We start from the raw sequence: 57,671 nt of genomic DNA, 5'->3' as shown, positions 1-57,671 counted from the left end.
ACAGCGGGCGTTCATTGACATACATGAGACGCTCCAGCTCCAGGACAGGGCTGCCGGCTTCAATCGCAAGATGCCCGGCCACCTCTTCCGTCGCTTCAATGACATTGCTTCGTAGAATGCGGGAATTCGGAATCATGCCAAGCTGGTGGCTGAACTCCGAGAATCCGCTTACAGACAGCAGCTCGTTGTGAAATTTGTTGGAGGCCACAAAAGTCCCCCGCCGCGGAATCCGGGTAAGGGCTCCTTCCCGCACCAGTTCCTCAATCGCTTTGCGGATCGTAATCCGGCTTACGTTATAAATGTCGCACAGCTCTGCTTCCGTCGGTATTTGCTCATCCGGTTTGTATCGCCCGTGCTGGATGTCATTCTTCAACATCTGCCGGATCTGCATATACAGCGGTTGAGGGGTCGAAGGATTTAAATTCATCGAGCATTCATCCTTATCCATCAATGATCATTTCTTATCCCTCTATTATACATTGATGGTCGCCCTCAGTCACCATGCGGCAAAATAGCTGATGGTTTTCGCGGCCCTTTGCGCGCCTTGCTCCAGGCATTTATCGACCGGAAGCCCGCTCAGCGTCCCGTAAATAAACCCGGCAATAAAAGAATCCCCCGCCCCCAGCGTATCGACGACCTCTACTTCAACGATCCCATGCTTATAAAATTGGACGCCGTCATAAGCCAGCGAGCCGTTGTCGCCCAAGGTAGCCACGACGATTCGGGGACCCCGGGCCTTGATTTCCCTCATCAGATTCCGGATATGCTCGTCATCCTGCGTATAAGACAAAAACGGATAGTCCACATAAGGCGCAAGCGTCGTTACGAGTTCATGGTCCAGCTTATCGGCAAAGTCAAAAGAGGTCAGCAGCCCCTTTTCTTTAAAAAAAGGATAATAGCGGTCGGCATGGCCCCATATTGCGGAATGGACGAGCTGAAACGACTCCGTAAACCGAAGATCCTCCGGACTGAGGGAGAAGCCGGACATTACGCCTTCCTCATAATCTCCCAGCTTTCTTTCGCTGCCTGCCATTTCGACGTAGGTCACCGCAGTGGTCCCTTCTTTGGCCGATACCCTTGACGTATCGACGCCCTTATCCTGGATCGCCCGGACCATGATCTCCCCATAACGGTCGGTTCCCACCCAGCCAATATAGGCGGTGTCCGCGCCCAATTCAGTCAAATAGACGGCCACGTTCACCGGGTTTCCTCCAGGGTAAGCCTCACCGGTAGACTGATACACGTCCATGCAGTTGTCTCCGACGGTCACGATTCGCATTTTCTCTCACCTTCCCTCTGTTCAAAGAAGAGTGCCGCCTGGTATTGCAGCACTCCCGGTGCATATTAATATTCCATCTTGCGGTAATATCTTCTCAGCGTTAGCGGATGGTTTCTCTCGCGTTCCAGATAGACGCTGATCCGGCTGAGCAGCGCCCAGTTGATGCTGACTGCGAAATGCTTCCGGAACTCTTCGCTGATACCTTCCATGGCAAAATCCTTGGTATCGATGACCGTCAGTCGCTTCGTGACTTTTTCGGCAAAACGTTCTACGCGATCTGTCAGCGGCCGAGTCTCATCCTCGCCCTTCAGCAGGATAACGCTGGTATCTTCCACCACAAGCTCGAGCGTACCGTGGAAGAACTCGGCTGCATGAATCGATTTGGCCTTGATCCACTGCATCTCTTCCAGCACGCACATGGCATAAGAATACGTATTGCCCCACAGGTTACCGGAGCCGACCATCATGTGGTAGTCGGTGTCTTTATGCTCAATGGCAAAAGCTTCCGCCTTGGGGTCGAATGCTTTGACGGCGTCCAGAATAGCCCGCGGAAGCAGGGCTACTTCTTTCGTGAACTGTTCGTATTGAGGGAACTCGTTACGGTTATGCATGAACCGGAATACGACCATATACAGCAGCATGAAAAACGTATCGAAGGAATGCTTCTCCGATCCCGTCGTGATGCAGTGGTCCACCAGCTTGGTGATCGGCGTATCCGGCTCGGCCACCAAAGCAAAGGTTGTTGCCCCCCGAGATTTGCAGTATTCGATGGCCTCGATCATCTCCTTGGTGGTTCCCGATACCGAGGTGAAGATACATACCGAATCTTTGCTGAAATGCTTGTTGTTCATCACCACGAATTCGGCGGCGATTTCCGCGTGCACGTCGATCGACGAATTGGATTTGAGGATATATTCGTAAGGGTACATCATGGCGATCGTGCCGCCGGCACCGATCATGAAAATGTTGCTGTAACCTTTCCGGCAGATCCCGTCCACAATCTCCTCGATTTGGCTTCGGTATGCCAGCCCTTCTGTTTCAACAAGTCTTAGGAAAAGCTCTTCGTCAAATTTAAACATTGATCGATTCCTCCTGTACCAGAGCAGGTGCGCTCCGATTCTTTATTTGTTATGTCTTGTATTATATTTTGGTAATACATTTGTTGCAATCATTTTTTAAATGACAGATCGTTACGCCACGATATGCGGTTTGTTGTCCGGGTCCCTTGTTCGGCCATATTTCTTTTCCCAGTAATAGTAGACGGGCAAGCCGGTTGCGATGACGATCAACGCGGCGATCATCCCCTCAAGTGGAGCCCAGGTAAACGTTCCCCAAGCAAGCCACGCCGCTCCAAGAATGGCCAGAACCGTCGTCACCCTCCAAATAGGCATTCTGTAAATCGGCTTATAATCCTCCCTTTTCCGGCATTTATAGACGGCGGCAAAGTCCAAAATGTTGATGACCAGCTGGATCAGGGTAAAATACCCGAGCAGCGAAGTTAAATCACTGAAAAATACAAGGATGCAGGCATAACTCACCTGGGCCACAATCGAAAAACTTGGTGTTTCATACTTGGGATGAACCTTGGCAAACCGTCGAAAGAACAGCCCGTCCTTGGCCATGGCGTATTCCAGGCGGGGCTGGAACATGATGCACGAGCTTAAGGAGCCTAGGATGACGATGATGGCCGTGACCGCCACGAATGGGGACGCGATGTTGGCCAACCCCGGAATATAGCTGACCGCATCGGACACGGCAGCGCTGGAACCCAGCAATTTGTCAAAGGGCATAAGCCCCGTAATGCACACCGAAAGCAGCGTGTATAACCCCAGGACAATCAGCACCGAGCTAATGAGCGCTTTTGGCAGCACTTTGCCCGGATTCCGGATTTCTCCCGCCATGAAGCAGATCGACGCCATGCCCGTGTAGGCCCAGGTTGTGGCCGAAATGCCGCCAATCAAGCTGCCGCTTGCGGAGCCGGGCGCGGGGGTGTAGGAGAAGTGATCGTAATTCATGTACATCAAACCTAAAACGATCACGATCAGAAACGGAATGATTTTGATCAGCGTAATGACGACTTGAAATCGCCCACCCTCCTTCACGCTCCGGTAGTGAATGGAGGTGATGAACAGAATAATCGCGATCCCCAGCAGTTTGCCGGCGATTCCCGAGAAAAACGGAAAAAAGGTTGCCAGATACGTGACGATCGCCAGCGCCATGATCGAAATGGACGGGGGATCCAGCGCCCAGAACGTCGCCCAGCCATACAGGAAGGCAAGCGGTCGCCAGCCCGCCTTGTTCAGATAAACGTAACCGCTTCCATTTTCGGGATAGGCCGTTGACAGCTCCGCTAGCACCATGACTTGCGGTATGGCGATCACGCCGCCGATAATCCAGGCCAGTATCGATATCGAGGGCAATCCCGCGGCTCTGGCTACGTCTCCGGTTGAGACGAATATCCCGGAGCCGATCGTCGTTCCGACGGCCAAAGCCAAAGCGGACCAAAAGCCCAGCTTTCGTGTAAGTGTGCCATTACTCATCGTGAGTTCCTCCATATCAAGATGATTAGATGCCTATTTCCCGTATTTTCCGGATCGAATGCATGAGTGTATCGTGCGGATCTTGATAATAATGAAATCCCATGATTTCCAACGAACAAGTGCCTTGGTATCCATGCCGTTTAAGACTTTCAAGGTAACCTCTCCAATCCAGCGTCCCCTCGTCCAAGGCCAGATGAGCGTCCGTCGCTCCATCCCCGTCGATCAAGTGAAAATGGCAGAGTTCCTTCAGCGTAGAGAAATAATCCTCTGGTCTCTCCCCGGCGAGCTGCATCGCTACGGTGTCGATCATTCCTTTGAGCGCCGGCGATCGGATCTCGTCCATCATTCGTTGAATGCCTTTGACGTCGGTGATGAGGTTCGATTCGAAGCGGGTTAAAGGCTCCAAAGCAAGCGTGACTCCCTCCCGCTCTGCCACCTTGGACAGCCGACCGATCGAATCGGCGGCATACTTCCAGGACTCCTCGACGGGTACATGAAAGCTTCCGATTCCAGAGGTGACCAGCATCATGTTGGCGTCCAATTCCAGCGCTGCGTATACATTTTCGACAAAGTAATCAACGCTTCTCTGCCGCAGCTCCTGATCCGAAGCCGCAAGATTAAACGGATACACGCATTGTTCTGGGGTATAACAAACCACCTTCATGTTCCTTGATTTGAGATCCTTCCTGATGCGCCTTAATTGGCCGATCCCTCCCCGATACACGTAAAAATGGGGCTCGCCTGCCCACAGCTCGATCCGATCCACCCCCAGCTCCGTCATGGATTCAAGAAAATGCTCGAACGGAAAATGCCTGTACGTAATATTCATGCCTGCAATATTCATGGCTCCACCTTCTCTTGAAAACGCTTTATATTGTTATGTCTTGTATTATATTCAACGAATACAATAATTTCAATCCATTTCGCAAAAAAAAATCCCGCCAAGAGTTCCCTAATAAAAGGGATTTCTTAACGGGTTTTGACCGCGATTTTTATTATAAAGCCTGCAAACATTAAGCTGCTCTCTGATTGTACACACGCATCGCAAAGAAATAAGCGACGAGCATAATGCCGATACACCACGCAAGCGCAATCCAGATATCATTGCCTACCGGTTGATTTGATAATAGCGCACGGATGGTTTCCACGATTGAAGTTACCGGCTGATTTTCGGCAAAAGCGCGAACGACCTTCGGCATCGAATCGGTCGGCACAAAGGCCGAGCTGATAAACGGGAGGAAGATAAGCGGATAGGAAAATGCGCTTGCACCTTCGACCGATTTACCGGACAATCCGGCAATCGCCGCAACCCAAGTTAAAGCCAGCGTAAACAGAACGAGTATGCCGGTTACGGCGAGCCATGGAAAAATCCCTGCCGAAGAGCGAAAGCCCATAATAAGTGCTACGACAATGATGACGATAAGAGAAATGACGTTGGATACCACCGAGGTCAGCACGTGCCCCCACAGCACGGCGGAACGAGCAATCGGCATGGAGTGAAACCGCTCAATGATGCCCCGTTGCTTATCCATAAACAGGCGGTAAGCCGTGTAGGATATCCCGCTTGCAATCGCAATCAGCAGGATGCCGGGCAACAGATAATTCACATAGTTATCCGTATCGGTTTGAATTGCGCCGCCAAACACATAGACAAACAGCAGCATCATCGCAATCGGTGTAATGCAGACCGTGATGATGGTGTCCATGCTGCGAAAAATATGGCGCATGGAACGTCCTAGCATAACGTTCATGTCGCTGAAAAAGTACTTGTTCATCGTTACTTACCCTCCTTATTACCGATGATTGCGAGGAAGATCTCCTCCAATGAAGGTTGTTTTTCCACATACTCCACCTTTGCAGGCGGGAACAGCTTTTTCAGTTCCTCAAGCGTGCCATTGGTAATAATCCTACCCTCATGCAAAATGGCAATTCGATCGGCAAGCTGCTCAGCCTCTTCCAGATACTGTGTGGTCAGAAATATCGTCGTGCCGCCGTCCGCCAGTTCCTTTACGGTCTTCCAAACCTCGATGCGTGCTTCAGGATCAAGCCCGGTCGTTGGCTCGTCGAGGAAAATAATCCGCGGATTACCCACAAGGCTCAAGGCGATGTCGAGCCTGCGGCGCATCCCCCCTGAATAAGTAGATGCCTTGCGGTCCGCGGCATCTGTCAGGCCGAAACGTTTGAGCATGTCATCCGCAACCTGACGCGGATGTTTAAGGTGGCGCAGCTTGGCGATCAAAATCAGATTCTCCCGCCCGGTCAATATCTCGTCAACCGCGGCAAATTGCCCGGTCAGACTGATCGCATGCCGCACATTCTCGGGATTTGACGCAACGTCAAATCCGTTTACAACGGCTGTGCCTCCACCCTGTTTGAGCAGCGTCGTAAGAATTCTGACAATCGTCGTCTTGCCCGCGCCGTTGGAGCCAAGCAAAGCGAAGATTTCACCCTGCCTCACATCAAAATCGACGCCCTTCAGAACCTCTGCGTCCTTGTAAGATTTTCGCAGACCTTTAACTTCAATCGCTGTTTTCATCCCGATCCCCCCTATTTATTTTTTATCCGTATCCTTTTTCGCCGTCTTGTTAGCTCCTTGGCCAATAGATTCTTGATAAATGTCTGCGTACGTTTTTGAATCTTGGATTAGATCATCGCAAAAAGCCGCTACGTCACTGCCCGTTACTTCGAGCACACCTTTCCCTGAAGCCGCGCCTTCCTCAAATAGATCGACAATCCCCGAGAGCAAATCCGTCCCTTCGGTTAGTTCAACTGGGCCGACCTTAAAGAGATACTTTTGAATCTCTTTATAAACAATCTGATAATCCTGCGGAAGCGCTTTGACGCGCGCCACGTGCGCTCGCCACTCTTTTCTGCCTTCGATGATATCTCGGATTCTCATGTCATCTCCCTCCTATTTGCCTAATTTTTTTGCAATATTATGGTTGAGCTGCTCGCGCCACTTGTCGCGAATAGACTTTGCCCCTTCTTCACCCGCCAGGGCTGAACAGAAGCCTTTGATATCGCCACCCAAAACCTCTTGAACATTTTGACCATCAGCCGCCGTTTCTTCGAGCAGCCCAAGCACACCGTCAAGAATTGGCATGAGGTTGCGGCCGGTGAAATCGGAGTGCGGCCAAAGATATGCATTAATTTGTTCCCATGCCGCTTGATAGTCAGCCGGCAGCTTTTTGGCTCGCGATTCAAAGGCTTTCATTTCCTTCGTCATGTCGCTGCCTGTGATTCTTTCCCAAAAATTCATCGTTTCTCCTCCTTTAATTCGTTGATTTTTGATGATACGAACTCCCATTTTTCCCAGAACTTCCGCAGCTCCTCACGTCCCGCGTCGTTGATCGCGAAGAACTTTCGCGGCGGTCCCATGTCGGAGGGCTTCTTGGTGGTCTCCACCAATTTGTTTTTTTCAAGCCGGATCAGGATGGTGTACACCGTTCCCTCCACAACATCCTTGAAGCCGAGGGCGTTCAGCTGCCGTGTAATTTCGTAGCCGTAGGTTTCTTTGCGGCTTATAATTTCAAGGACACAGCCCTCAAGCACACCCTTGAGCATTTCCGTTAGGTTTTCCAGCACAATCACTCCTTGCTATTCTGTACGACTGGTATGCAGTATTACTTACTACTGCTATAAAGTAACACGTAGTAGCCGCTTTGTCAACGGGTCTTTGTTCCAGCAGGAATAACTTCAATGTTGATCATCCGTTTCAACCACGGTTCCCCCTATATGTTCTTATCATTTTCGGCTAAAAGTGTATGTTCTTATCCTCAAGGTTTTGATAATAAGAACATAACCGTCAAAACAAAAAAAAGCCGCTGCTACGCGGCTTATATGCTTCTATGTACTTGTCGTCAAACATCCTTTAAGGATGTGTCTTCCCAAAAAGTTAGTTAGTTTCCCTAATGGTGCCCATACAAAAACGCGAGATAGTCGATGTCTCACGTTTAATAATAAAACTAAATTTGAATTCGGTTTCTAATCATAAAAGTAAATTCTATTGTGCAGTCAATATAATCGGACCATCCGCAGTAATGGCTATCGTATGCTCGTACTGTGCGGAAAGCGAACCGTCAGCGGTTCTGGCAGTCCATCCGTCGGCATCAATCGTCATAAACGGTGCTCCGGCATTTAGCATCGGCTCGATCGTAAATACCATCCCTTCCTTCAAGCGGAAGCCTTTGCCCGGATTCCCCACGTGCGGATAATTCGGTTCCTCGTGCATCTCCCTTCCCACGCCATGACCGAGCAGATCGCGCACCACCGAAAATCCGTTGCGCTCGGCATGGGTTTGAACCGCATGCATGACATCGCCGATCCGGTTTCCGACTACAGCCTTTTCGATACCAAGATATAAGCATTCCTTCGTTACCTGCATCAATTTACGGGCTTCGTCCGACACCTCACCGACCGCATAACTCCAGGCTGAATCGCCGATCCAGCCATCCGCCTCCGCGACGATGTCGATTGTGACGATGTCGCCTTCCTTGAGCGGCTTCCGGTTCGGAAAACCATGGGCGATGACGTCGTTGACAGACGCGCATGTCGCAAACGGATAGCCGTTGTAGCCCATCGTATAAGCCCTGGCGCCATTCTCCTTCAAAAACCGCACCGCGAACGACTCGATATCGAGCGTTGTGACACCCGGACGGATCATATCTGCAATGGCTTGGTGAAAAGCAGCGACAATGGAGCCCGCTTTTCTCATCTCTTCAATTTCAGAGCTCGATTTCAGGATGATCATTCCATTTATCTCCCCTTTGACTGTAAAGCTGAAAAAATCATCTCGACAAACCCTTCCACATCCAACTCGCTCTGCATGTTGTGGTGGATGTTCAATGCTGCACAGCCTATAAGAGAGCCAAATATCAGATTTGCTGTTTTCTCCGGGGATTTGGAGTCGATTCCTTCACGAATCATTTCCACAAAAGGCGAATAGATCCGCTCCTGAAAATCGGCAAACAGCTTGATGAACCGGTTTCCGGGGAAGTGATGAAAATTATCCGCAACCGATTTAAGCAAAATAAATACGGAAGGATCCTGGATGCACTTCCGCAGGAGCAGCCTGGAGAACGACTCAGCTTCATGCGAACGGCCGCCCTCCCCCGTCAAAGCGGGCTGAACTGCCGACTCCGTTCGATTCAGGGCATCCCACAGTAAATCTTCCAAAAGCATTTGCTTATTTTTGTAGTAATGATACACGGTTCCGTAGCCGAGCTCTGCCTTGACCGCAACATCGCGGATTTCCAATTGAATCCCCTTCTCCAAATAAACCTCAGCAGCCGCTTGCATAATTTGGTTCATCCGTATCTCCCGGATCGCATCATTCTGTTCTTTGGTACGTGGTGACATGGCTCCTCCTTTTTTTGACCTGCTGATATGTCTATGTAAAACCAATATACATCATGTGGAAATATAGATCAAGTCATTCGACGCTGCCTTCTGATGGACTGCCCATGACATGCAATATTTGATGATTCTTAATACAATACATAAAAGCCGCAACTGATGCGGCGATTCTTATCGTTCAATAAATTTGGATGCAAACATCGTTATCCGTTGCTCCCTTCTCCATAAATAAGTTACACTGACACATGATAAACCTTTGCCAACCTCTACCTACTCTATTTTTATTGGAGGCTTTTATGAAACTCGCTACCTTTTTTCCTTATCGGAACGACGCAAGAAAGATATTGATTCCTTATTTAAATCAATTAACTGAAGCACAGTGGTATGCAAGGCATCCGGACCACCCGAATTCCATCGCTTGGATCGTTGAGCACATCGCTCGCAGCGAAGACGAATGGATTAACGTGATTGCTCTTAAAGAAGAGCGGCGGCTCAAAGGCGTTCTGGATCACCCACAGCAGATTCTCCAGGCATATATCGACATACGTAACCATACTGACCTCAAACTTAGCGCCATGGAATACGATGAAGACGAGCCAGCCATACAGCTCCCTCATTTTTCAGACGGTTGGGAACCGCCTTCACCGCCGACGCTCCGATGGATCTTCCATCATATTTTCGATCATGAGTCGTACCATATCGGTCAAATCGGCGTCATTGCACGGTTGAACGGATTCGACGGACCGCTTTTCTGACTAGGTGTGTGCTGTTGACAGAACTTATGCATTGTGCTTCAATATGAACGAATTTAAAAATATTCATTCCGAACGGAGTAATGAGTCATGAGCAAGAAAGAAGACATCTTTAAATGCGGGAAGGAGATATTCAGTTCAAAAGGATTCAAGAAGACCAGCATCGCGGAAATAGCGAAATTAGCCGGCATTGGCGTTGGAACGTTCTACAATTATTATTCATCTAAAGAGCAGTTGTTTTTAGAGATCTATATCCAAGAAAATGAGAACCTCAAGAAACGACTTTTCGAATCGCTTGATTTAGAGCAAGAACCGCTGGAGCTGATAAACCAACTGGTAACGAAGAATATCGAGGCCGTTAACACCAACCCAATTTTGAAGGAATGGTACAACCGGGATTTCTATAAGGAACTGGAGCAGTACTACAGGCAAGAAGGCAGCAAAAATCTGGACTCCTTCCGAAGTCTTTACACAGAGCTATTTAAAGCCTGGAAGTCTGCAGGGAAAATCAGAGCGGATATTGATGAAGAGCTACTCCCCGTTTTCTTTGATTCGTTGGTTTACATCGATACGCATAAAGATGAAATCGGTATCCAATACTTCCCTCAAATTATTCAATACCTAGCGGAATTTATTCTGAAGGGCCTAACGGATCATCCTAGATGATTCATGATAGGCCTTTCCTTTAACCATTGGGTGAATGAATATAAATATATTCATTCTAGCTTCCGTGCATAAATGAAAGTACCGATTCATAAACGGTAGCAAAACCGAATGCAATCTATTTTGGCAAGCGGTCAATCTTATGAAGTTAATCTAGCGTGAACTTTGCTGCCCTTCGATTTTGACATCAAGAATATACTCGAATTTTGAATCAATGTGCAGTTAAAAATAATGGGGTTCGGGTGGTATGAAAATGAATATTAGGAAAGTGGCCATCATTGTAGGAAGTTTATTGATCCTCAGCCTGTTTATTTCCACGCTGGGCGATGGAAGCTCGAAAGCAGAGCGCAATGGAGATTCTGACTTCTCCGAAGTGGATGCGTATATTGCTCGTGAGATGGAAAGGCAAAACCTGCCGGGTCTGGCTCTCGGGATTGTACAGGGGGATCGCATTCTTTACCTGAAAGGATATGGTCAAGCTGATTCTTCGGGCCGTCCTGTAACACCCGAAACGCCTTTTGGAATAGGCTCGATCGGAAAGTCAATTACAGCTATGGCCGTTCTGCAGCTTGCGGAAGAAGGAAAACTTGACATAGATGCACCTATACAGCGCTACATCCCTGCCAAATTCAAAGGTGCACAGTTTATTACTGTACGTCAGTTACTAAACCAAACAAGCGGGTTCTCCCAAATCTCGACTTTTAGCAATACGCTGTCAAGCATCAATGACCAAGATCAAGATGCTCTGGAGAAAAACGCCTTATCTTATGCGGAAAAGTTTTTACAGAATACCACGCAAACCGAACATTCCTATAGGTATTCAAACGCTAATTACGTACTGCTTGGCTATATTGTGCAACAAGTGCCCGGCCAATCGTATGGCGACTATGTAAAGGAACATATTTTTAGTCCACTTTCTATGCAGAACAGCTTCGTTACGCACGATGAAGCAGCCGAGCACGGGTTAGCTACGCCATACCGGCGCATATTTGGGCACAATATTGCTTACGATGGCCCTTATATTTTTATTCCAGGGGATGCTCCGGCGGGGTATCTTTATTCCAGTGCAAAAGACATGAGCCATTACTTGATCGCACAAATAAACGGCGGCAGCTTTGAAGATGATTCTGTGCTCTCTCCGGAAGGTGTGCGACTGATGCAGACCGAACCTGTGCCGGGAACGTATGCCATGGGTTGGATGTCGGGCCGCATGAACGGGATGCCGGTTATTGGTCAGCCGGGTGGTTCAATAGGCTTCCAAGCCCAAACCTATATTGTTCCTGAGCAAGAGCTGGGCGTTATCGTTTTCTCCAACGTACTGGGCGCGATCGATTCCACTTTTCTCAAAACGCATGTCATTACGACTACCGATATTGCTTCCGGTGTCATTAGCATACTGAATGGGCATCCGTTTGAAGGAACATTTCTTAGCATTTCGGTGAAATATTTGCTTATAAATGGACTCATATTCGTGCTAAGCGCTTGGGGAATATACTCGACCGCTCGTACTGCGAAGCGCTGTTTTGGCTTCAAGAAGCCTGATCCTGATACTGCAATATCGATTAAAGTTGTATCGAAAATTGCTCTGGAATTCGCAGGCCCTCTAATCATCCTGATATTGAGCACGACGAAAATCATGCCAGTATGGCATATTGCCACCATCTATCAGCCGGACGTCATTTTATGGGTAAAGATCATGTCTGTGCTTATGGCAATGAAGGGAAGCATGGAATTGACTCAGTTGATTCAGTCGATTCGGCTTGACAAAAAAAACGAGCAGCGGTTCCGCCACCAAGGATGACGAACCGGACGCGAACCCTTTGGAGAGAGGTTTCGTTCATCACAACTTTTTCACCCGCCAGACATTACGGTCGGCGGTTGGTGTCGATGGCAATCTTATTCCCGGGCATTTTTTCGTTGGTATGAGTGCCCTTCTACCAGAAGCATATAACAACAGCCGTTTCTCGGGTTTCCACCGGGTAACGGCTGCTCATCATCTCTTGAATTTACATTTCGTTGTTGCAAGAGATATATTCCTCGTGTATATCCAATACATCAACGTGATTTATCGAATAGCCTTCTTCAACGTGATTTATCGAATAGCCCTCTTCGAATCAGGTTTGCCGTAACCGGCTTCTTTCCGATTTCCCGTGACCATATAGACAACTGACCGATATGGTGAATTTCGTGCGCGATCACGTGCCGCATCACCTCACCGAATGTAAAGTATTCCTGCTCCCCGTCCTGGTTTGTGTCAACCATAATACGGTCTTCCAGGCTATCATTCCAAGCATAGATGAAAGGTGCAATTTCTGCATGGGTCCGATCCGAATAATCCCGTAATCCTTGCACGCTGGCACACTCCTCGAACGAAGGGATGTCAAGCTCCTTCCCTTGCAAATCCCCGCACAACCAAGCATATTCGACGGTCACGATGTGATACAGTGTGTAGAGAATGCTGCCTATGCCTCCGGTCCGTCTTGCCAGTAGCTCTTCCTCGCTCACCGTATCGCACCAGTAAAACCAATCTTTGCGAACCTGCCAGTTATATTCGAATAGTTTCAACATGTCGCCGCCTCCTGAAATAAAGACTTTATTACTCCTAACCATAGTTCGCGATCTAATCGAAATATCCTCCGTCTATGAAGACTTGCTTAGATGCATCCACGCTTTAGGAAACTTACTTCAACTATAGGCTTGAAACATTGACAGCATAATGTCAGTGTTTCAAATGTTCTATGCATTACGTTAACATCAACTATTCGTAATTAGAGTCGATTGCGAATAATCCTGGATCCTTTTCGAATTGCAATCCAAGATTTTGATACGCATAATATCGAGCTGATTCTTTCGCGCATAACGGGATGCAAAAAAAGGTCAACCCTCAAGGGCTGACCTTTTTTTTTGACTTTTGATCTTGAATTTATTTACGGATAGGCTGACCAGAAAAAGCTTGAACATCTAACGGAGCTGCCAGATATTTCGGTGCTTGGGCAACGAACGCCTGAAAGTGGCTGCTTGCATTGTGAGCCCCCACTGCTTCTTGATCTTTCCACTGTTCAACCATCACGTAGGTGTCATCCTCTTCTGTATCCTTCAAGAGCTTATAGGACACATTCCCTGCTTCCGCGCGGGATGACTTTATAAGATCTTGTACGGACTCCAGAAATTCTGCTTCCAGTTCACGGTTTACTTTCATTTTTGCATGAATAATAATCATGTCCATAACCTTACTTCCACTCCGCAACGCGGTCAATTGGAAGACGAGTTGTTCGACGTGCCTCTTTAGCGGCTTTACCTACAGAAATCAGCATAACCGGTACATAACGTTCCTTCTCCATACCAAATGCTTCCGCAATTCTGGATTTGTCATAGCCGCCAATCGGGTTTGTATCATATCCATGGGCACGAGCAGAAAGCATCAGCTGCATGGATACCAAGCCGCAATCAATAAGAATCATTTCGCGGAAAGCTTGTGCTGGTATACGTGCAAAAAGATCCGTATAGTTTGCCATCATTTGATCTTTGATCTCTTGCGGCATATACCCTTTTTCCACAGCGGTCCCCATAATTTCGTCGGCATTGTCAAATGCGTTCATATCCCCGAAAACGGCAATGACGGCAGAGGAAGTTGTAACTTGCGTTTTGTTGCCTGGCGCAAGCTCTTCAAGCGTAGCTTTACCTTCCGGGCTATCGACAACCAGAAATCTCCAAGGCTGAAGATTGACGGATGACGGCGCCAAAGTCGCTTCTTCCAAAATTTCAGTCATTTCCTCGCGGCTGATTTTGACCGCTGGATCGTACACACGCACGGAGCGACGGGAAGTAATAATTTCTTTATAATCATTGTTTAGGGTAGTTACAGTCATGATATTCTCTCCTTTTATCTCTATTATGAGTTAGTCTTGCTTATTTCTTTCATTTGTTGAATCTTGCAGTTCAGCTTCTGTAGAGCTTGAATCATGCCAAGTCGTTCCGATTCCGTAAGATCTGCCTGCAGCTCCTCCATAAATCGGTCTTTCTCCGCTTTAAACATCGCTACCTTTCTCTTACCTTCTTCGGTTAGCTGAACCAGCGTAATCCGATTATCGCTCTCACATCTTGTTCGCAGAAGTATTCCTTCCGCTTCCAGCTGCTGAACATGACGGGTCACCGCAGCCGGATCAATAGACACTGCCTTCTGCAGATCCGATTGGCTAATCTGGCCGCCCGTCAGTTTGCACAGGAGTTCGAGCCGATTGGGACTTACTCCTGCACATCGTTCAAACCGGGTTGCAATATGCTTGTTTAAATGCATTAACAAGTACAGCAGGTCCTCTGTATGACATGTAGAGATGATAAATACCTCCTTCAATTCATTGACTCCTCAATGATTGATGGGTCAATCATAAATCTTTATTTATAAAAAATCAAGTCCTTGGGAGAAAAAAATATCGACAACGGTTCTATTCAGGGGCCAGCTTACGGAACTATTCTGCTCCTGATCGTATCAAATTACGTTCCAAAGCAAACCAGCGACTACAGTTTTATAAGTTTGCGCCCGCCGTAAGATTTGTTCATCATGTTTGTTGCGTAGCTTATCCAGAAGCGCCCGAATCGTCTGCGGCGGGCGAGTGACCTGAATGTGCCTCACGCCGCTCCAGGCGCAGGCTCACTGCGAACAAGACGAGTGACATCGCCGTCATAGCGCCAGCGAAATAGCCGATTTCCCCGGCGGTGGCGAAACGCACGACGGCTCCACCAGCCGACGCACCCAAAGCGCTTCCCACGTAAAGGACGGAAGACTGCAGTGACAGGACGATGCCTGACGAAGGTCCTGACAGCCCGATCAGCCGATGCTGCTGCGCAGGATTGAACATGTAGCCGCTGAACCCGTACAGTGCCATTGCACTCACCGCCAGTACGAGAATGCCGGGACGGCCGGCAAAGCCGTTCAACGCAGACAGAAGGAATAGCGAGGCCGTGAGCATGATCAGCGCCAGCGGGACCGTCCGATTCGGGCCGATCCGGTCCGCGGCGATGCCCCCCGTCCGCACCCCGATGAAGCTGGCGATACCGGTCAGGCACAGCACGACGCTGATCATCCGGCCACCAGCACCGTAGCCGGCGAAAAGTTCGGAAACGTACGTAAAGAGCGAAAAAATTCCGGTAGCCCAAGCGAGCGTTGTCAGCAAGGCGGATAGCAGCTCCGGCTGCTTCAAATACGACAGTCTCTCACACATGCCGACCGCCCCAGCCGGTGCCACCCGAGGGAACTGCAGCTGGATAGCTAGTGCAGCGAGCAGCGTTACCCCGCCGACGATCCAGAACGTCATGCGCCAGTCGAACGTCAGGGCGACCCACGTCCCGAATGGGACGCCCAGGATCAGGGAGACGGTCTGCCCAGCTACGACGATCGACACCGCACGCCCTCGCTTTTCAGGAGCGGCCAGCGTAGAGGCGGCGGCGACTGCACCCGGCGAGAAAAGGCCCGCTCCCAGCGCAGCGACGATCCGACCTGTTAGCATCCAGCCGTACGAGGAAGCGAACCCGCACACCACGTTTCCGACAGCGAGCAGCAGCAGCGAGCCGAACAACAGTGTCCGGCGCTCCATCCTCCCTGTTAGTGTCGTCAGCAGCGGCGACGACACGGCATAAACGAGCGAGAACGCCGTCACCAGCTGTCCGGCAAGCGCCGTCGACACGTGCAGCGCCGCCGCCAGTGTCGGCAGCAGACCGCCGATCATGAACCCTTCCGTGCCGATCGCGAAGGATCCGAGCGCTAACCAAAAAATTCGTTTGTCCATGAAATCCTTCTCCTTAATCTAAAATCGACTCTTCAATGGAACTGAATAAGTTACAATGTGCAATATAAACACGCTTGGTTTGCGGCGACAGCCTGAACCATTCATGCCATCAACACAACTGAACCAGTTACATTGAATGCCTAGATGCGCCGCTTCCGTTCTAAACTGAACTTGAAATCTTCCTCCTCCTTCTCATTGCAACTGAAATAGTTACATTGATTAGCGTAGAAAAAGACGCGGATCGGTCTTAATCAAACGGCAAGCCGGATTCCTTGCCGGGGTTCTCGGACCGGCCGGAATCCAAGCCAGCAGTTGTGTCTGATCGGTCCATCATTTCTGACAGCCCACCAGCGAGCGACTCTTCTCAGATGTTTGCCGTTGTAGCGGCATCACAGTTTCCCGTGCTCAAGCGCTGAAGCGACCAGATCGCCGATTGACTCCTGTGCCAGCCGGAGCTTCAACGCTTCCTCACTGTCCTCATAAACCCGCTGCAGGGCAGGCTGAATGCCGTGGCCGATAATACAGCTGGGGTTCGGCTGGCTGTGGTGCATCTCGAACAGAGGTGTCTGCACAACAGCCTCATACACGTCCAGCAGGCTGATATCTTCCGGACGGCGAGCTAGCTTCCAGCCTGCCCCTGTCCCGCCATGCTGCACGAGTACCAGGCCCGCCTTCGCGAGCTGTCCGAGAATCCGCCTCAGAAAAACCGGGCTCGTTCCCACGCTGTTCGCGATCCGGTCGGAAGGGAAAAATTCGTCCTTCTCCGCCCAGTAGGCCAGCCAAGTCAAAATATGAAGCGCAATTGTATAACGGCTAACGATGGCCATGTTCGGCATCCCCTTTCAATAAAACCATTATAGTTTCATTGAATCCCACCAGTCAACGATTTCCTATCCGCATAGGAAATGCACGCGTCATATTGATGAGTATCGAGTATCGATAAATTTTCATAATCATTAGTTACGATTAGCCGAGATTCTCCATCCAGTATCTTTTCAAGTTCTTTGGCTACAGGCCCAAGCGGATGCCAGGCACCTGCATTATCATCGCCAATCCGCAAAATGTTCTTTTTATCCATTTCAACCAACTCCTCCATAATGTTGTACTACGGTAGGAAGACGGCGGAAATAGCAAATGGACGCAAAATTTCTAAAATAAAAATTCATTTGAAGTGTGGGGTGAAATTGTGTTGGATATTACCGTAATTTCGCGCAAGAAGTTATTGGGGGTTACACGGAAGAAGATGATGTCTCTCTAACAGCTATAAATTTCCTGCCAATCAAAGCATTGGACTAAGGAGCATAGCAGCTTTCTCCGTCCTCCGACGGAGACGAAAACCATTCTACCGCCCGTCACTCCATGGAAACACATTACGATATCTTTAGAGTAACGTCTGCTGATTTACCGTTAAGCACGCTATTAGAATCATCTCATCAAACGATTAAGCAACCAACGAATTCAAACTCTCATGAGGTTCAGACACGCAGCAGCAAAACCATACGAACAGAAAGGGGCAAGAATCTTGAAGCTGATTTATCAATTGGAGCATGTGAATAAAACGTACAAAAAAGGAAAGGTTGTCGCCAATCAAGACATAAGCTTCGACGTTCAACAAGGAGAGATTCTCGGCTTGCTCGGTCCGAATGGCGCAGGCAAATCCACGCTAATCAAGCAGATGGTAGGTCACCTGGCTCCCACCTCAGGTACGGTTCGTTACAAAGGAACCAGCGTACAGACCCAAACCAAACGAGTTGCCCAGGAGGTGGCATACTATTCGCAAGAGCCTCACGCCCTGACCAGTTTAAAAACCTGGGAAGCTTTGTATTTTACGGGAAGATTGCGGGGGCTGACGAAGGAGTCCGCCGTAGAGCAAACAGAGGAATTGTTGGAACGCTTTGGTATGCAGGATCTCCGACATAAGCTGCTGAAAAACGTTTCCGGCGGACAGAAGCGGTTAATCGGGATTGGAACTTGCTTGATCGGGTTTTCCCCCGTCATGATTCTGGATGAGCCGACCAATGAACTGGACCCGAAAAAGAGAAGGCTCGTATGGGATCTGATACAAGAACGTAATTGCCAAGGTGTCACCGTCATCTTGGTAACACACAACGTGCTCGAGGCCGAGCAGGTCGTGGACAGAGTAGCTGTTGTAAATCATGGCAAGCTGCTCGCCATCGATCATGTCAGTGTGTTGAAACAAAGGGTCGATCAGCGGATGAAGCTGGAAATCACGACCTCCTTAGGCGAAAGCGATTATGTTTGCCAAAGCTTAAGTGCACTGGGTCACTGGACCAAAATGGGAGAAAACCGAATCCGGACACTGATTGAGAAGCAAGACGCCAGCCGCGCGATTGACGCCCTGACTGAGAAGCAATTACCGATTGAAGAATACTCGTTGGTTCCGCCGAATCTTGAAGACGTCTATTTTCATATCGATGACGAACAGGATAAGCCTGCCGAAGCGGAGGTGGTCTAAACATGGAAAAAATTCAACCATCCATGCAAAGCCGAGACTTTCAACTGCAAGAAGCGGTCTTTCTCCAAGGGCAAGAGCATCAGGGCTCCGTTCGCCGCCGCATCATGGAATGGCTGATCCTGGCACGCATTCAGTTCACGATCATCCGCGAGGCGTGGGTTTGGATCTTCATTATGGCATGCATGTTTCCATTAACGACGCTGCTGTTTCTCAAATTCTTTACGCTCGACCCAACCCCGGCTGTCATGACCCGCATCATTACGGGGAATATGCTATTCGGCTTAATCGTCATGGGACTCAATTCCATGGCTCAGGAGATATCTTGGCAGAAGCATCAAGGCCACTTCACGTATTATTCGTCACTGCCGATTGCCAAGGTAAACTTCATCTTCGCCAATCTGCTGCGCGGCTTGATCATGAGCGTACCGTCTTTTATCATCCTGGCGATGATTGGCCAACTTGCTTACGGCATACAATTCCACTACAGCTGGGGACTACTCCCTGTTTTGCTGCTCACTGTCTTTAGCGTGGTTGGCGCCGGTGTTCTGATCGGCTTCTGGTCGCCTAGCCATCAATTGACGAATATGCTGGTTCAGGCGTTGATGATGTTCATTTCATTTCTGACGCCAGTCATGGTGGATATGGATCAATTGCCTTCGATCCTGCAGTGGCTCTCTTATATCTTCCCAACCACTTACGCCGCTGAGGCTATGCGGGAGGTGCTGATTTCGGGCTGGTCCGGGTCTGTCGCCTGGAATACGCTTGTACTCTTGCTGTTCTCGCTGATTTCCATCGCATTGATCTTGAAAAAGGTAGATTGGCGTGTTGAGAAGTAGGAAGAGGTAATGCCCATTGCTATGATATGTCAACGAAATCGCCCTTTCTGCTTAAGGCATCGTTTCATACTTCCGAAAGCATTTACAAGCAGCTAAGACGCTGCAAGAGGCAGCTGATCGTTTGATCAGCTGCCTCTATACATGGTTTATCATTGCATCTGAACTCCCTCATGACTCTTCTTAAAAAAAGCTTAGTTTATCAACAAAGTCAAAAACGATGGCCGCAACAAAAATCGCAGAAACGATAATGGTGATCCACGAGAAAATCAGTGTGCCCCGTCGCAAAGCAGAGAGTGAAACGCCTCTTGTTTGCACATAATAGGCTGCTGATAAGCTTGACAATATCCCCATGATGAAAAACCATGGTTGGTATACAAACAGATCCCACAGCGCATCGACACGCATATCCACGTCTCCGCTAAATGCCGGCGGCATTTTCAAACTTATGAGGCCTGTCAAAAAGAGGACTCTTGTAATGATTCCTGCAGCTCCATGGGCGATTAAAAAGACAGAGCAAATCAGCGTTGGGAATAACAATAATCCTCGGTAAACACTCACTCCACCGATCCATGGAATCCATGAAGGGACAACCCTCCCCCATGGTTTTACGAGTCCCAACAGAATAAACCCGCACAGCATAATAATTACACCAACTACGTAACTTGCTTTATAAATGCCTCCAGTGGGATCAATAATTGGAGCTGAAAGGCCAATGGTTCCTCCTGCGGCCTGATAGAATCGGACGAAAACCGCATACAGGAGAGCCCAGAAGCAGCCAACATAAGCCGCCCATTCTGACGTTTTTGTAAAGCGTGCATACTTTTTCCAACCAATAGCGAAAGATGAATCAACATTACGTTCCATTACTCAGCACCCCCTCATTGGTAACAATTGAAAGTCGATTCGCGTAAGCGAAAAGCCCGTCATTGATAATTCCTACTACACCTCGTAGTACCTACACATCTTTTATAGATACCTGAATATTGAAAGCTTTCTGTACTTCCCTGTAAAGTTTCACTAGATCTTGCTCCTTAACAGGGGGCAGGAGCTGTTGACTTCCTACATGGAGACTGTAAAATATTAGCGCCATAGTACGAGCACGTTCACGATCTCTGTAGAGAAGGAACATCATCTCCTCAAGGTAATCGATTCGCCTTTGATCAATTCGTTGCTGGTAAGAATGCACAAAGGGTTCCATTAACGCCCAAGCACGCACAGCCACCTCCAGGTTTTGATTTCGGCGTATCGATTTCTCCATGACATATTCGAACTTATCAAGGGGTGAAAGTTGTTGTTCCGCGAACTCAATGGTATTCAGTGTTCGTTCTGTTTCATATAGAGAAAGCAGACTTTCTTTATAGTCCTGCCAACTCTTGAAATGATGGTAGAATGCCCCCTTTGTTACCTTTAAACGTCCTATGAGCGTTTCAATGGTCAGGGAGGCAGCCCCTTCTTCGGATAAAATCAGAAATCCTTCCTCTAACCACTGTCGTTTTTTTTCTGTGACCATTCAAAATTACCCTCCATCCAAAAATTCCCTCAACAAAACCATACCATACGGTATGGTATGTTTCAATGTTTTGTTCCAGCATGATTGGTGCTGCAAACAGCAAAGCGCTGTAAAAGCTACAAAGGAGGCTAGTTCTTGAGTTTTACCGTGGCATCGGCTTGAGCAGGATAGGATTTTTTAAAATCTGACATGATTTCAAGGCTTAGGGTATATTTCGTTAAATTGCTGGCGAACCCCTAAAAGCAAAAAAAGTCGCTAAATCAGCGACTTTCAATGGGACTAAATCTCGTCTGCTTGTTGTCTTCAAAGCCCGGAGTCAGGCAAGAGGTGTTTATCATTTCATAAATAGCCGCTTAGTTCATGTCCTTCCAGCTTTTGAAATCGTGAATGGCGAAGCCTGCATAGCTTGCATAGTGCGCCAATTGATTATGGGCGGACTGTAACTCTCTTTCCATCACTTCACTGCTCATAGAATGGAATGAAACCCGCGGCCCCTCTGTGCTTTCGAGCGTCTCTACAGCTACCACAACCTTCTTCTTTAGCGTTGAGGCTTCTCTCAGTATGGCCTGCGCATTGTCCACAATTCCATTGCTGCCTAACGCATGATTTCGATAATTCATGATGACCAGGGAATCGAACTTCTCCAGCAACCATGCGCTCATACTGTAATCCGTCCCCGGTACATTTATCGTATTCAGCCAAAACGGAACGTCGACTGCGATGTTCAAGCCGCTCCCTTTGGTTTCTTTCTCGATCAGTCTCATATTGTCCATCCAGCTTTCAAGGATGATCTTATTGTCCTTTGACCATTCACTTAGCGCATACGGTTCAATATCAAGATGCAATCCCGAAAACCTTGCTTCCGGGCCAACCGAGGAGTTATAGGCTTTCACCCACGTTATAAATTTTTGAATATCCTCCTGCTTAGATGTATAGGCCCATTCGGGACGACCCTCAAGTGCCTCCACTTGAATTCCTTCGCTCTTCGCTTTTCGAATAAAGCTCTCATATACTGCCGGATCAATATCTCTGTCGATCTGAAGATAAATAGACGTTAACCCTTTTGTTCTTGCGAAGATAATAATTTTGTCTTGATCCTGTTTCAGGATGGAACTGTCCCATATCCACGTGCCTTTCGGAACTCGGGCCACTGAAGTCATGATGCTTACCCGATTGCTTGAGGGCTGCCAATCCACAATTGCATGCAAGGCCTCGCTAATGAAGCGAAGCGGGACCATCGTGCGACCGTTTTTAAGGACCGCAGCCCCTTTAAAATCCACTCTTTTTCCATTCACCTGTGCATGATGATCGCCGCCAATCACCAAAATTATGTTGTCACGTTTAAGTGAGATCGTGATTTGTTTTAATTTTCCGTTCCATTTCGCAGTAGCTCCGAGCTTGTCGGAGACAAAAGCAAGGGGAACCATCGTAAGGTTCGTTTTTGGATCGACGTATGGGTGCTCATCTGGGAATTGTGCTTCACGGCCATCCACGGATACTCGGACTTCAGATGCGTAGATAACGGTGTGAAACGCAGCTAAACTTAGCATGATCGCTACAGTGCACACAAGCAATTTTCTCATGGGTGACTTCCTCATCTATTTAAATTTTGTTCTTACTACAAACGCAAGGTCCATAACGAAATGATAAGGTATGTAATAATTGGCACTTCTTATGTATTTTACCGAACCAAAGGCGATGATCCCATAGGTCGCTGCTCCCAACTCTTGAGTCGTTTGAGGCCTCTCAGGCAAGGTTTGCCCTGCAGCGAAGAGCAGCCTTAGCTTCATAGGCGGACTTACGAGTTTAAATACTCGGCAATGGCAGTTATCAGTCGTGACAGAAACTACTTATAGGTATAGGCCATCCCGCTCAGGATGGCCACAATGTATTGTTTACAACACGAATGAAGTAGGGATACGGCTCCAATTGAAACTCCCCTTCGTTAGGATCGAGAATCGTCATTCGAATTGGGTGAACCTCCGGAATCTTCATCGAAGGATACCACCCGATGGCCAAATCCCCCAAGATGAACATACCATGCTCGTCACCGAGCATTTGAAACATCTTTCCGTCCCCGATATAACGCGTGACGTCGAACCGAGAATCAAGGCGCTGGATGGCATCCGATATGCTGCCGTGAAGGGGAAATCCGATCTCGCTGACATTCAGAATGGATTCGTGACCGAACGGTTCAGTCGAGGCATTGTCCATCCGATGCCGAGCGATGAACTCCACCAGATTCCCCGAAGGATCCTCGAAATAGAAGGCATGTGCATCCGTTCCTTCAAAATATGCAATGTCTTCGTTTGCCTGGATTCCTGCGAACGGAAGGGGCGCAGCGGAAAGCACCTCACAACCTTTGGCTTGAAGCCAGCTTTTCGCTTCGCGGATTTGGTTCTCGGGGATATTCATTGCCAGATGGTAGGACGGCAGCACCCCTTCCTCCTCCTCTTGAATGAAAGTCAACCGCGTTTCCCCGACAACGATCGTGATTGAATGCTTCGTTATATCTGCTAAAGCGAATCCAAGTCTTTCTGTGTAGAATTCCTTCATTTCGGCTAACCGGGCGGTTCTCAGTTCCAATTCGATGATTTTCATCTTACTACCTCCTCTAGATAATTGAGTTAGACAGGATTTGCAGCCACACGCTGTCATTAAACAAGACTGGAAGGAGGCGGAAAATGTGACAAAGTAAAAATGCAATTAAGTAAAAGAGACCCACATTGAGCTAGGACAAGAAAGTCTTTTACTCCAAAGAAAAAAGCCGCATATTATGCGACCTGCGAAGCGATTACATCTCGATTAAAAATTTCCCCATCGTGGTTTCCTACGAACGTTTTGCGATTTGTTGCCCAAATTGGGTTTGGGATTCAGGTGACAGCATCTCTCGAGGCTCTGTCAGCTTCTCTGCTGGCCGCCCGCGAGGGGCAGCATGAGATGATCGTCTCATGCTGTTAAGGAGAGATGATGAGACGTCCAATCTGGTTGCACTCTTCAGCGAACCAAATGTCACCCTTTGTGCCAATCGCTATACCGTGGGGCTCGGCGTGATTAGTCGGGATTGGATACTCTGTAATCTTTCCTTGAACCGTAATTCGACCGATTTGGTTTCCACCCCATTCCGTGAACCAAAGATCCCCATTTTCCCCGGATATGATAGCATGGGGCTTGGCATTCGATGTCGGAATCATATATTCCGTAACCTCGCCAGATGTTGTCATTCTTCCGATTTTATTGCTCATGATTTGCACAAACCATAATGCCCCGTCAGGACCGCTCGTAATGCCTACAGGTCCGGAATTTGGTGTTGGAATCGGAAATTCGGTTACATCACCTTCAGTAGTTATTCTACCGATTGAATTCCCTTGATTCTGCGTAAACCATAATGCCCCGTCTGAGCCGGGAACAATAAATGAAGGGAATGTGTCTGAGTTAGGCAACTCAAACTCGGTCATCTCCCCCGACGCAGTTAACCTTCCGATTCTGCCGCTATTCATTTCTGTAAACCAGATGGCACCCTCACGATCTTCGGTTATGCCGAAAGGGGCTGAATTCACGACAGGAAGTTCATATTCTGTAAAATAGCCATCGAGCGACATTCTACCAATCTTATTGGCTTGATACTCGGTAAACCACAAGTCCCCGGTCCGATCCGATATAATCGACATCACTCCGGCACTCTCTGTCGGCAGGGGGAACGAAGTGATCTCGCCTGCGTCATTAATTCGTCCAATCCGATTGCCCCGTTGTTCCGTAAACCACATGGCTCCATCTTTTCCCCTCGTTATTCCGTATGGCCCGGAATCCTGCGTTTTGACTATATATTCATGTATCATGACCTTCACACAAATTACCTCCCCAAAAAGCGATTTATTCTTATTCCATAATCCGTCGAATCCCTTTTGCGATTTGTTCTCTCTCATGTTCGCGCAGCGAATAGAGCACAGGTGCCCTTGGAATATCGAACTTCAGATGAGAATGAGGGATTTCGGTTAACAGAGTTCCAATGGGCTGTTGACCATCCTTACGGCGTATAACGTTCCAGAATATTCTAGATCGTTTATCTTCGGTCCCCCATTTTTCAAGCGAATTACGAAATATCAGACATTTCCCGATTACGAAATCATGTTCCTTGAGGGGCTCCGCTGCAATGAACCCCGCGTCTTCAAGGCTGTCAAATAGTGCGGGCATCAGCTGGTCCAAATACCGTCCATAGGCAGCATCCTCGATTTCGCGAAAAGCGGTCGTTAACTCATCCAACATCGCATCGTATAATGTTTTCCATTCGGATTCGATGTACTGATTACCTGCCACGCAAATTTCCTCAATGGTCATATCAGAACGCAGTACTGGTTTTACGGTCATATAAACTCCTCCTTGAATTGAATTAACTTCATCATACAACATGTAAGCCAACTGGAAGGTTCAAGGAAATTACATGAAGGAAATGAACAAAATATCCAGAATAACATTGCAAAGGTTTTAATGTTTGCGCATTTTTGCCAAAGGTGGGGATCACATGGGCTTTCGCCCCAAAAAGCTTGCAGAAAAATACGGGCTAAGCAGCAACACGCTGCGAAACTATGAAGCAAAGGGGCTGATGCCTCCTGCAGATCGATCTTCCAACGGATATCGTATGTATACAGAACGGCATGAAGCTTTTCTGGCATGTATTCAAGCCATGACAGCCGCATTTGGGATGGAAGTAACCAGCCAGGTCATGCATTGTCTTAGGCGAAATGAGCTGGATGACGCGTTGTGGATCGTCAGGGATCGAGAGGTCATGCTTCATCGGGAAAAAGCAAATTTAGATCAACTAATAAGGGAGCTGAAATCGTATTCTGAAGGTAGTCGAGCTCACGACATTAATCATCATTTCAGCATCCACGAGGTTTCCAGACGGACGGGGGCTTCGAAATCGGCAATCCGTTACTGGGAGCAATGCGGCCTGTTCACTACGGAGCGAGACCCTGATAACGATTACCGGTTTTATCACGAAGCGCATCTCTTTAAAATTCGATTGATTCAGGTGCTGCAGAGCGCTGTTTATTCCGAGGAAACCGTGAACTTGAAGCAATCCGTTGCACGTTTAGATCTAGAGAACATCGAGGATTCGATGAAGGTTTCTGATCGTATCCAAGTTCACTTGAACAAAACGATCAAACTTCAGATGCGCGCTCTCTATTTTCTATATCGCTTGATTGAAACAATAGACAACTCGGAAACAACCGCGGCTGATCATTAATCGGTTCTCCAGTACTGCCGTCTTTATGATTTTATGAATTAACATCATTAAATTTCTACACTTGTACCAATACCGTAAATAGTATAGAAGCCGCAGCTATCATTTCTGATAACTGCGGCTTCCTGGTTAATCAACGATCTTTGACGACCATCGATTTGCTTAACTTGGGTTTGATCTGGGCTTGTTTTTTTCTATTGCCCCATCGTCTAACAGGTATTTCTCTACGCCAAAGGATTTTCGCTTCTTAAGCTTGAAGCAAGATCTCGATTCGCGTTCCGCGAAGTAGCTCGCTGTCCACATGGATTTCGCCACCATGAGCCTTCACGATATCGTTTGCGATGGCCATCCCGAGACCGGATCCCTTATGCAGCTCTCCTGTATGGGTTCCGCGGTAATACCTCTCAAATATCCGTTCCAGCTCCTCTTTCGGGATCCCTTTGCCTTGATCCTCGACAACGATTCGAGCTCTATCGCCTTTCTTTTCGACGCTGACAAGTATGGAAACATCCTCATCGTTATGAACCACCGCGTTGTAGATCAAATTGGTGACCGCACGGCGTATGAGAATGTCATCAGCCTCCAAGAGGATGACTTCCTCGCTGTACTGGAAATCGATATTCCGGTTACCGTAACGGGCATCGTTCAACGTATCGATGACAGCGCTTCGGACGAGGCTGACGATGTTTACTTTTTTCAGATTCAGCTTCAGCCCCTTGTTTCTCAGACGGGTGGAAAGGTTAAGGTCCTCGATCACGTCTTTCAAATAATGCGACTTCTGTTCAATGATTTCCGCGTAATCCCGCATTTCCTCGATTGTAAAATCATAATCCATGTCCCGCATCATTTCGGCATATCCCTGAATCGAAGCAAGGGGCGTTTTGATATCATGCGAAATGTTCGCGATCCATTCCTCTTTCATCCGGTCCAGCCTTTTCCGTTCCAACTCGCTTGCCCGCAGCTCCTCGGTCAGCATGTTGACGTTGTAAAACACATCCTTATAGATGCCCTTCGTTTCGTGTTGTAACTGGTAGTTTTTATGGGCCAACTGCTTAATCCCGTCGATGAGCGCGGAAAGCGGCCGGGTTAACCTCTTGCTGAACAGATAAGCGATGCAGAGTGCAATGAAACCGTCGACGCAAATCACGGTCACGATTCCGATTTGAAGAAAACGTCCGACCTGCCGAATATCATAGGTGAAGATATTCCGCTCCAGATAAGGATCCTGAAAGCCGATCAAATAGCTGAAGCGCTCCCCGTTCCCCTGCTTCTCCCCGATAAATACGGTCGACATCAGTTCTTTTTCCATGTATTTGTAAGTCTGAACGATATCCATCGGCGTATATTTGGTTTTGGCCTCCCGCGGCACACGAAAGCCATAGACCTGATTACCGTTTTCGTCCAGGACTTGAATCCATGCCTGATTGCGCTCAAGCGTCTCCTTCCCCTGCGCGGTTATGCTCATCCCCGATTCGGAAAGAACAATCTCTTGTCCGAAGGAGCGGGTGATGGCCTCGGCTGAATGGTCTCCCTGGCGAAGCGGATCCTTTGGTGATTCATTCTGATATATAAAAAGGCCGACGATCACCAAAAGGTTTATGAAAAGGACGATGACGACAATCAATACGGAGGATGCCAAATATCTCCCCGTCAGCCGCCATTTCATCGCACCGGTTCCTCCACGGCCAGCTTATATCCGAGGCCCTTTACGGTCACCAAAAATTGCGGGCTTGAGGGATCGTCCTCGATCTTCTCCCTCAGCCGCCGAATATGGACCATGACCGTGTTGTCATAACCGAAGGAATCCTCCCCCCACACCTGATCGTACAGGCTTTCCTTGCTTATAATCCGGTTCGGGTGCTTCAGCAAATAGCTAATCAGACCAAGCTCCTTCGGTTTGAGTTCAATAATTTCGCCGTTTTTCTTCAGTTCCAATGTATGTTCGTCAAGCTCGAACGGGCCGGCCTTCAGCGTGTGTTCTTTCGTTTCCTCATCCCGCGCAGATTCCGTTCTTCTGAATCGGGCTTTTATCCGGTAAGCCACTTCCTTCGGACTGAACGGTTTGGTGATGTAATCGTCGCCGCCGATGGCAAATCCAAGTATTTTATCGATTTCCTCGTTCTTGGCTGACAAGAAGAATATCGGCACGTTCGAAACGCTGCGGATTTTTTTGCATACATCATACCCTTCGCCATCGGGGAGCATGATATCTAATATGACGAGGTCGGGCTGCTTGTCTTGAAACCGAATCCAGCCTTCTTCGGCGGAAGAGGCGGCAGACACATGCTCGAAGCCTTCCTTTTTAAGCACGGTTTGCAGAAGCTTGACGATATCCTCCTCATCATCGACGATAAGTATTTTTTGATTTTGCGGCAATCGGTTCAATCTCCTTTCTGTAAGCAAGGAAAAAGACCGGCAGCTAAAAGCTGCCAAGTCTTCATCAATCATCTTCCCCGCTCTTCCAATACTATAACCATATATTGAAATGGGCAATATTGGCCAGAGACTCTATTATTATTCGCCGAAAAATTTCGCTATCGGGTTGGCGATCTTTTTATCTGTTGCGACTTGCCCTGTCTTGTTCAAAACGTAATACTGGTAAAAGTTGCCGCTGAAACCGAGCGATTGCAGCATCTGCTCCGCAAACGGCTCGACCGCGTTATCGCTCAAAGCGTCACCGTTCCAGAAAAAATGCAGCAGCAAGCGGTTTTGATTGTATGGATGCTTAATGACGTATGCGCCAGAAGCTGCTTTTTGGTTCATCCTGCTTTTCCAGTCGAAGCCGATGGCCTTCGATTTCTGGATGATTCCGGGCTTAAGCGCCTGGATGAGTCCGTTCGTTTTCGCGCTGCCGATGGCAATGATGTTGCTGGTTCCGAGCTCCTTTTTCAGCTTTTTCTTGAGTGTTTGTCGGTCGGAAACGACCTCGTAAGGAATTCCCATGATCCCAAGCGTCCGTTCAAGCTGTGCCAAGATCGTCTGCTGCTGCTTTTTCGCTTTGCTGCCAGCCTGATCACTCACCACGATCGTTAACGGTTCGCCTTGCAGCGCCTTATCCACGATGCGGCTCATTGTTTCCGCCGGAAGATTCGAAATTTGGGACAGGGAAGAACGGTACGACGTTTTAAACTGCTCACGCCAATACGAAGCTTCTTCCGCCTCAGACAATCGGTATTCGGGCTTTAGAGCAAACTGCGGATCATGCAGCGCTTTGTCCATTTCCTTTCGCGCTTCCTCTCCTAGCGTATCCTGAATCGTCTGCAAAAGCCCTTTGATCGTCGCGTTTTTGTAATGATACCGCTTGAAATATTCCTGCATGAACGCATCGAATTTGTCCTCGCCCACCATGCGGTACAGCTGGTAGATGGCCTGGCGTCCTTTTTTATAAAAGACCGGGTTGGCCTCGCCCTCCGCTTCGGTATTATTTGAGGCGATTGGCTTGTCTATAAAAGACACATCATCGATTTGGATCGATTGGAACCCGTTCAGCTTATCGCCTTGTTTTTCTGCAAAATATACCATCGAAAAATCGGCAAACCCTTCGTCCAGAAACGACTCACTTTCCGAATCGTTGCCGATTAAAGCATGGAACCATTGATGGGCAATCTCGTGCACAAATGTGGTATCTTGCGCCGGATCGCTATTCGGCCGGATTTGCCCCATTTGGATGACCCGGGCAAACTCCACCGCCACACCTTCAACGTACGACTCCGCGATCCGGAATTCAGGGTAAGGATATTCCCCGTATTTTTCACTAAAAAATTGAATTGCTTTAAAAGCGGTGTCGATGTATTCATCGACGAGTTTTTTCTTGTCCGGCATATTGTCGAAGTAATAATATTCAATGGTCAGGCCGTCACGCGTTACGCGCTCAACCTTATAATTCGGACTGGCAAAAAAGACATGCTCCCGGGTGTTATCGGCAACGGCGGTAACGACTTTCCGGCCGGGCTCTTTCGGGTCCGCCTGAGTGGTGATCGTCCCCGGCATCAGCACTTGATAGGCTTCCGGCACGTTAATATGAACTTCGAAATCAGATGAATCGTAATAATCGGTTTCGAAGGTTTTGCTGTACGGCTTTTTGTCCCATGCATGCTGGTTCTCGTTATAGACCGACATGACCGGGAACCAATGTGCGCCGTTGATGATGTCTTTGTAGTAGGACAGGCGCTGCATGCCGAACGGAATTTTCACCTCAAAACCGATTTCAACCGTCACCGCTTCCCCCGGCTTTAGCTCCTGCTGTAGTTTAACGGACAAGGCCTGATTGCTGTTCGAAAAGGGCACGGGTTTTCCTTCAGCTGCCACGCTTCGGATATCGATGCCGCCAAGAAAATCTTCCGGCTTCTTCTGCGGATTTTCCTTCCGGATCTCCTCGTTGTTTTGCTCAAACATCGAGGTTTGGGTCGCCTTGGATCGGTTGGCGTCGGCAAACGTGTGGAAGACGATTTCCGATAGCGTATCTTTGGACATGTTCCGGTAGGTAACGGTTTCGCTCCCTTTGATGCGCATGTTTTTCTCGTCAAGCCGGGCGTCGATCCTGTATTGGACCTGAGCATGCTGTGCCTGATCTGCCAGAACGGACCGGGCGGATGAAACAGCCGGCGCGGCCCAGGCTTGGGATACTTGAATCAAGGGACTAACTGCAAGCGCGACAATCAACGAGCCAGTCAGCGCTTTTTGAGATACAGATTTGAAGTTTGTTTGAATCATAAGTTTCTCTCCTCATAGGTATGTTTAGTAAACATCATTCGAGTTCCCCGGATGAAGAATCTATTGCCCGGCATTGGCCAGCTTTTGCTTCGCTAGTTCAGGCAGTTCACTGGCCTTTACTTCCTGGTAGGAACTGACTCCATCCCCCTTCACATAAATCCGCAAATATGCGTCCTTGCGCAGCTCCTTGCCTGCCGTAAAGGTGAGGCTTTTTTCCTTTCCTTTAGAATCAAAGCCTTGCAGTGTGTATTCGTACGATACATACTTCTGTCCACTGTCAGACTTATCTTCCATTTCCTTTCCGTCTTGAGTAATCTGCACGTAATATTGCTGCGCGCCGATGCGGTTCAAATTCACGTTTTGGATGAATACGACGAATCCGACCAGTACGATCAATACGACAGCTGTAGCGATAAACCCCTTTTTCATTCCTGTTCACTCCTATTTTGTATTGGTAACGATTTTGCAGTACGCATGCACAGTCAAGAAATAATAGATCAAGTAGATGCCGACGTAGACACCCATGCAGGTCACGACCGGAACGACCAGATTGGTCATCATCATTTTCGATAAGGCCGATAGGGCGACGGCGCAGTGGGCAATTCCGAAAGCGAGCGGCAGAGCAAATATGAACATCACTTGCTTGGCGACGGATTTGCGGATTTCCCGTTTCTTGACGCCGATTTTATGCAAAATCATATAACGGGCTTTGTCGCTTCCGGCTTCCGTCAGCTGCTTGAAGTAAATGATGCTGCCCGTCGCTGCCAGGAACACGAGTCCGAGGAATCCGCCCATAAACATTAAGAGGCCGGAGGATTCCATTCCCCGCGAGTAATCTCCGTAAAAGCTTGAAAGCTCCGCTTTCTCCGGTAAAATCCCATCCAACAGCTCGGTCAGTTCTTTCGCCTTGTCCTGATGCGTGATGCTATAGGCTTCGACAGCCATGGCCTTGGCATTCGGCTTAAGCTCCGCAAACATGTCATCGCTGACGACAATGGTGGAGTAGACCGTTCCAAGATTTAACACGCTGTATTTTTTTAATGTTTTGAATTGGATGGTTTTATGGAATCCTTCTCCCTTCAGCTTGATCGACGAACCGACATACTCCGGCGAAATGCCTTCCAAATAGACTGGTTCAAGCGCTGCGGCTTCGCTGCCTGTAAGGCTTATGGCATCGTCCCGCCCCTGGAGCTTGGCCAGCCGGTTAAAATCTCGGCTTGATATGACCGTAAACGACTGATCCTCCTCCCCTAAAGCGTTATTCAGGCTGGAGGTGTCGGCATCCACCTCGAGGAGAGGAATGGACTCATGGTAAAGCACTTTATGCCCCGCAGCCTGCTTGATCGCCTTATCGGCTTTTGCTGCGGCCGCACTGTCAACCCCGATAAACATATAGCTGTTTGGATTCGCAAGCTCGGCGTTCGTCCGGGTGTTGTAATACGTGCTGTACGCCGTTCCGACCGCCGTCAGCGTCGTTGCGCTTAGCACGGCAATGATCGTGAGCGTCCGCGCGTTGCCCTTCATCCGGTACAGCAGCTGGGAAGTCCCGATCAGGTTCAGTCCACGCCAGTAGCTTGTTTTATGTTTGCGGGCCAGCTTCAGCAGCGTAACCGTCAACGTGTTAAACAGCAGGTATGTGCCCAGGATGACGGATATCAAAATAACGAGCGGAGTGAGCATGAAGCCCATCGCCGCCCATGCCTTGGACGTAAGCAAATTTTGCAGCGCAAGCCAGTAGCCGAACCCGATGAGCGCTACGGATAGTAACGCAATGACCGCGGATGACTTCGGCTCCTTCTCACCCTCCTGATCCGCCCGGAACAGCTCGATCAGCTTAAATCGATAAATTAAGCGATAGCCTTGGACCGATGTGATCAGCGAGATAATCATGAACACCACGAAAGTATTCAAGATTGCAGCCGAAGAAATGGAGAAATCCGCCACGGCGGCGTAACCCATCACCTTCATCAGAATCATCACAAAAAACCGGCTAAGCACCGCTCCAAGCGCGATTCCGACAATCAGGGCCAGAATGCCCATCAGGAAGTTTTCATAAAACAGCATCCGTCCGATCTGTTTTTTACGGACGCCCAGCAGCGAGTACAATCCGACCTCTTTTTTGCGCTTGCGCGTGAAAAACGAGTTGGAATACCAGATGAAGATCGCCACGAATACGATCAGCACGACCGCCGCTCCGCTGAAAGCCGAGCTGATCTTCTGCGATCCGTCAGATGCCGTTTGAATGGTGCTGTCGTATTTCAAGGATACGAATGTAAAATAAATGACGATACTGAAAATCATCGATGCGAAGTAAAGAAAGTAATTCGCGAAGTTTTTACGGATGTTTTTCCCGGCAATCTTAAACAGCGTCATGATGTCCACCTCCGAGCATCGCCAACACTTCAAGAATCTGCCCGAAAAATGCTTTTCTGGTCATGCCATCTTTATGAAGCTCTTTGAACAGCTGGCCGTCGTTAATGAAAATCACTCGGTTGCAGAAGCTCGCCGCATAAGCGTCGTGCGTCACCATCAGGATGGTCGCTTGGTTGTGCTGGTTCAGCCTGCTCAAGCTTTCCAGCAAGCCGGTTGCCGATTTCGAATCCAGCGCGCCGGTAGGCTCGTCCGCCAAGATCAGGCTCGGATTCGTGACGATTGCCCTCGATGCGGCCGCACGCTGCTTTTGTCCTCCTGAAATGTGGTACGGATATTTATTGAGAATCTCGCGAATGCTGAACATATCGGCGATTTCTTCCACTCGCTTTTCGATCTCGGCTGCCGGGACTTTGGAAAGAGCCAGTGGCAGCAGGATATTCTCCTTGACCGTCAGCGTATCGAGCAAATTATAGTCCTGAAAAATAAAGCCGAGTTTATGACGGCGGAAATCGGACAGCTTTTCCTCGTTCATGGAAACGATGTTTTGCCCGTCGATCGTGATTTCGCCGGAACTCGGCGTATCGATGGTCGAGAAGATATTCAGGAGGGTCGACTTTCCCGCTCCCGATGGGCCCATGATGCCGACATATTCTCCTTCACTAATGCTCAGGTTGATATTTTTCAGCGCCGTATATAGGTTTCCTTTCGTGCCGAAGGTTTTGTTTACGTTGTTTGCTTGCAGTATAGTTTTCATGGGATCTCTCCTTAGGTGTTTCGTGAATGTATATCCAATCTTAAAGCTCGTATCTTACACCGTGTTAATCCCAACCTTACAGCAACCTTAAAAATAAGCTAAAACCCCCAGGATACGCTTGTAAGCGCGCCTGGGGGTTTTGAATCCGAAACTATTTAAATATAATGAAGCCTAATGTGTTGAAAGCTAATTTTAACTCTCAATGCCGTTTCAAAGCAGAGTTGGCGTTAATGTGCCATCATTTCATGGGCTATGCTGTGTCCGTCCATGTCGGACGGGTAATAAGTAGGCCAATTCGTAACTTCTTCAAGTAAAGCCTTGCGATCGTCTCCCCAATATAAATGGAAATGATCCGACTTGCTGGGGTTGATCCGGTGGTCGCTAAACTGAATGTAACGAGGCAGTCCCTCGACTTCTTCCACCGACTTAAATATGTAACGAACCCCGCGGTTACCGGCCTCGTAGGTCAGTATTTCGTATCCATCGGATTGGTACTTCCCTGAACGTTGCTGGCCCTTCGTGAAGAACGTGACAGTGTCTCCTTCAATCACAATGCGTTTCGTATCGGTCTTGTAGCCGACATCATAATATTCCTTATACTCCTCCGCCGTCATTTTCCCGGAATCCTCCGCTTTATGCGCAAATACCTCATCCAATGTACCATCCAGCAAATATGGATAAACCGATTGCCAGTCTCCTTCCCAATCTGACAGCGTACGGTTCTGTACTTGGCTATCCTCAAAGAATCCCTTGTAGATCGCCTCAGCTTCCTCATCATGATCATGATTATGTCCGTGGTTGTGGTCATGGTGATGTTCATGGTCATGGTTATGGTCGTCCTCCTCGTCATGAACATGATTCGTGTTGCTTTCATTAGTACTGCTGCTTTCTTGAGTACCGCTGCTCTCCTGAGTGCTACTGCTTCCATTCGTACCGCTGACTGCCTCGGTTTGATTCAAAGCGCCACTGTCGTTAGAGCCAGCGCTTTGACACCCGGTAAGCCACAACCCCAATACTGCTAAAATGACTCCAATCCCAAGTTTTAGTTTCATATTCTCCTCCATTTAATTGTAATGTTTACGATTAAAGATTATACGGAGGCTGGATTTCTTTGTCAATGAAAATCGTAATGTTTTTCAATTACATTTTAAAGAATATTATCATTAACTCCTTGCACATGACTAAAAGTGCAGCCAATTCCTCTCTTTTCTCTAAATAGATCGATTAGAGGATAATAGCATAAGAAGATTCGATGTAATCCACATATTATAACTACTACTAAATTAAACGAGGTGATAATATTGGCTACCGTCATTAATGTTCCTGCCGATCAGCCAACGATTACTGCAGCCATTGCCGCCGCTTCACCTTTTGACACGATACGGGTCGCACCTGGTATCTATAATGAAATTGTGATCGTAAATAAGCCTGTTCAACTCCTTGGCGCCCAGGCCGGCATTGATGCACGTAATAGGCCGGGAACAGCTGCTGCAGAATCGATCATTACCGGAACAAGTGCAAGTGGTATTGTTCAAATAACAAACGAACGCGTCGTGGTTGATGGCTTCATCATTCAGAACAATACCGCAGGTCCCGGCATTTCATCAGTTGGGACGGGCTCTGGTTATTGGATATTTAATAATATTATTCGAAATAATGTATTCGGAATCTATCTCTTATCAAACGGTGCATTAGAAACTCAGGTGCGGTATAATTTCTTCTTTTCCAATAACCAGACTGGTGCTGCTAATGGTAATGGATTGCTCTCCGAATCAGGTTCAAACTTTTGGATTGATAACAACCTGTTCTCTGGGCACCTTACTGCTTCTGTCAATTTATCACCAACCCTCCTTACGGGAGTTAGTGCTATCGTATCAAACAACAGGATGGTTACAGATAATTCAATTGCCTTAACCAACACGACTAACGTAAAAATTGCTGATAACATTTTGACAAATACCCAAGGCAGTGCTATTTTCTTCGGCGGGAATACGGCGTATACGGATATCGAAGGAAATGTGATTCAAAATGGTATATCAAATGGGGTCAATGTAACGACTGCATTTGTTGCTGCGCCTAACACGAACATCCGCATGAAAAACAACACGATTTCGGGCAATAGCGTGTCAGGATTAAATTTACCTGCGGGTGCGTATGCTGTGGGAGGAGCAAATCTTCCTTTAGATGCCACCAATAACTGGTGGGGGAGCCCCTCGGGTCCTTCACCGATCGGAACAGGTGATGCTGTAATCGACCCAAGCGGTTTCGCCGTCATCACGCCTTTCTTAACAGCACCTCCAAATTCGCAAGTTATCCCCCAATCCGTGCTTACAACGGGACCTATTATGGTAGCAAGTTCACCGATTCGGACTGCGGCTGCACTAATCTTAAATGATGATCCCCTAATTAACGCGCAGGTTACCGTTACGGCTTTTGATCTTTCAACGGGGGTAAAAGCACCTTTTAACGTATTCAACCTCACGGTGCCCCCGCAAAATGTAAGGTATCTTGAAGTTCCAGTCGGTTTCACGTATGTATACGAAATAGTTTTCAATGTTACTGGCACAAATCAAGTAGCCATATCCGTGTGGAATCTTGATGCAATGAAGGTACAAATCACCGGTCAGCATCTTGTTGCATCAGAAGAATTCGTACTTCAAAGGCTATCACCTTGATAAGAAGACCCAGCCAAAATAGCAATGTCCCTACTGTACAATCTTAGTGTATAGTACCCTGGTTTCGACCAGGGGTGGTTACATATTAAATCCCCCCTGACTCATCTCTCTCGATGTTCACTTCCCCAATTTACGATACGTTCGAGCATACCATTGAAGTCATCGACCAGAAAAACCGCACCACGCCGGAGCCCCGATCTTGAGATTGACGAATAACAGTCAATGCGGGCAATGGCCATGGTGCGGTTTAACATCGTTTAAGATTTATTTTTTCCTTGGTACTATATTCGCCACATCGTCAAAGTAAAAGGTTCGTTTCCCTTTCTTGAAGAGGACGACGGTGACATGGATAGATAATATGACCCACATTATAAACACAAATGCTAATGCAGCCACACTGATCCAAATATGATAAGGATAAAGAATTGAATTCATGTCTAACTTAATGCCATTAAATAGACGCGTAATCCATGTTGCCGCTAAAGGCAAGTAAAGCGCAAAGGATCTTTTTAACAAGGACGGCCATGAAGGTGTTCCCTCACCCACTGTAGTTAGCTTGAATCGCAGTAAATGGGTTCCGATAGTTTTTCCATTCCAAATAAAAGGAACTACAGAGAAAAGAATAATAAACAAAATCGTTGTAAACAGAAATTCTGCAAATTCGCTGGTGATAAAGAAACCAACGGTAAGGCTCCAACTAATCTTGATCAACAGATAATCGACAAGCACAGCCAGTAATTGCGGCAGCGGAGGTACGAGCGGACTTTCCTGCATTTTTTCTGCCTTCGCTATAAGGTTATTTCGAGACGGAAATAGCGCAAGTATGACAGGAGCAATGATGAATCCAAACAAAGCACCCGTGCTGTTTAGTATAAGATCATCGACATCGAAGATACGATATGGACAATTGTAGATTCCGTAGATCCCTGTAATTTGGGTTGTTTCATAGAAAAGGGATAACGCGAACCCCAAACCAAGCGCTTTCTTCCAATTTCGTTTATGCTGAAAAAAATACCTTAGATAAACGCCAAGCGGCAATAATAAAAGGAAATTGAATGCCGCCTGCAAAAATACACTGTCCGTAAGTACCCGCGCATAGGTCGATGGCTGTGACCATACGACTGAACGACTATGTATTATTTCCCAAATAAAATGAAATGGGACGAGTGAATAATGAACCGCATCGGGTGATTGCAGAGCGCAGGTATTTCGAGTATCCGGAAGAGGCAGGAGAACTAAAAATAATGCCGATAACATATAAAAAACAAAGGAATAAGCCACGATGGATGCCCAAAGACTTAAATGTCCATATTTTCTATAACTATAAACCATCCAAGGAACAATAAGGAAAAAACTCAATATGCAAAAAATAATAAATGCTGTTTTTATGGGAATAAAATACACAGACATACAGGCACCTCTTGAATTGGAAAGATGAATAGATAACCTTATTCTTACGAATTTCTTTCAAAATCCCTTTGCAACTTTGCTTTTCTTGATTAATCTACCCCAAGGGATTATTTTAATTCGGATTCGAAAATAGACTGTAAAAAAGGACTGTACCTCTCCTCTACGTCTGCATTCAAACATAATGAAGGAGACACCCCAGATCGGGGTGCCTTCTTGTTAGAATGCGAATCCTTCAATTATTTATTGAAAGTGACCTTCTCCGAACCGCTCTCAAGAACGATCGACGTGTCCCGCGGCTTCGTTTCCGCGATTTTGCGGCCGCCTCTGAACGAATAAAGCACTGCTGCCTGCTTGCGGATAGCCTCGTATTCGTTCTCCGCTTCAAGAACGATGAAGTTGGCAGGCTTGCCTTCTTCAATACCGTACACATCCTCGATATGCAGTGTTCTTGCACTATTTTTCGTAATAAGATCGATCGAGTTTACGATTTGATCGTAACCAAGCAGCTGCGAAGCATGGATGCCCATATGGAGCACTTGGAGCATATTGCCCGTGCCTAGCGGATACCATGGATCAAAGATGTCATCGTGACCGAAGCACACATTTAGTCCGGCTTCCTGCAGCTCTTTGACGCGGGTCAGCCCTCTTCTCTTCGGATATGTATCGAAGCGTCCCTGCAGGTGGATATTAACCAAAGGATTGGAGACAAAATTCAGGTCAGCCAGCTTCAGCAATCTAAACAATTTGTACGTATAGGCATCATTATATGACCCCATCGCCGTTGTGTGGCTTGCCGTCGTACGAGAGCCCAGTCCGCGTTCGTAGGCTTCTTTGGCGACAACTTCCACGAAACGCGATTGCTCATCATCGATTTCGTCGCAATGGATGTCGATGAGCCGGTCATATTTTTCCGCGAGATCAAAAGCAACCTTCATCGAATCAACGCCATACTCCCTTGTGAATTCAAAGTGGGGAATGCCGCCAACCACGTCAACGCCCATTCTCAGCGACTCTTCCAACAGTTCCGCGCCATTCGGGTAGGAGTGGATGCCTTCCTGCGGAAAAGCGACAAGTTGGATGTCAATATAAGGTGCCATTTCTTCTTTCACTTCAAGCATCGCTTTAACTGCGGTTAAGCTAGGATCGGTCACGTCCACATGCGTCCTTACATGCTGGATGCCTTGAGCAATCTGCCACTTCAGAGCTGTTGTGGAGCGCGTTTTGACGTCTTCATGCGTCAGGAACGCCTTGCGTTCTGACCAGCGCTGGATGCCTTCGAACAGCGTTCCGCTCAAATTCCATTCCGGCTCACCGGCAGTGAGCGTTGTGTCCAAATGAATGTGAGGTTCAATGAACGGCGGCAGCACAAGCGAGCCGCCCACGTCAATGACTTCCTCGTCCGCTGTTGTTTCCAGCGACTGCGTAATCCGTTCAAACTTCCCGTTCTTCACGACGATATTCCATATGCCCTCTTTACCCCGCAATTTTGCGTTCTGTATAATCATTTGTTTTCCCCTTTTCTGTGGATTCTTTGGCAGGAACGATCAGCATCAATACAATGTAGACCACTGCCGTTCCGATCAGTGCGTTCAATGGCGTTATTCCGGGAGCCAATTGGGCGAAGGCAACGCCGATAGCCCAAGCTGCCATCGCTATCCAGTTTACCTTCTTAAAAGTCATCTCGGCAAACGGTTTATAATTTCTGCGCTTTACAAAGAAGTAGTCCGCGATGATGATGGCACCGATCGACGGAATCGCCGCGCCCAGCACATTTAGGAAACCGACGAAGTTGTTGTACATCCACATGGCCAAGACGGTACCCACGATGCCATTGACAATGACGAAGAACTTTTTCGAAATTTTCGTGATGTTCGCAAAGCCTAGCCCCGAAGCATACAGGGCATTATCGTTGGTCGTCCAGATATTCAGCCCCAGAACGACGATCGCGGGAATGATCAAACCTTGCAGGAACATGACTTCCGAGATATCGGCCTGGTTATAAGCCATTGCGCCGACGGCACCGAACAAGAACATGAGCGAGTTCCCCAGGAAGAACGCGATGACCGTTGCGGTAACCGCCTGCCGGGACGTCTGGGAAAACCGGGCGAAATCGGGCGTCAGCGTTCCTCCGCTAATGAAAGACCCGATACAAATGGTCAATGCCGCTGCCGTGGTGAGCGTCTGGGTCGGCGAGTAATCGAGCAGCCCTTGCAGCCCCCCCAGGGATCCTGCCCCTTCAAACATGGAGTAGCCGCCAAGGATGGTAATGGCCGGAACTGCGATGTAGCCCAAAATGACGAGCGACTTCATGCCGAAGATGGCGGATGCCGTCATGGCGAAACCAAACAAGAAGATCAGCAGGTACACGTTCCAATCCATCGCTTTGGCAACCGGAATCGCGAACATGGCCTCGCCGACGCCAAACCATCCGACCTGCGTGAATCCGAGCAGGAACGATGGCAGGTACGACCCTTTTTCACCGAACGCATATTTTGCCAACAAGTGCGTGGAAAGGCCCGTTTTGGCAGCGATATGTGCCAGTGCTCCCGTATAGATGCCCAGTGCCAAGTTGCCCGCAAGCACGATGCCTATGAACTCCATGAACGTCAAGCCGACTCCTAACGTCCCCCCTGCCAGCATGCTTGCCGAAAAGAACGTGAACCCTAACATGACGGATAGCGTCTTCCAAAAATGGTTTCTCTGCGTTTTCGGTACCGCTTGCCACGAAAACTCTTGATCTTGTTTGCTCATCAGAATACCTCCAGGTTAAAGTGTCCTGATACCAAAAAAGCAGAAAAAAGAGGCTACTCGTCAAGTCTCAAACTGACAAGTAGCCTCTTCTTTGCATCATAACCCGCGCGAAGACGCAGAGCATCCCCTGATGGGGTATGCACTGAATCACGCGTGATTATAAACATCCGCTGCCCTTGCCAGCCTCTCTGGACTGATTTAAAGGTACCAGTATTCAATTACATTCTATTATTTTGGAAAAACCTACGATTGTCAATGTTATTATTATCCAATGGTCAGGATACCAGCGTCATCAGGCTCGAGCCTACGAATTCGCAAACGGTCCAGAGTTTGAAATGACTTATGATCGAGGCAACCATTTGTATGAAATTGAAATCTGGATCCCTGTTATTAAGAAGCCTAGTGCTCAGAACAGAGAGCAGCACGAGTGCCTGACACAACGTGCTGCTCTCTTCATATCTCACTCGTATATCCGAATAGAGAACTTAATTTTTTGTTCCGATGACAGCAAACATCAATGGTAAATTGTCTATCAAATTATTGTCTCGTTCCAATTCATCGACTCGAATAAGTGAAAAACCGCATATTAGAAAATCATTTAAATACTCTGATATTGAACGGTGATAAGCACCTAAAATAGAACGAATCGTTCCTCCCCCTTCAGATTTCCAAAATTGCGAATCATACCGGATTATTTTTCGCGAACCATCACCTAAAGGGTAACTAAATGGAGATTGAAAGCAGGGATGCATGATTACCCAGATCATAGTCCCATTGGGTTTTAGGATCCGATTTGCTGCTTTAAAAACCTGTTTATGATCCGAAACATCCATTAGCATTACGCTGGAAACAACATAATCAAAGGATTCGTCTTCTAATTTTTGTAGTGACATTGCATTATCATTTACCCAGGTCACTTGATCAGTGCGATTACGGGCGTATTCTAAAAGCTTTTCACTTAAGTCAACGCCAGTTACTTTTGCTCCAAGTATGGATAACCGGCAGGCTAATTCCCCCTGACCACAACCGATGTCGCAAATGTTAATGTCGGTCAAACCAGAAAGGTTGTTTAATTGCTGTAAAATATACCTGTAAGAACCTTCGGGGCCTCCTGACTTCACAATTTCGTTATATTGTTCAGCATAACAGTCATAGTTCACCATCCAGGCCCCTCCTTTTAATCGATTATTTCAAATGTATTCCATGCTTTTCGAACTCAAACCTAAATTGTATTTTTAAAAACAAAAAAGCCGCGTATTTTGCGACTTCTTATGTTTAGATGATCTTGTCCTTATACGCGCCACCCGCAATCCCCTAAATTGTTATTCCTCAATTAACAAGCAGACATTTTATATAGCTGACTTCCGAGCCTATATGATCTTGTTCAGAACTCACCATCCCTGCCTCCTAATCATCGATATTCGCTTGTTTTCTAATTGAATGAACCGTGTGTGTGAATGCTTCTGCAGCTTTATATGCATCTAATGCATGTTGAAGACGTTTTACTTGTTGATTCAGCTCATTGCTGTTATCTTTTGCCTTAATTGTTGCACGCGCAACCTCAATAAGCTCTTCTTTTGCTGCTTTTATCGCACGATGATGAGCTTTTTCAATGAGTTGCACTGCCATATGAGTATAAATCGTTGCAAACTCTTTATCGCCAATCTGCTGCTCACGGGCAGCCAAATCGCTCTCACTGATTACCCAATCTCCCGAGTCATTTTTCGAAGCGGATAAACGCCCGTCATTAATCATGTTAAGAATGGTTTTATAATGGACCCCAAGTAAAGACGCTGCTTCTTTAGCATTCATTATTACTCAGCTCCTTATCCATAGTTATCCATATATTAAGGGATAATATGATGTAAGTAAACAGAAATAATAAGGTCCTGGTTTCTTTTCACAGATCGGCATAATGAAAAAAGCCGCTCAAGTGAGCGACTTTCTTTGAAGTGCATGTTAATCAGGCTTTAATCAACGTTTTCGCTAGCTCGCTCATATCGCGGCCCTGCAGCGCACCTGCCACCAGCTCTGGCAGCATGCCTGGCGTGCAAGCGAAGCATGGCGTGCCGTCCCGGGATAGCTGTCTCGCCAGCCGTTCGTCATAGAACGGCCGTCCGCTATCCGAGAGCGATAGCAGGCATAGTGTCCGCACACCCGATTCACGCATCTCCCGCATGCGGCGCACCAAGGCTGCTTGATTGCCTCCCTCGTAAAGGTCGGTTACCAAAATAAACAGCGTTTTTTTCGGCTCCTCGATAAACGACTCGCAGTACGCGACCGACTTGTTGATGTCCGTTCCCCCGCCAAGCTGGACGCCGAACAACATATCGACGGGATCATCAGCGCACTGCTCCGTCAGGTCGACTACTTCCGTATCGAACACAACGACGCGGGTATCCAGCGCCGGCATGCTGGCGAAGATTGCGCCCGTTACCGACGCCCAGATGACCGACTCCGCCATGGAGCCGCTCTGGTCAATATCGAGAATGACGGTCCATTCCTTATTGCGCCGGGCCCGGTCGAAATAATAAAATTTTTCGGGAATCAGGATGTTCCGCTCCCGGTCGTAATGCTTCAGGTTGCGCCGAATCGTCCGCTTCCAATCCAGTCCACTGAGCGAAGGCAGCGGCGTATGCTGCCGTTTGTTCAACGCTCCGGTCACGGCCCGCCTCATGTCTTCCTGTAAGCGGGCCATCAGGTCATCAACGACGGCCTTGACGAGGAGGCGCGCGGTCTCCTTTGTCCGCTCAGGAATTTTGCCCTTGAGCGCCATCAACGTTCCAACCATCTGAATGTCCGGTTTTACCGATGCCAATAGCTCTGGCTCGAACAACAGCTGCTTCCATCCCCTGCGCTCGATCGCGTCGTTCTGGATGATGGAGACGACATCCTCGGCAAACAGGCTGCGTACGTCGCCGAGCCAGCGGGACAGGTTAACCGAGCCTCTTCCTCCACCCGCTCCGCGGCCAGCGCTGCTCCCCGAGCCCCGTCCCGAACCGCCGCTGGAGTAGCTGGCGTCCGTGTCGTCGTAAATCGCGGCCAGCGCGGCATCCATGATCGCTTCTTCTTCCGTCAACTGCAGTGCTTCACTTCCAGCCAACTCTTCCAGCTTCCCCTGAACCGCCTCTCCCAGAATCAGGCGCCAGCGGGATACGGAGTGTTCCAGTCTTTCTTTCGTTTGATCCGTCATGTTAAAAGTCCCCAAAGTCGAATTCATTCAATTCATCCAGCATCTTGTCTTCTTCCTCCTTGAGATCCCCGGTCAATATTTCAGCCGCCTGCTCTGCATGAACGCCCCATAATTCACCCAGCGTCTCGGCGATCATCGTTTTTTCGTGCGGTGAGAAGGAGCTGAACGCCCGGCGCAGGAATACGAGCGCCCGCTTGAATTGCTCATCGTCCAGCGAAAGGATGTAATCGTTAAGCTGCTCCCACAGGCTCATACGAGATAGTAAGGCGTAACGGTTGCGCATAGACAGTCCTTCGAACCAGCCGGCCCCGAGGTCAGACGGAATGCCCGGCGACAGCCGCCGTGACACTTCCGCAGCGCACTGATCCGCATCCATCTCCCCTCGTTCCAGCAGCAAGGCGCAGGCGAAGCCGGAGAGCTTCGGATTACGGTCGTCCCGCTCGGACAGCTCGTTTAGTCCAACCAACCATAGCGGCACGTCGACAAATTCGTCATGCTCCTGCGCGATCCGGTTCAGGTCACCCATGGCGGCGACCATGCCGTACGCCGCCTCGTCGCTGCAGTTCGCCGCGTCGGACAAGTAAAGGCAGGCGCGGTAGAACAGCTGCTCGAGCAGCGGCACGAGAGGCGCGGTGTCCGCACGGCGAATATCGCCGTAAGCGATGATGCGCGACAGCTCAGCCGCAGCGGCCGCGATCTGCGCCACGTCGCGGCTGTCTGCAGCCAGCGACTGCAGCACGCGGCGACCGTCCTCCATCTGAGCGGTCATGCCGCATCGGACGGAGACGCCGATCAGCTCGGATGCCTCCGCGATGGAGGTGCAGCTTTCCAGCTTCTCCCTCAGTCGATGGGCACAGGCGATTTCGATCGTTTCGCCTAGCAGAGTGGACTCGATTACCCGGATCTCAGCCTCCGGGGTCCATTGAATAATCCAATCCTCGGCCCAGACCGCACGGTCCCCGGCAGCCGGACGGGATTGGACGAACGGAATTTCCAGCAGTTCCAGACGGCGAAACAGAAAAGATCGGTTCAGGTCGAGGAATGCAGCCTCCTGCGACGAAACCCGGCGATTCTCGCGCAGGTCAAGCGACAAGTCGGTCGAGACGGCGGTCTTGTATTGTGTCAGCTTGAGCCTCTTCAGCTCGCGGTTCAAGTCATCCTGCAGCGGCGTCTGGCTGACGCCTTCGGCTAGGGAGCCGATCTCCGTGCCAACGTCAACGCGGGCCAGCGCCTCGGCGACCACCGACAGCTCGCCGCGTCCGAGCAGCGTTTGGGCCGCGTCACGCAGCTCCATCAGCGTCGGCGCGCTGCCGCCGTGCAGCGAAGCCAGTCCTTCGGCTAACCGCACCGCTTCGATGACCTCGACGGTGGAACGGTGCGTGCCGGATGCCCGCAGAAGACGGGCAACATTCGAGAGGTATAGTATCGGCAGCTCCTCAGGCCGCCCGTTCTCCATCGCCTCCCACATCATCTGGTAGTAATGCGGTGCGGTGTTGCCAGCCCCGTAGCCTGACAGGCTGGACAGCCGATAATACGAATACGGCATCAGCGTCAGCTTGGTCCGGCGCGAAGGTATCGCTGCCAGCTCTTCGTCGCTCATCGTACCCGACGAAGGATATTCCAATGCAGCCGCATGGTACGCGCCACAGACGACCACGATCTTCGCTGGATCATGCCCCGATTCGATCGTTTTCATAATCTGCCGCCGCATATAAGCTTCCCGCACTTGGTTGTATGCGAACTCTTCCGGCTGCTCGGCTCGCTCTCGCTCTTCACCGAGACTTCGTATCTCTTCGGAAAAGGTCAGGATGGATTCCCGGTACGCATCCGAATTGGCGTTGTGCTCATAATGCCGTTCCCAATATGATTCGTAATCGTGCTCGCCGGCCAACTCGGCGATTCGTTCGTAAACGGAGCGTTCCGATAACGAGTTCTCGGGTCCGGCTGTCGACGTGCCGGCAGTTGGCACTATTTTCTCCGGTAGCGCTCCCTGGGCCAATGACGACTCGCTGCCCATCCCTTCCGGCACGAGGCTCTTCCGGCGGGCGCGTTCTTCCTCATTGCGCCGCCGCAGATCCTCCAGAGCAATTGTCGCGTCCGACGGCAGATCGATCAACTCGCAGTGTGCTCCGTTCTTGGCAGCCCACCGCATCGCCTGCAGCTCCGGTGAATAGACGGCGAACGGCCACAGCGCCGTCCGGACAGGCATTTCATTCGTAAAGGCCAGCACCGCCACAGGCGGCACGGTCAACGGATGAATCAGGTCGTCAATCCGATCCGTCGCGTCCGATGGTCCTTCGATCAACACAGCCGTTGGGCGGACGCGATCGAGGTACTCCAGGAGATGGCGGGCACCTCCGGGGGAGAGGTGCCGGACGCCGAAGACGGAGACCCGGACGTCTTCCGAGGCGGTCTTCACTCGTTCAACTCCCTGCACGCCTGATACAGTCCGCGCCAGTCCGATCCCCGTTTCTTCATGACGTTGTCAAGGTACTCCTTCCAGACCAATTTGTCTTTGTCGTCGTCTTTCACGATGGCACCCTGCAGACCGGCAGCCAAATCTTCGTCCGTCAGTTCGCCGCTACCGAAGCTTGCCGCCAGCGCCATGCTGTTGGTGAGTAGCGATATGGCTTCAGCGGTAGAGATCACGCCCCCCGGAGATTTCAGTTTCTCCTTGCGGTCAAGCGTCATACCGCTGCGCAGCTCGCGGAAGATGGTAACGACCTTCAGCAGCGCTTCGTCTGCCGGAGGAGCCGCCTGCAGCTGATACGAAGCGGCGATCTCGCCCACGCGCTTTTTGACGATGGAAAGCTCAGTCTCCAGATCGGAAGGCGACGGCAGTACAATGATGTTAAACCGCCGCTTGAGGGCGGCGGACATCTCGTTGACGCCGCGGTCGCGCGTATTCGCCGTGGCGATGATCGAGAAGCCTTTTCGGGCACTTGTCTCGCTGCCGAGCTCGGGAACCGAGACGTTCTTCTCGGACAAAATGGAGATCAGCGCGTCTTGAACCTCCGAGGCGCAGCGCGAAATTTCCTCAAAACGGGCGATGCTGCCATTTTCCATCGCGCGCATGATCGGGCTGCGCACCAGCGCCTCAGGCGTTGGGCCGTTCGCAAGCAGCATCGCATAGTTCCACGAATAACGGACCTGTTCTTCGGTCGTCCCGGCTGTTCCTTGCACAACAAGCCCTGAATTGCCGCACACCGCGGCCGACAGGTTCTCGGACAGCCAAGATTTGGCCGTGCCCGGTTCGCCGATCAGCAGCAGAGCCCGGTCGGTAACGAGCGTCGCGATTGCCATTTCAACCAGCCGCCGATTGCCAATGTACTTGGGTGTGATCTCCAATTTGCCGGCTTTGCCACCGGTAATATACTTCAACACGGCGCGGGGCGACATCTGCCACCCCGGAGGAACCGCTCCCTTATCTTCTTTAATAAGCGCTTCGATTTCATCTCGGTACAGCTGTTCCGCCGGAAGGCGCATGGCATCCTGCGCTTGCTTATTCGCTAACGTCATATCACGTTCTCCTCTCGCTAATGAATCTATTGGTTGAAGGACTTGCACTCCAATGCTGCCGTTTTCAATTCGGCAACGACCTTACGGGCCAGTCCGTAGCAGATCGGTCATGTCTTACATACGCCGGTTATACCGAAGCAGCCCTGCGGCGGAGCGCATGAATAATCTCTTCAAGCTTTTCCTTCAAGCTGTCGTACCGGATGTCCTTAATCAGAGCCTCTAAACGGTCCGCACTCTCCGAAGCGAGATGATCGGGGACGCGAAGCAGCCGCTCGCTCTCCTCCTCATACATGCTGTACGTGCGTTTCCAGTCTTTACGCTCCATCCATTTCATAAGGAGCTCATATTTCGTGTCCTCGTCCGCGTCGCATGCATCAAGCGAAGTGAAAATATAATGAGCGTCATGATGGTTTGCTTTCTCCATTGTACGCTCAATATACGGCAGCAGCCTCGAATTACCTGGAGCGGCCAGCGCGGATACCAGCTGCAGATCGTCGCGCTCGATGAGCCAATCGAGCCAGCGCGGATCCCATTCCGCCTCGATCTGATCCTGCGGCAGCCGGATGCGGACATACCCTTGGTAAGCATATAATTCATCTCTAAGCGTATCCAGCAGCGCTTTTTGGGCCCGCTGGGATTTTTTCGATACCACGGTCTTAAGTCGTCCCCAACCGGAACCAACGTACTGATCATACAGTTCAGCTGGCGTTAGCCTCCGCTTTGACGCATGGAAGGCGTAGGGCAAATAAATCGGGTCCTGTTCCTCCAGACGCTTAAGCACGTCAAGCGCCTCATCTGTATCCGTACTTTCAAGGTAGGTTGCAGCGTGCCTCAGGATGCGAATGCAGTCCCCACCATGGAGCCTTCCCAGCGCAGGGTAAGCCGACTGGTTCCCCGCCAGATCCAGGTACAGACGCTCAAGCTCGGGATGGCGCGCATATTCGAACGCGGTCAGGAACGGCTCCAGCGCGCTCCACTGCTTTTCTTTCGCCTTCTTATCCACCTCGCCTGCGTCTTCCTTCCGAAGCAGCTCCTCGAACAGCGGCAGCAGCATATCGATCATTTCGGCGGAGGGTGCATAGCCGATCGCTTCGGCTGCAAGCAAAGCATCCTTCCCTTTGAACGTATCGTACAGCCGCTCCCTAGCTGCTTCCGAGTTACGGACCGCCAGCGCCCTGTATGCGCCTTCCCGGACTGCCTTTTTCTTGTCATGTGACCACTCCAGCAGCCGAGCTTCATAAGCCGGATGCGGGCCCAGGCAGGCGATGGCCGCAGAACGAACTTTATCAGCCCCTTCTTCGGCCGCATGGACAAGTCGTTCCAGTGACCGGGCATCTTCCGGATCAACGCCAAGCTCCCTTACAACCTGCAAGCGCCGTTCTTCCTCACGCCCGCCCTGAATATCCATCTCAGACAGCAAGTATGGCACGATGGAGCGGCCGTAGCTCGGCAGAATGTTGCGTGCGGCGAAGTCCGCGATTTCCGAATACGAGTCGCTGAGTGCCTTCATGGCAAAAGGGAACAGCCGCAAATCACGAAACAGCCCCTGCTCGTACGCCGACGTCACAATTTCATAGCGGCCTCCCCCTGATTCAGACAATGCGTTTTGTACCTCCGTTAACTGACGGTACGAATGCATTGTCGTCAGCTCAGGCAGCTCGTTATCCTTCTCCCGTTCTGTTACAACCTGTGCTTCTGCTGCCGTGGCTCCCTGCGTCGATAGCACTGAATTCAGCAACAGCGATACGTCTTGAAGGCGGACCGCTCTCGCTTCCGGGTCTGAAGGGCCCGTCAGTGCTGCCACGCCTTCGGCCAGCTTTTTGAATACAGGAGCCCGTTCTCCTAGCTGGGCCAGCTTCGGCTCCAGCCGTTTAAGGCGGAAATCCTCAGCCGCCAGGTCACTGCCTGCTATATATAGGCGGCGCAGCTCGCCTTGAAGTTCCTGCAATAAAGTCGTGCTCATTGGTTTCTCCTCCCGCTTTCCCCGATTTCCTATTGTTTCGAGATTCTGATCGCAGACGATTAGTACAGCAGCCGGGCAACCCGGTCCCCTTGCAGTATCGTCAGCGGCTGGGCGATAAGCCGGCCTGTGTCCATCCGGTGCTCAAACATCGCAAGCACACAGCAATCGACCAACAGCGACGAATCGACCAGCGACAGAAGCTGCGTCGAGGCCTGAGGCAGCCGGTACACGTCGCCGAGCTGCAGCGTATTACCCGCGGAGTCCACCAGCGTGAATCCGCCGTCTTCCGTAGACGCTATCTGAGATACCTTCATCAGTACGACCGGCGATCGGTCGGCCAGCGGATCCTTGAGTTGGTTTTTAACGGCCTTGACCGCTTCGGGAATCGATGTCCAGGCCGCGGCGCATGCAGCTTCCAGGTCGGCGTTTTCCATCGTGCGAGGCAGAATCCCCTCAAAACGCACCCTTGCGTTCATGCCGCTGGGATAACGATAAAGCTCGGCGATTTTCGCAACGTCGAAGAAGCTGTCTTCCTCCTTCATGAACTTTACCGCTTTGAACGGCCGATACTGCACCGTACGGTGAATGCGATCGCTGCCGAGCTCCAGCCAGAAACCGGTGTCCACGAATTCTCGCCGCGCTTCATCCTTGTAGCTGTAGAAAGCGAGCTGAAGCAGCTCGACGTTTTCGCTCACCCTTCCGGCTTCCTTCAATTCGGCCAACTGCCAGGCGTGTCCCAGCCATTCCTCGATGGTTGACTCCGTATCCGGCTTCAGGTCCGGGTCCTCTTGTTTGGCCAGCAGGTATGCCCTGCCCTTCTTGATAAAAGCGTGCAGCAGCGTTAACTGCTCCGCCGCATATGTATAACTGATTTCGCGGTCGTTCTCTTCCAGCAGCAGGGCGAGCCGGCGCAGCTCATTCTCCGCTCCGGTCAAGTAGCTGCTGCCAAGCCGTTTGGCGTGCTCATTCAGGCTCTTGACCGTCCGGGCGTCCGTAGTTCCTAGACCTCCGCGCACCAGCGAGAGCACAAGCTTCTCCAATTCGCCCAACGCCTCAAGCTGCTTGGCGATCTTCTTCTTTAGCGCACTTTTGTTGACTTTCTTCGGCTTGTCGGTCAGTTCCCCGCTTTCTCGTTTAGCCTTGTTTTCCTCCCGCTTTTCCGCTTTTTCCCGCTTGGACGCAATGTCCTCCGGTACTGCTCCCTTCTCAAAGCTTATACCGTCTGCATAAGCGTACATTAAGCCAAGGGCATGCTTGCACGGAAATTGCCGGCTCGGGCAGCTGCATCGCGCGACTGGATTGTCCGGCGTGATAAAATCAACGGAGCATACGTAATTGGATTTCCCGCTGCCCAAGCACTCCCCGAATAGCAGGTCTTCATCCTCGGATACGTTGAGCTTTATAAACTTGCTCTTTTGTACAAGTCCCCGTCCGTTTTTGGCTGCGGCCGCATTCGGAGCGAGTGAATCGATATAAGATGTTGTCAATTGAAGCAAATGAAACGTCTCCTTCCCTCTGATTCCTCTTCAAAGAATATTGAGCTTTGCTTAATTGTATGAACGCAAGAAATTCTCGTTAGCAATTAAAAAAGCTATCCGATTCTCTAATTTCATAGACAACGAAATAATGTAAATTCTGCTCCTGAACACGATTGCGTTATATAAACCAGCACTATGAAAAGAAGCTGTTTTCGCGAATATATGTAGTGCGCCCGTGCATCTTATGTACTTCCGTAGATATTCCTCTATTGAAGCAGTTGCGAGAATATAATCGTCCGCAAATAGCGGAATGGATTGATTAGCTTAAGAAAAATCTTGATCTCATTCATGCAGAACTAGCGCCGAGTTCCCAACCATACTAACGGTCAAATCTACTAAAAAACATGAGTGCGCGCTGGCTCTATCTATGCACATCCGTTTTTTCCGCATTCGATGGCTTGGTTTCTTATTTCAGTAACCCAAAATCCAAACGCTCAAATAAATCAATCATTCATTAATTTGCGGGATAGCCGCATCACGCAGCCAACCTGCTGCAATCACATCCCTTCTGCTTCATTGCCAGTATTAATCCATATTCATCCATTATATCAAATATTGATCTACTGCAGGTAACCGATCATTGAGGATGCCGAGCACTCCCAGATACTCTCTGCCGAACCCTGAATTAACCTCTTCCCTTCCCATCTAAAAGGCGACTTCTCACGCACATATTTAAGAGAGCATCATAGCTTATAACCTGACTAGGTGGTGCCCACAAAACACAAAAATGCTTCCGAGAGGAAGCATTCTGTGTAATTAACTGAGCTTGGTGTTGTTATTGAAAAATTCCCACTGCCAATATCGAGCTTTCAGATCGCTTCGCAGAAGGGTGGATCGGCGACGATGGCCTTCCTTACCGGGTGCCTCTACCGGCGCGCCGGTAATGATTACCGCTGCACGATGCTCAGCGTCGACGCTCGCAGGACCAAGCTTACCGTTTAAGGATCAATGGCAAAAAGCTGGTCCCGTATTCGGGAGCTCCGATCCCGACATATTCCGCCATCGTGGCTGCAATATCCGCCATCGTGCTCCGTTCACCGATGAATACCGGCTTAATTTGCTGGCCGACGATCAGAATCGGCGTCTGCTCCCGCGTATGGTTGGAGTGACCGATCGTCGGATCATTGCCGTGATCGGCCGTAATGATGAGCATATCATCTTCTCCCATCTCGGGTATGAAGGTAGCCAGGAACCGGTCCGATGCTTCCAGCACTTCCTTATACCATTGGCAATCCTCTTTGTGACCGGCAAGATCGGTCTCCTGAACATTAACGAGGAAAATGGCATTTTCCTCGGCCTCCACATACTTCCGGCGATAGGTTGCCAGGACGTCTTTCGTCTCCACAACCGGATCGTTGAAACCGTTGGCCGAAATGACGTCCGCCGTTTTTCCGATGCGATAAACAGGCAGCCCGCTTCTCTCGGCCATATAAGCGAATTGTTTTTCAAACTCTACCCCATAGCCGAGATGCACCACTTGGTAACCTTCGCCGTAAACATTGGCCTTGGGCGCGTCCACCCCCCATTGGCCCGGGTGTTTTTCCCTCACGACCGATAAAATCGTGTCGATATCTGTCTTTATATTACCAAATACGATCACCCGGCTTGTGTCCACATGGGCACGAACGACTTTTCCGATCTTCACGACCTCATCAAACGGCAGCTTATTCAAATCTCCAACAACATTGATAATGTTGCCGAGCTGGGATTCCAGGTTATCGCCCACAACGACCGCGCCTTCCACGAGCAGAACCGTTGCACCCGCAACGGGGAGCTCCACTCGATACCCGGCTGCCTCAAGAGCAGACCTGATTCTTGGTCCGATCTCTGACATTAGACGTTTGGCCGGCATTCCGGGCTTGCTGCCCATCAGCTCCTGATGCCCCATGAAGGTATCGGCCCCATAATGAGCCAGATTGCTCCGTCCATAGGCCCCGAGCGGCTCGCCGGTATCGTCTACCAGCTTGCCAAGCCCTAAACGGTACAGAACCGGAATCGCAAGCGGCACCGTTTCCCGAATATGGTTGTACGTATGGGCATCCACATCCTCCGGCTTAAGCGTCCGGCAATCCTTCATTGCGCCAATACCGAATCCATCGAGTACGAGTAAGGATAGTTTTCCCATGTTACATCCCTCTTTTCTGGAAATGAACCAATTCCGGCTTATGGCTGTTCACTCCTCTTACAAAAGCGACATGAGCTCTGGTTACGAAAATTTGCGTACGGAACGCGTAGATCACGGTATCGCCGACCTCCATCGGCTGTTCCCGCTCCAAGCATCCGTAGTAATCGATATTTTCCGCAGAGTACTGACTGACCTTCGCCTTCTGGGAAGTCACGTCGCGCGAGGTCGAACCGTAAAGCGCCTGATGCATATGCGACCGCGGATAAAATCCGCCGGCAATCGTATAGGCGTACTCATCGTCCATATGAGAAATCTCCGATACATATACAATGCTCGGTATTTCGGCAAGCCGATCGTTGTATGCATGCAGCGGGGTCGTGCCTGTCAGTGCATGGCCGGGCTCGCCATGCGTGACGCCATGGCGTTTCAACAGCGGGATGGTGTGACAGCTGGTCGCACTTGGAGCATTCACTTGCTGAATCTCTATGCCGTGCATCCGAAGGGTCTCCACAGCGGTCAGCAGCGTCTCCAGATTCGGCGTAATGTCAAAATCCGTGTTCTCGGCGTTGATCTGAAGCACGGGAAAGCTGGTCGCCCCCACGATTCGGATTCCCCGCAGCTTCCTCAGCTCCGGCAGGAGCCGCTCAAGCTCATGGAGCAAAAATCCGCCGAACTGACCGGGGAATATTGCATCGCCGGGACGGATGACTCTCAGAATAACATCTTGTACCTGTCCAAGTGCCACAGCGGCTTCCGACAATTGGACCGCCCGTTCCAGAGAAAACAAGGTTACCACTTCGGGCTTGATCTGGCGCAGCACATCCGCCCATTGGCTTTTGCTCGGCTGTACGATATGCCCGATATTGCCAATGCGGCACCCGGCTTCGGCCAGGGCATAAGCCTCATCGATGTCCACCGCCACCGCTTGCCTGATTCCGCATTGCTCGATCAGCTTACCGGCATAACCGCTGCGGCCAATTTGTTTGGTCATGTAATAGAGCTTCATGTCATACTGTTCCGCCATATCAGACAGAGCGCGGGCGTTATGCATGAGTCCATCCGCATCGATCACATACGTATTGGCCGGTATCTCCCCCCTCTGGTGAAGGATCGCCGCCGCACGGATCAACCCCTCATTCCGTTGTAAAGTCATATCTACAAACATGCAGTTACCCCCTAAATTCCTGCAGAACATTTTCTAAGATGCGGATAACCGTATCTGCCGATGCTTTCATCGGGTTGATGCGAAGACCGTATTCTTTGAGCTTGGGCTCACTCTCCAGAAAGCTTCCCGATACCCGGTATATCATCGGCACCAGCTCAAAGCGCGATTCCGCCCCTACCGGATAAGTGGCCGCTCCATAATAGGATGCGCGTTCGATAACCGCCGACGCAATCGGCTGCTCCAGTTCAACAATGACATTCTTGGACTGCGAATTCGTGATATACGCTTCCTTGATGCCTGACACTTCTCCTGCAGCCAAACGTCGGCACAGTTTCTCCACCTGCTCGTTTTGAATCGCCAGCATGACGGGGGCAAACACCATGCTGCGCAGCAGCTCATGCGCTTCGTAACCTTGCACTTGACCTCCGCCGGAGTAGTTGCGCTCGTGCAGCTTCTCGATCCCTTCCCGCTTGCCGATGATCACGCCGATCCCTTGGGGACCCATCAGCTTAAATCCGGAGAATGTAGAATAGTCAGCCCCATATTCCGAACCGATTCCAAGCATTTTCATCGCGCAGTAGTTATCATCGACCACGATCGGCAAATCGGGACGCTTCCGTTTAACAAGCGCGATCAGGTCTTGGAGAAGGTACGTATCCGCTGGCTGCTGCCGCGCATGCTGTACATAAAACACCTTGGAAGTCCGATCGTTCTCGAGCAGCTTCGCCACGGCATCCATGTCATTAAAGTCGGCTGGGGACTGCCGCAGTCCCATTAAACGAAAGGTTTCCTTGGTCGTGGTATACATCGGTGCGGTGTGTACGATAACCGAATCTCCTGGTTCGACCAGCACGCTTAAAATTCCCCGGATCGCGCCGGTACCGCTGCCCCGCACCAGCGCGCAATGCTCGCCTCCAAACGTACGGGCAAGCACCCTCTCGACGCGGGCCGTAACAAGCGGCCTGTGGAACTCCGGATGCAGCCCCACATCGCCGACTTGGAAAAATTCGTTGTTCGCAAACTCTCTCGTAATTTCATCGATCAATGTAAACTGCAGCTGCTGAGCTTGCTCCATCGTGCGGTTTTTCAATACCGATTGTTCATATTTCATGCTGACATGTCACCCGCCTTTCGAATACTGAAAGCCCGCTGCGGATTGCCCACCAGCAATTTGTTGATCACATCATCCGTGATTCCCCGCCCGCGCAAGGCAGGCACGAAAGACCTTAACACCACGTCATAACCCTGTCCGCCGAACGCGCGCAGATGCGATTTACGCGTCAGATCCGTGGACAATAGGAGCTGGTCCTCATATCCGTGCTCGATAAACTTCAATAAGGATTCCAAGCGGGCGTTGTCACTCCGGTAGTTTTCCTTGCCGATCGTATCCATTGCAACGTAAACGCCTGCCTTCAGCACCTCGAGCACCACTTCATCCTGCTCGTTCAGATCCTGATGGCCAATAATTACTTGATCCAGCGGCATTTCTTCCGCAGAAAACAGCTCGATCTGCTCCAAAGCACAGGTCCCCAGCGTTGTATGCGTAGATAACGGAAGCCCCGTTTCCTTTGCCGCAGCGACCGCTCCGTGGAACAACTCCGTCTCGATCGGTTTGAATTCGTTTAGGCTGCTGCCGATCTCGCCGATCACCCCTGGCTTAATTCCCGTATCCGCGATGCCGGATCGAATCTCTCGAATCATCCACTCGGCGAATTGATCACGGTTCCAGCGCAGCTTATCATCAGGAATGAAAGGGTCTTTATAACACCCGGTGCTCGCAACAATATGAATATTGGAGGCTTTACTGATCTCGGCAAGCTTTCGCGGATTTCGTCCCATTCCGTCATTGGTAACCTCGATGATGGCCCGGCCGCCATAGGCATAAAAGCTCTTCAGATCATCCAAGACAAGCCCCGTATCTTGCAGGCAGGTATCTTCATTCTTCTTAATACGGCTCAGATCCACGTATAGATGCTCGTGACAGGCGCATACGCCAAGCTTCTCCGGTTGTATGGGCCCAAGTACGGTCTGGATGTACATTTCTCTCTCTCCTTACTGTGGTGGTGTATACAATCCAAGCAGAACCAGTATGTTCCCTAGGATACCGACAGCGATAGCTCCCACAGGACCTACGGCCATCCGAACGATCGGACGTCCCGCCGCCTCATTCAACAGATAGAAGCCGGCAATTCCAAAGTAACCGAGCCCCGGCACGATGGCATTGGCTGCATTCGCTCCCCCGATCAGAAGCGCGACCTCAAGAACGCGGGTCATCGAAGTCCGGATGCTTTCACCCGAGGCGCGGATGCCCGGGTACCGATCCAGAAATTTGGCCATTTTGGACAATAACTGAATTTCCAGGAAGATGACAAGGGCGCCGAGCAGCGCTGCAACGAGCGGATTCGGAGAAAATATCCCCACTCCGAATACGAACGTAAACCCGACTGGGCCGAATACGCCGGTAGCGATCGCCGTACTGGCGATCAGCGGGACAAATCCAATGGCTTTGGCCAGGGAGGCAATGCCGCCTTCCGAGATTTTTCCGTCAGCCAGCAGGCTCAGCGAGATCGGATCGCCGGCAATTAATAGAAGATTGGTGGCTGCCGCGGCTAAACCGCCGCTGATCATGACGATCCACGAAAACTTTTTAATGCGCGTCACGCGATCCGTAAACATGGAGGCAAGTGTTGAAAGGCTCTGATCCTCGGATTTTTCCTTCATCGCAAACGTGATAAGAAACGCCATGCCCACGATCAACGCGATGCCTTCCGGACTCAAAACAACCGGCGTTCCGTCAATTTGAATAAGTCCTTTTGTATTGCTGAAAACAACGAGCTGTCTGGCCAATGCCGCCACCAGAAAAGCAATGACGCCTTTTTTGATCGAAAATTGAAGCGCGATGGCCAGGGCGGGAAATACCATAAAGGATACAACGACGGGCTCGCCAATTTTGTTGAATCCGTCAATAAAATTAAGCGGAAGCATTTCAAACGCTTTCACAACTGCCTGAAGCCCGAAGTAGATACCCGCGCCATATACGCCCCCTAGCG

General features: G+C 49.7%; 54 protein-coding genes (2 of these 54 running past the window's edge). 7 read left to right on the top strand and 47 right to left on the bottom strand.

Features of this window, described 5'->3' with window-relative positions:
* From MKX76_RS07560 to MKX76_RS07505, 12 genes are all read right to left on the bottom strand, one after another.
* Window positions 1-427, bottom strand: the 5' portion of a protein-coding gene (locus MKX76_RS07560; protein WP_213615613.1) for a GntR family transcriptional regulator. The gene continues 311 nt to the left of window position 1, outside the view; 427 of the gene's 738 nt are visible here — the first part of the coding sequence; it begins with the start codon at window positions 425-427; its stop codon lies beyond the left edge, outside the window.
* Window positions 428-496: 69 nt separating this feature from the next.
* Complete coding sequence (frlD, locus tag MKX76_RS07555; RefSeq protein ID WP_341033347.1) at window positions 497-1,279, bottom strand: fructoselysine 6-kinase; 783 nt, start codon at window positions 1,277-1,279, stop codon at window positions 497-499.
* Window positions 1,280-1,344: 65 nt separating this feature from the next.
* Window positions 1,345-2,358, bottom strand: a complete 1,014-nt coding sequence (locus tag MKX76_RS07550) for an SIS domain-containing protein (protein ID WP_341033346.1) — start codon at window positions 2,356-2,358, stop codon at window positions 1,345-1,347.
* Between the two features lie 111 nt (window positions 2,359-2,469).
* Complete coding sequence (locus tag MKX76_RS07545) at window positions 2,470-3,819, bottom strand: amino acid permease (RefSeq protein WP_340900496.1); 1,350 nt, start codon at window positions 3,817-3,819, stop codon at window positions 2,470-2,472.
* A gap of 25 nt (window positions 3,820-3,844) precedes the next feature.
* Window positions 3,845-4,663 (bottom strand): sugar phosphate isomerase/epimerase family protein, encoded by an 819-nt coding sequence (locus MKX76_RS07540; protein WP_341033345.1) that lies wholly within the window; start codon window positions 4,661-4,663, stop codon window positions 3,845-3,847.
* 169 nt (window positions 4,664-4,832) lie between these two features.
* Entirely contained in the window at window positions 4,833-5,594 is a 762-nt protein-coding gene (locus MKX76_RS07535) for an ABC transporter permease (RefSeq protein WP_341033344.1), read from the bottom strand.
* Between the two features lie 2 nt (window positions 5,595-5,596).
* Window positions 5,597-6,355: an ABC transporter ATP-binding protein gene (locus tag MKX76_RS07530; protein WP_341033343.1), complete on the bottom strand. Its 759-nt coding sequence runs from the start codon at window positions 6,353-6,355 to the stop codon at window positions 5,597-5,599.
* A gap of 15 nt (window positions 6,356-6,370) precedes the next feature.
* Window positions 6,371-6,718, bottom strand: coding sequence for a DUF1048 domain-containing protein (locus tag MKX76_RS07525; RefSeq protein WP_007128059.1), 348 nt, complete (start codon window positions 6,716-6,718; stop codon window positions 6,371-6,373).
* A 12-nt stretch (window positions 6,719-6,730) separates the two neighbouring features.
* On the bottom strand, window positions 6,731-7,078 hold the full coding sequence (locus tag MKX76_RS07520) for a DUF1048 domain-containing protein (RefSeq protein WP_213615621.1): 348 nt from the start codon (window positions 7,076-7,078) through the stop codon (window positions 6,731-6,733).
* Window positions 7,075-7,383 carry a PadR family transcriptional regulator gene (locus MKX76_RS07515; RefSeq protein WP_279615609.1) on the bottom strand — a complete coding sequence of 103 codons (309 nt, stop codon included), beginning with the start codon at window positions 7,381-7,383 and terminating at the stop codon, window positions 7,075-7,077. The genes MKX76_RS07520 and MKX76_RS07515 overlap by 4 nt, the downstream gene beginning before the upstream one ends.
* A gap of 439 nt (window positions 7,384-7,822) precedes the next feature.
* On the bottom strand, window positions 7,823-8,569 hold the full coding sequence (gene map / locus MKX76_RS07510; RefSeq protein ID WP_007128062.1) for a type I methionyl aminopeptidase: 747 nt from the start codon (window positions 8,567-8,569) through the stop codon (window positions 7,823-7,825).
* Between the two features lie 5 nt (window positions 8,570-8,574).
* Window positions 8,575-9,177 carry a TetR/AcrR family transcriptional regulator gene (locus MKX76_RS07505; RefSeq protein ID WP_210094856.1) on the bottom strand — a complete coding sequence of 201 codons (603 nt, stop codon included), beginning with the start codon at window positions 9,175-9,177 and terminating at the stop codon, window positions 8,575-8,577.
* Between the two features lie 293 nt (window positions 9,178-9,470).
* On the opposite strand from MKX76_RS07505, the gene MKX76_RS07500 reads away from it, so the two are divergent.
* The 3 genes from MKX76_RS07500 (at window position 9,471) to MKX76_RS07490 (ending at window position 12,390) form a co-directional block, all read left to right on the top strand.
* Window positions 9,471-9,929, top strand: a complete 459-nt coding sequence (locus tag MKX76_RS07500) for a DinB family protein (protein WP_251534843.1) — start codon at window positions 9,471-9,473, stop codon at window positions 9,927-9,929.
* Between the two features lie 87 nt (window positions 9,930-10,016).
* Complete coding sequence (locus MKX76_RS07495; protein WP_251534842.1) at window positions 10,017-10,592, top strand: TetR/AcrR family transcriptional regulator; 576 nt, start codon at window positions 10,017-10,019, stop codon at window positions 10,590-10,592.
* Between the two features lie 250 nt (window positions 10,593-10,842).
* Window positions 10,843-12,390, top strand: a complete 1,548-nt coding sequence (locus MKX76_RS07490) for a serine hydrolase domain-containing protein (RefSeq protein ID WP_341033342.1) — start codon at window positions 10,843-10,845, stop codon at window positions 12,388-12,390.
* A 281-nt stretch (window positions 12,391-12,671) separates the two neighbouring features.
* Here the strand turns inward: MKX76_RS07490 and MKX76_RS07485 are convergent, their stop codons facing one another.
* The 7 genes from MKX76_RS07485 to MKX76_RS07455 all read right to left on the bottom strand — a co-directional run bounded on the left by MKX76_RS07485 (window position 12,672) and on the right by MKX76_RS07455 (window position 17,453).
* A complete protein-coding gene (locus MKX76_RS07485) occupies window positions 12,672-13,157 on the bottom strand; it encodes a DinB family protein (protein ID WP_251534838.1) in 486 nt (161 codons plus the stop codon).
* Window positions 13,158-13,512: 355 nt separating this feature from the next.
* Window positions 13,513-13,809, bottom strand: a complete 297-nt coding sequence (locus MKX76_RS07480) for a putative quinol monooxygenase (RefSeq protein ID WP_007128069.1) — start codon at window positions 13,807-13,809, stop codon at window positions 13,513-13,515.
* 10 nt (window positions 13,810-13,819) lie between these two features.
* Complete coding sequence (locus tag MKX76_RS07475; RefSeq protein ID WP_251534836.1) at window positions 13,820-14,458, bottom strand: nitroreductase family protein; 639 nt, start codon at window positions 14,456-14,458, stop codon at window positions 13,820-13,822.
* A 23-nt stretch (window positions 14,459-14,481) separates the two neighbouring features.
* Window positions 14,482-14,943 carry a MarR family winged helix-turn-helix transcriptional regulator gene (locus MKX76_RS07470; protein WP_007128071.1) on the bottom strand — a complete coding sequence of 154 codons (462 nt, stop codon included), beginning with the start codon at window positions 14,941-14,943 and terminating at the stop codon, window positions 14,482-14,484.
* A gap of 223 nt (window positions 14,944-15,166) precedes the next feature.
* A complete protein-coding gene (locus MKX76_RS07465; protein ID WP_341033340.1) occupies window positions 15,167-16,375 on the bottom strand; it encodes an MFS transporter in 1,209 nt (402 codons plus the stop codon).
* Window positions 16,376-16,764: 389 nt separating this feature from the next.
* Complete coding sequence (locus tag MKX76_RS07460; protein WP_007128073.1) at window positions 16,765-17,202, bottom strand: Rrf2 family transcriptional regulator; 438 nt, start codon at window positions 17,200-17,202, stop codon at window positions 16,765-16,767.
* Window positions 17,203-17,237: 35 nt separating this feature from the next.
* A complete protein-coding gene (locus tag MKX76_RS07455; protein ID WP_341033339.1) occupies window positions 17,238-17,453 on the bottom strand; it encodes a hypothetical protein in 216 nt (71 codons plus the stop codon).
* A gap of 444 nt (window positions 17,454-17,897) precedes the next feature.
* Between MKX76_RS07455 and MKX76_RS07450 the strand changes: the two genes are divergently transcribed.
* Window positions 17,898-18,851, top strand: coding sequence for an ABC transporter ATP-binding protein (locus MKX76_RS07450; protein ID WP_445669837.1), 954 nt, complete (start codon window positions 17,898-17,900; stop codon window positions 18,849-18,851).
* Window positions 18,852-18,853: 2 nt separating this feature from the next.
* Window positions 18,854-19,687 carry an ABC transporter permease gene (locus MKX76_RS07445; protein ID WP_007128076.1) on the top strand — a complete coding sequence of 278 codons (834 nt, stop codon included), beginning with the start codon at window positions 18,854-18,856 and terminating at the stop codon, window positions 19,685-19,687.
* 180 nt (window positions 19,688-19,867) lie between these two features.
* Here the strand turns inward: MKX76_RS07445 and MKX76_RS07440 are convergent, their stop codons facing one another.
* The 6 genes from MKX76_RS07440 to MKX76_RS07415 form a co-directional block, all read right to left on the bottom strand.
* A complete protein-coding gene (locus MKX76_RS07440) occupies window positions 19,868-20,551 on the bottom strand; it encodes a DUF3995 domain-containing protein (RefSeq protein WP_341033337.1) in 684 nt (227 codons plus the stop codon).
* A 91-nt stretch (window positions 20,552-20,642) separates the two neighbouring features.
* Complete coding sequence (locus MKX76_RS07435) at window positions 20,643-21,197, bottom strand: TetR/AcrR family transcriptional regulator (protein ID WP_251534830.1); 555 nt, start codon at window positions 21,195-21,197, stop codon at window positions 20,643-20,645.
* Window positions 21,198-21,550: 353 nt separating this feature from the next.
* A complete protein-coding gene (locus MKX76_RS07430) occupies window positions 21,551-22,780 on the bottom strand; it encodes a copper amine oxidase N-terminal domain-containing protein (RefSeq protein WP_341033336.1) in 1,230 nt (409 codons plus the stop codon).
* Between the two features lie 289 nt (window positions 22,781-23,069).
* Window positions 23,070-23,798, bottom strand: a complete 729-nt coding sequence (locus tag MKX76_RS07425; protein ID WP_007128080.1) for a VOC family protein — start codon at window positions 23,796-23,798, stop codon at window positions 23,070-23,072.
* A 356-nt stretch (window positions 23,799-24,154) separates the two neighbouring features.
* Window positions 24,155-25,036: a Vgb family protein gene (locus tag MKX76_RS07420; protein WP_208604284.1), complete on the bottom strand. Its 882-nt coding sequence runs from the start codon at window positions 25,034-25,036 to the stop codon at window positions 24,155-24,157.
* A 40-nt stretch (window positions 25,037-25,076) separates the two neighbouring features.
* Window positions 25,077-25,565, bottom strand: a complete 489-nt coding sequence (locus MKX76_RS07415) for a DUF6022 family protein (RefSeq protein ID WP_007128082.1) — start codon at window positions 25,563-25,565, stop codon at window positions 25,077-25,079.
* 124 nt (window positions 25,566-25,689) lie between these two features.
* Here MKX76_RS07415 and MKX76_RS07410 point away from each other — a divergent pair, with 124 nt between their 5' ends.
* The gene (locus MKX76_RS07410) at window positions 25,690-26,445 is read left to right on the top strand and encodes a MerR family transcriptional regulator (RefSeq protein WP_244152642.1); all 756 of its coding nucleotides are present in this window, start codon (window positions 25,690-25,692) and stop codon (window positions 26,443-26,445) included.
* Window positions 26,446-26,689: 244 nt separating this feature from the next.
* On the opposite strand, the gene MKX76_RS07405 is transcribed toward MKX76_RS07410, so the two are convergent.
* From MKX76_RS07405 to MKX76_RS07375, 7 genes are all read right to left on the bottom strand, one after another.
* Window positions 26,690-28,108 (bottom strand): sensor histidine kinase, encoded by a 1,419-nt coding sequence (locus MKX76_RS07405; protein ID WP_007128084.1) that lies wholly within the window; start codon window positions 28,106-28,108, stop codon window positions 26,690-26,692.
* Window positions 28,105-28,818 carry a response regulator transcription factor gene (locus MKX76_RS07400; protein WP_007128085.1) on the bottom strand — a complete coding sequence of 238 codons (714 nt, stop codon included), beginning with the start codon at window positions 28,816-28,818 and terminating at the stop codon, window positions 28,105-28,107. The genes MKX76_RS07405 and MKX76_RS07400 overlap by 4 nt, the downstream gene beginning before the upstream one ends.
* 138 nt (window positions 28,819-28,956) lie before the next feature.
* A complete protein-coding gene (locus MKX76_RS07395; RefSeq protein ID WP_007128086.1) occupies window positions 28,957-31,155 on the bottom strand; it encodes a M1 family metallopeptidase in 2,199 nt (732 codons plus the stop codon).
* Window positions 31,156-31,215: 60 nt separating this feature from the next.
* Window positions 31,216-31,584 carry a YxeA family protein gene (locus tag MKX76_RS07390; protein ID WP_341033335.1) on the bottom strand — a complete coding sequence of 123 codons (369 nt, stop codon included), beginning with the start codon at window positions 31,582-31,584 and terminating at the stop codon, window positions 31,216-31,218.
* Between the two features lie 12 nt (window positions 31,585-31,596).
* Window positions 31,597-33,528 carry an ABC transporter permease gene (locus MKX76_RS07385; protein ID WP_341033334.1) on the bottom strand — a complete coding sequence of 644 codons (1,932 nt, stop codon included), beginning with the start codon at window positions 33,526-33,528 and terminating at the stop codon, window positions 31,597-31,599.
* Window positions 33,515-34,282, bottom strand: a complete 768-nt coding sequence (locus MKX76_RS07380; protein ID WP_341033333.1) for an ABC transporter ATP-binding protein — start codon at window positions 34,280-34,282, stop codon at window positions 33,515-33,517. Before MKX76_RS07380 ends, MKX76_RS07385 begins: the two co-directional genes overlap by 14 nt.
* A gap of 227 nt (window positions 34,283-34,509) precedes the next feature.
* Window positions 34,510-35,334 (bottom strand): metal-binding protein ZinT, encoded by an 825-nt coding sequence (locus tag MKX76_RS07375; RefSeq protein ID WP_341033332.1) that lies wholly within the window; start codon window positions 35,332-35,334, stop codon window positions 34,510-34,512.
* Window positions 35,335-35,583: 249 nt separating this feature from the next.
* On the opposite strand from MKX76_RS07375, the gene MKX76_RS07370 reads away from it, so the two are divergent.
* Window positions 35,584-36,957: a right-handed parallel beta-helix repeat-containing protein gene (locus MKX76_RS07370; RefSeq protein WP_341033331.1), complete on the top strand. Its 1,374-nt coding sequence runs from the start codon at window positions 35,584-35,586 to the stop codon at window positions 36,955-36,957.
* A gap of 264 nt (window positions 36,958-37,221) precedes the next feature.
* Here MKX76_RS07370 and MKX76_RS07365 read toward each other — a convergent pair whose 3' ends face one another.
* From MKX76_RS07365 to MKX76_RS07295, 15 genes are all read right to left on the bottom strand, one after another.
* Window positions 37,222-38,367 carry a VanZ family protein gene (locus tag MKX76_RS07365; protein WP_341033330.1) on the bottom strand — a complete coding sequence of 382 codons (1,146 nt, stop codon included), beginning with the start codon at window positions 38,365-38,367 and terminating at the stop codon, window positions 37,222-37,224.
* A 236-nt stretch (window positions 38,368-38,603) separates the two neighbouring features.
* Entirely contained in the window at window positions 38,604-39,872 is a 1,269-nt protein-coding gene (locus MKX76_RS07360) for a cytosine deaminase (RefSeq protein WP_007128092.1), read from the bottom strand.
* Window positions 39,841-41,118 carry a cytosine permease gene (gene codB, locus MKX76_RS07355; protein ID WP_341033329.1) on the bottom strand — a complete coding sequence of 426 codons (1,278 nt, stop codon included), beginning with the start codon at window positions 41,116-41,118 and terminating at the stop codon, window positions 39,841-39,843. Before codB ends, MKX76_RS07360 begins: the two co-directional genes overlap by 32 nt.
* 485 nt (window positions 41,119-41,603) lie before the next feature.
* Window positions 41,604-42,281 (bottom strand): methyltransferase domain-containing protein, encoded by a 678-nt coding sequence (locus tag MKX76_RS07350; RefSeq protein WP_028405308.1) that lies wholly within the window; start codon window positions 42,279-42,281, stop codon window positions 41,604-41,606.
* Window positions 42,282-42,525: 244 nt separating this feature from the next.
* The gene (locus MKX76_RS07345) at window positions 42,526-42,930 is read right to left on the bottom strand and encodes a helix-turn-helix domain-containing protein (protein ID WP_028405309.1); all 405 of its coding nucleotides are present in this window, start codon (window positions 42,928-42,930) and stop codon (window positions 42,526-42,528) included.
* Window positions 42,931-43,081: 151 nt separating this feature from the next.
* Window positions 43,082-44,311: a VWA domain-containing protein gene (locus MKX76_RS07340; protein ID WP_341033328.1), complete on the bottom strand. Its 1,230-nt coding sequence runs from the start codon at window positions 44,309-44,311 to the stop codon at window positions 43,082-43,084.
* 1 nt (window position 44,312) lies between these two features.
* Entirely contained in the window at window positions 44,313-46,730 is a 2,418-nt protein-coding gene (locus MKX76_RS07335; protein ID WP_341033327.1) for a DUF5682 family protein, read from the bottom strand.
* On the bottom strand, window positions 46,727-47,830 hold the full coding sequence (locus tag MKX76_RS07330; RefSeq protein WP_341033326.1) for an AAA family ATPase: 1,104 nt from the start codon (window positions 47,828-47,830) through the stop codon (window positions 46,727-46,729). Before MKX76_RS07330 ends, MKX76_RS07335 begins: the two co-directional genes overlap by 4 nt.
* A 127-nt stretch (window positions 47,831-47,957) precedes the next feature.
* A complete protein-coding gene (locus MKX76_RS07325; RefSeq protein ID WP_341033325.1) occupies window positions 47,958-49,793 on the bottom strand; it encodes a HEAT repeat domain-containing protein in 1,836 nt (611 codons plus the stop codon).
* A gap of 59 nt (window positions 49,794-49,852) precedes the next feature.
* Window positions 49,853-51,289 carry an SWIM zinc finger family protein gene (locus MKX76_RS07320; protein WP_341033324.1) on the bottom strand — a complete coding sequence of 479 codons (1,437 nt, stop codon included), beginning with the start codon at window positions 51,287-51,289 and terminating at the stop codon, window positions 49,853-49,855.
* A gap of 973 nt (window positions 51,290-52,262) precedes the next feature.
* Window positions 52,263-53,456 carry a phosphopentomutase gene (locus tag MKX76_RS07315; RefSeq protein ID WP_341033323.1) on the bottom strand — a complete coding sequence of 398 codons (1,194 nt, stop codon included), beginning with the start codon at window positions 53,454-53,456 and terminating at the stop codon, window positions 52,263-52,265.
* 1 nt (window position 53,457) lies between these two features.
* The gene (locus MKX76_RS07310; RefSeq protein WP_341033322.1) at window positions 53,458-54,621 is read right to left on the bottom strand and encodes a YhfX family PLP-dependent enzyme; all 1,164 of its coding nucleotides are present in this window, start codon (window positions 54,619-54,621) and stop codon (window positions 53,458-53,460) included.
* A 4-nt stretch (window positions 54,622-54,625) separates the two neighbouring features.
* On the bottom strand, window positions 54,626-55,732 hold the full coding sequence (locus MKX76_RS07305) for an aminotransferase class V-fold PLP-dependent enzyme (protein WP_251534771.1): 1,107 nt from the start codon (window positions 55,730-55,732) through the stop codon (window positions 54,626-54,628).
* Window positions 55,729-56,661: a phosphotriesterase family protein gene (locus MKX76_RS07300; RefSeq protein WP_341033321.1), complete on the bottom strand. Its 933-nt coding sequence runs from the start codon at window positions 56,659-56,661 to the stop codon at window positions 55,729-55,731. The genes MKX76_RS07305 and MKX76_RS07300 overlap by 4 nt, the downstream gene beginning before the upstream one ends.
* A gap of 12 nt (window positions 56,662-56,673) precedes the next feature.
* A protein-coding gene (locus MKX76_RS07295; protein WP_007128108.1) for a YhfT family protein crosses the window boundary here: on the bottom strand, window positions 56,674-57,671 show its 3' portion. Its footprint extends 298 nt past the window's final position; the window shows 998 of its 1,296 coding nt (coding positions 299-1,296); its start codon lies off the right edge, out of view; its stop codon occupies window positions 56,674-56,676.

This window comes from Paenibacillus sp. FSL R5-0810, assembly GCF_038002285.1.
GTDB lineage: Bacteria > Bacillota > Bacilli > Paenibacillales > Paenibacillaceae > Paenibacillus_AQ > Paenibacillus_AQ lactis.
Note: the sequence above shows the minus strand (reverse complement) of the source record. Positions and strands in the feature narration are given on the sequence as shown.

What these genes read in the sequence shown, in the direction of transcription:
- MKX76_RS07520 (WP_213615621.1), bottom strand. Translation starts at nt 7,078, where the DNA reads ATGAATTTTTGGGAAAGAATCACAGGCAGCGACATGACGAAGGAAATG.
- MKX76_RS07380 (WP_341033333.1), bottom strand. Translation starts at nt 34,282, where the DNA reads ATGAAAACTATACTGCAAGCAAACAACGTAAACAAAACCTTCGGCACG.
- MKX76_RS07455 (WP_341033339.1), bottom strand. Translation starts at nt 17,453, where the DNA reads ATGGATAAAAAGAACATTTTGCGGATTGGCGATGATAATGCAGGTGCC.
- MKX76_RS07315 (WP_341033323.1), bottom strand. Translation starts at nt 53,456, where the DNA reads ATGGGAAAACTATCCTTACTCGTACTCGATGGATTCGGTATTGGCGCA.
- MKX76_RS07460 (WP_007128073.1), bottom strand. Translation starts at nt 17,202, where the DNA reads ATGGCCATCGTTAGCCGTTATACAATTGCGCTTCATATTTTGACTTGG.
- MKX76_RS07550 (WP_341033346.1), bottom strand. Translation starts at nt 2,358, where the DNA reads ATGTTTAAATTTGACGAAGAGCTTTTCCTAAGACTTGTTGAAACAGAA.
- MKX76_RS07430 (WP_341033336.1), bottom strand. Translation starts at nt 22,780, where the DNA reads ATGAGAAAATTGCTTGTGTGCACTGTAGCGATCATGCTAAGTTTAGCT.
- MKX76_RS07445 (WP_007128076.1), top strand. Translation starts at nt 18,854, where the DNA reads ATGGAAAAAATTCAACCATCCATGCAAAGCCGAGACTTTCAACTGCAA.
- MKX76_RS07475 (WP_251534836.1), bottom strand. Translation starts at nt 14,458, where the DNA reads ATGACTGTAACTACCCTAAACAATGATTATAAAGAAATTATTACTTCC.
- MKX76_RS07350 (WP_028405308.1), bottom strand. Translation starts at nt 42,281, where the DNA reads ATGGTGAACTATGACTGTTATGCTGAACAATATAACGAAATTGTGAAG.
- MKX76_RS07515 (WP_279615609.1), bottom strand. Translation starts at nt 7,383, where the DNA reads ATGCTCAAGGGTGTGCTTGAGGGCTGTGTCCTTGAAATTATAAGCCGC.
- MKX76_RS07500 (WP_251534843.1), top strand. Translation starts at nt 9,471, where the DNA reads ATGAAACTCGCTACCTTTTTTCCTTATCGGAACGACGCAAGAAAGATA.
- MKX76_RS07345 (WP_028405309.1), bottom strand. Translation starts at nt 42,930, where the DNA reads ATGAATGCTAAAGAAGCAGCGTCTTTACTTGGGGTCCATTATAAAACC.
- codB (WP_341033329.1), bottom strand. Translation starts at nt 41,118, where the DNA reads ATGAGCAAACAAGATCAAGAGTTTTCGTGGCAAGCGGTACCGAAAACG.
- MKX76_RS07305 (WP_251534771.1), bottom strand. Translation starts at nt 55,732, where the DNA reads ATGAAATATGAACAATCGGTATTGAAAAACCGCACGATGGAGCAAGCT.
- MKX76_RS07505 (WP_210094856.1), bottom strand. Translation starts at nt 9,177, where the DNA reads ATGTCACCACGTACCAAAGAACAGAATGATGCGATCCGGGAGATACGG.
- MKX76_RS07300 (WP_341033321.1), bottom strand. Translation starts at nt 56,661, where the DNA reads ATGTACATCCAGACCGTACTTGGGCCCATACAACCGGAGAAGCTTGGC.
- MKX76_RS07325 (WP_341033325.1), bottom strand. Translation starts at nt 49,793, where the DNA reads ATGAGCACGACTTTATTGCAGGAACTTCAAGGCGAGCTGCGCCGCCTA.
- MKX76_RS07440 (WP_341033337.1), bottom strand. Translation starts at nt 20,551, where the DNA reads ATGGAACGTAATGTTGATTCATCTTTCGCTATTGGTTGGAAAAAGTAT.
- MKX76_RS07485 (WP_251534838.1), bottom strand. Translation starts at nt 13,157, where the DNA reads ATGTTGAAACTATTCGAATATAACTGGCAGGTTCGCAAAGATTGGTTT.
- MKX76_RS07525 (WP_007128059.1), bottom strand. Translation starts at nt 6,718, where the DNA reads ATGAGAATCCGAGATATCATCGAAGGCAGAAAAGAGTGGCGAGCGCAC.
- MKX76_RS07495 (WP_251534842.1), top strand. Translation starts at nt 10,017, where the DNA reads ATGAGCAAGAAAGAAGACATCTTTAAATGCGGGAAGGAGATATTCAGT.
- MKX76_RS07545 (WP_340900496.1), bottom strand. Translation starts at nt 3,819, where the DNA reads ATGAGTAATGGCACACTTACACGAAAGCTGGGCTTTTGGTCCGCTTTG.
- MKX76_RS07420 (WP_208604284.1), bottom strand. Translation starts at nt 25,036, where the DNA reads ATGATACATGAATATATAGTCAAAACGCAGGATTCCGGGCCATACGGA.
- MKX76_RS07540 (WP_341033345.1), bottom strand. Translation starts at nt 4,663, where the DNA reads ATGAATATTGCAGGCATGAATATTACGTACAGGCATTTTCCGTTCGAG.
- MKX76_RS07405 (WP_007128084.1), bottom strand. Translation starts at nt 28,108, where the DNA reads ATGAAATGGCGGCTGACGGGGAGATATTTGGCATCCTCCGTATTGATT.
- MKX76_RS07390 (WP_341033335.1), bottom strand. Translation starts at nt 31,584, where the DNA reads ATGAAAAAGGGGTTTATCGCTACAGCTGTCGTATTGATCGTACTGGTC.
- MKX76_RS07340 (WP_341033328.1), bottom strand. Translation starts at nt 44,311, where the DNA reads ATGACGGATCAAACGAAAGAAAGACTGGAACACTCCGTATCCCGCTGG.
- MKX76_RS07480 (WP_007128069.1), bottom strand. Translation starts at nt 13,809, where the DNA reads ATGATTATTATTCATGCAAAAATGAAAGTAAACCGTGAACTGGAAGCA.
- frlD (WP_341033347.1), bottom strand. Translation starts at nt 1,279, where the DNA reads ATGCGAATCGTGACCGTCGGAGACAACTGCATGGACGTGTATCAGTCT.
- MKX76_RS07415 (WP_007128082.1), bottom strand. Translation starts at nt 25,565, where the DNA reads ATGACCGTAAAACCAGTACTGCGTTCTGATATGACCATTGAGGAAATT.
- MKX76_RS07425 (WP_007128080.1), bottom strand. Translation starts at nt 23,798, where the DNA reads ATGAAAATCATCGAATTGGAACTGAGAACCGCCCGGTTAGCCGAAATG.
- MKX76_RS07435 (WP_251534830.1), bottom strand. Translation starts at nt 21,197, where the DNA reads ATGGTCACAGAAAAAAAACGACAGTGGTTAGAGGAAGGATTTCTGATT.
- MKX76_RS07465 (WP_341033340.1), bottom strand. Translation starts at nt 16,375, where the DNA reads ATGGACAAACGAATTTTTTGGTTAGCGCTCGGATCCTTCGCGATCGGC.
- MKX76_RS07330 (WP_341033326.1), bottom strand. Translation starts at nt 47,830, where the DNA reads ATGACGTTAGCGAATAAGCAAGCGCAGGATGCCATGCGCCTTCCGGCG.
- MKX76_RS07395 (WP_007128086.1), bottom strand. Translation starts at nt 31,155, where the DNA reads ATGATTCAAACAAACTTCAAATCTGTATCTCAAAAAGCGCTGACTGGC.
- MKX76_RS07375 (WP_341033332.1), bottom strand. Translation starts at nt 35,334, where the DNA reads ATGAAACTAAAACTTGGGATTGGAGTCATTTTAGCAGTATTGGGGTTG.
- MKX76_RS07530 (WP_341033343.1), bottom strand. Translation starts at nt 6,355, where the DNA reads ATGAAAACAGCGATTGAAGTTAAAGGTCTGCGAAAATCTTACAAGGAC.
- MKX76_RS07310 (WP_341033322.1), bottom strand. Translation starts at nt 54,621, where the DNA reads ATGTTTGTAGATATGACTTTACAACGGAATGAGGGGTTGATCCGTGCG.
- MKX76_RS07385 (WP_341033334.1), bottom strand. Translation starts at nt 33,528, where the DNA reads ATGACGCTGTTTAAGATTGCCGGGAAAAACATCCGTAAAAACTTCGCG.
- MKX76_RS07365 (WP_341033330.1), bottom strand. Translation starts at nt 38,367, where the DNA reads ATGTCTGTGTATTTTATTCCCATAAAAACAGCATTTATTATTTTTTGC.
- MKX76_RS07490 (WP_341033342.1), top strand. Translation starts at nt 10,843, where the DNA reads ATGAATATTAGGAAAGTGGCCATCATTGTAGGAAGTTTATTGATCCTC.
- MKX76_RS07535 (WP_341033344.1), bottom strand. Translation starts at nt 5,594, where the DNA reads ATGAACAAGTACTTTTTCAGCGACATGAACGTTATGCTAGGACGTTCC.
- MKX76_RS07360 (WP_007128092.1), bottom strand. Translation starts at nt 39,872, where the DNA reads ATGATTATACAGAACGCAAAATTGCGGGGTAAAGAGGGCATATGGAAT.
- map (WP_007128062.1), bottom strand. Translation starts at nt 8,569, where the DNA reads ATGATCATCCTGAAATCGAGCTCTGAAATTGAAGAGATGAGAAAAGCG.